This is a genomic window from Janthinobacterium sp. GW458P (genome assembly GCF_002127585.1).
GTDB lineage: Bacteria > Pseudomonadota > Gammaproteobacteria > Burkholderiales > Burkholderiaceae_D > Janthinobacterium.
Genome location: NZ_NEGZ01000021.1, coordinates 1 through 56463, shown reverse-complemented (window position 1 = coordinate 56463; position 56463 = coordinate 1). Strand labels below are relative to the sequence as shown.

51 protein-coding genes, 4 tRNA genes, 1 other RNA gene and 1 riboswitch (1 of these 57 only partly in view) are annotated in these 56463 nt (G+C 64.2%); of the genes, 33 read left to right on the top strand and 23 right to left on the bottom strand.

Annotated features, from left to right (window positions below; all coding sequences use genetic code 11):
• Positions 1 to 482: the 5' end (the start) of a DUF475 domain-containing protein gene (locus tag CBW50_RS13820; RefSeq protein WP_086146095.1), read on the bottom strand. The gene continues 601 nt to the left of window position 1, outside the view; only the first 482 of its 1083 coding nucleotides appear in the window; its start codon is at positions 480 to 482; the stop codon falls past the left edge of the window.
• Positions 483 to 713: 231 nt separating this feature from the next.
• Between CBW50_RS13820 and CBW50_RS13815 the strand changes: the two genes are divergently transcribed.
• From CBW50_RS13815 to CBW50_RS13790, 6 genes are all read left to right on the top strand, one after another.
• Entirely contained in the window at positions 714 to 1139 is a 426-nt protein-coding gene (locus CBW50_RS13815; protein ID WP_086146094.1) for a divergent PAP2 family protein, read from the top strand.
• A 238-nt stretch (positions 1140 to 1377) separates the two neighbouring features.
• The gene (locus CBW50_RS13810) at positions 1378 to 2556 is read left to right on the top strand and encodes an efflux RND transporter periplasmic adaptor subunit (protein WP_086146093.1); all 1179 of its coding nucleotides are present in this window, start codon (positions 1378 to 1380) and stop codon (positions 2554 to 2556) included.
• A gap of 3 nt (positions 2557 to 2559) precedes the next feature.
• Positions 2560 to 5781, top strand: a complete 3222-nt coding sequence (locus CBW50_RS13805) for an efflux RND transporter permease subunit (RefSeq protein WP_086146092.1) — start codon at positions 2560 to 2562, stop codon at positions 5779 to 5781.
• Between the two features lie 171 nt (positions 5782 to 5952).
• Positions 5953 to 7458, top strand: a complete 1506-nt coding sequence (locus CBW50_RS13800) for an efflux transporter outer membrane subunit (RefSeq protein ID WP_086146091.1) — start codon at positions 5953 to 5955, stop codon at positions 7456 to 7458.
• 104 nt (positions 7459 to 7562) lie between these two features.
• Positions 7563 to 8711 (top strand): efflux RND transporter periplasmic adaptor subunit, encoded by a 1149-nt coding sequence (locus tag CBW50_RS13795; RefSeq protein ID WP_086146090.1) that lies wholly within the window; start codon positions 7563 to 7565, stop codon positions 8709 to 8711.
• A gap of 14 nt (positions 8712 to 8725) precedes the next feature.
• Positions 8726 to 11785: an efflux RND transporter permease subunit gene (locus CBW50_RS13790; RefSeq protein ID WP_086146089.1), complete on the top strand. Its 3060-nt coding sequence runs from the start codon at positions 8726 to 8728 to the stop codon at positions 11783 to 11785.
• 159 nt (positions 11786 to 11944) lie between these two features.
• Here the strand turns inward: CBW50_RS13790 and CBW50_RS29360 are convergent, their stop codons facing one another.
• The 6 genes from CBW50_RS29360 to CBW50_RS13760 form a co-directional block, all read right to left on the bottom strand.
• Positions 11945 to 12298 carry a hypothetical protein gene (locus CBW50_RS29360; RefSeq protein ID WP_086146088.1) on the bottom strand — a complete coding sequence of 118 codons (354 nt, stop codon included), beginning with the start codon at positions 12296 to 12298 and terminating at the stop codon, positions 11945 to 11947.
• Between the two features lie 258 nt (positions 12299 to 12556).
• Positions 12557 to 13492 carry an S-adenosyl-l-methionine hydroxide adenosyltransferase family protein gene (locus tag CBW50_RS13780; RefSeq protein WP_086146087.1) on the bottom strand — a complete coding sequence of 312 codons (936 nt, stop codon included), beginning with the start codon at positions 13490 to 13492 and terminating at the stop codon, positions 12557 to 12559.
• 17 nt (positions 13493 to 13509) lie between these two features.
• On the bottom strand, positions 13510 to 16023 hold the full coding sequence (locus tag CBW50_RS13775; protein ID WP_253251940.1) for a TonB-dependent siderophore receptor: 2514 nt from the start codon (positions 16021 to 16023) through the stop codon (positions 13510 to 13512).
• A 160-nt stretch (positions 16024 to 16183) separates the two neighbouring features.
• Positions 16184 to 17083: an NAD(P)H-hydrate dehydratase gene (locus CBW50_RS13770; protein WP_226936193.1), complete on the bottom strand. Its 900-nt coding sequence runs from the start codon at positions 17081 to 17083 to the stop codon at positions 16184 to 16186.
• Positions 17084 to 17099: 16 nt separating this feature from the next.
• Positions 17100 to 17864, bottom strand: coding sequence for a histidine phosphatase family protein (locus CBW50_RS13765; RefSeq protein WP_086146086.1), 765 nt, complete (start codon positions 17862 to 17864; stop codon positions 17100 to 17102).
• Between the two features lie 239 nt (positions 17865 to 18103).
• Positions 18104 to 19504 (bottom strand): L-cystine transporter, encoded by a 1401-nt coding sequence (locus CBW50_RS13760; protein WP_086146085.1) that lies wholly within the window; start codon positions 19502 to 19504, stop codon positions 18104 to 18106.
• A gap of 263 nt (positions 19505 to 19767) precedes the next feature.
• Between CBW50_RS13760 and CBW50_RS13755 the strand changes: the two genes are divergently transcribed.
• From CBW50_RS13755 to CBW50_RS13740, 4 genes are all read left to right on the top strand, one after another.
• On the top strand, positions 19768 to 20145 hold the full coding sequence (locus CBW50_RS13755) for a nuclear transport factor 2 family protein (RefSeq protein WP_086146084.1): 378 nt from the start codon (positions 19768 to 19770) through the stop codon (positions 20143 to 20145).
• A 13-nt stretch (positions 20146 to 20158) separates the two neighbouring features.
• Positions 20159 to 20548, top strand: a complete 390-nt coding sequence (locus CBW50_RS13750; RefSeq protein ID WP_086146083.1) for a hypothetical protein — start codon at positions 20159 to 20161, stop codon at positions 20546 to 20548.
• Between the two features lie 96 nt (positions 20549 to 20644).
• Positions 20645 to 21187 (top strand): hypothetical protein, encoded by a 543-nt coding sequence (locus CBW50_RS13745; protein WP_086146082.1) that lies wholly within the window; start codon positions 20645 to 20647, stop codon positions 21185 to 21187.
• Between the two features lie 25 nt (positions 21188 to 21212).
• Positions 21213 to 21806, top strand: a complete 594-nt coding sequence (locus tag CBW50_RS13740) for a hypothetical protein (protein ID WP_139842505.1) — start codon at positions 21213 to 21215, stop codon at positions 21804 to 21806.
• 67 nt (positions 21807 to 21873) lie between these two features.
• Here CBW50_RS13740 and CBW50_RS13735 read toward each other — a convergent pair whose 3' ends face one another.
• A complete protein-coding gene (locus tag CBW50_RS13735; protein ID WP_086146080.1) occupies positions 21874 to 22482 on the bottom strand; it encodes a YigZ family protein in 609 nt (202 codons plus the stop codon).
• Between the two features lie 68 nt (positions 22483 to 22550).
• Entirely contained in the window at positions 22551 to 22808 is a 258-nt protein-coding gene (locus CBW50_RS13730) for a hypothetical protein (RefSeq protein ID WP_086146079.1), read from the bottom strand.
• A gap of 96 nt (positions 22809 to 22904) precedes the next feature.
• Between CBW50_RS13730 and CBW50_RS13725 the strand changes: the two genes are divergently transcribed.
• Positions 22905 to 23639: a helix-turn-helix domain-containing protein gene (locus CBW50_RS13725; protein WP_226936194.1), complete on the top strand. Its 735-nt coding sequence runs from the start codon at positions 22905 to 22907 to the stop codon at positions 23637 to 23639.
• 53 nt (positions 23640 to 23692) lie between these two features.
• Here the strand turns inward: CBW50_RS13725 and CBW50_RS13720 are convergent.
• Together CBW50_RS13720 and CBW50_RS13715 are read right to left on the bottom strand one after the other, a co-directional pair.
• Positions 23693 to 23768 (bottom strand) — tRNA-Lys (locus tag CBW50_RS13720).
• Positions 23769 to 23839: 71 nt separating this feature from the next.
• Positions 23840 to 23915 (bottom strand) — tRNA-Lys (locus tag CBW50_RS13715).
• Between the two features lie 119 nt (positions 23916 to 24034).
• On the opposite strand from CBW50_RS13715, the gene CBW50_RS13710 reads away from it, so the two are divergent.
• Complete coding sequence (locus CBW50_RS13710; RefSeq protein ID WP_086146078.1) at positions 24035 to 24493, top strand: MarR family transcriptional regulator; 459 nt, start codon at positions 24035 to 24037, stop codon at positions 24491 to 24493.
• Positions 24490 to 25989, top strand: coding sequence for an MDR family MFS transporter (locus CBW50_RS13705; protein ID WP_226936197.1), 1500 nt, complete (start codon positions 24490 to 24492; stop codon positions 25987 to 25989). The genes CBW50_RS13710 and CBW50_RS13705 overlap by 4 nt, the downstream gene beginning before the upstream one ends.
• Here the strand turns inward: CBW50_RS13705 and CBW50_RS13700 are convergent.
• Positions 25983 to 27071 carry an NADH:flavin oxidoreductase/NADH oxidase gene (locus tag CBW50_RS13700; protein ID WP_086146077.1) on the bottom strand — a complete coding sequence of 363 codons (1089 nt, stop codon included), beginning with the start codon at positions 27069 to 27071 and terminating at the stop codon, positions 25983 to 25985. The two genes, CBW50_RS13705 and CBW50_RS13700, sit on opposite strands and share 7 nt — an antisense overlap.
• Positions 27072 to 27177: 106 nt before the next feature.
• On the opposite strand from CBW50_RS13700, the gene CBW50_RS13695 reads away from it, so the two are divergent.
• From CBW50_RS13695 to CBW50_RS13685, 3 genes are all read left to right on the top strand, one after another.
• A complete protein-coding gene (locus CBW50_RS13695; RefSeq protein WP_086146127.1) occupies positions 27178 to 27519 on the top strand; it encodes a helix-turn-helix transcriptional regulator in 342 nt (113 codons plus the stop codon).
• Between the two features lie 122 nt (positions 27520 to 27641).
• Positions 27642 to 28766, top strand: a complete 1125-nt coding sequence (locus tag CBW50_RS13690; RefSeq protein ID WP_086146076.1) for an acyltransferase — start codon at positions 27642 to 27644, stop codon at positions 28764 to 28766.
• 90 nt (positions 28767 to 28856) lie between these two features.
• Complete coding sequence (locus CBW50_RS13685) at positions 28857 to 29261, top strand: hypothetical protein (protein ID WP_086146075.1); 405 nt, start codon at positions 28857 to 28859, stop codon at positions 29259 to 29261.
• 66 nt (positions 29262 to 29327) lie between these two features.
• Here CBW50_RS13685 and CBW50_RS13680 read toward each other — a convergent pair.
• The 9 genes from CBW50_RS13680 to ybgC all read right to left on the bottom strand — a co-directional run bounded on the left by CBW50_RS13680 (position 29328) and on the right by ybgC (position 35029).
• Positions 29328 to 29403, bottom strand: a tRNA-Lys gene (locus CBW50_RS13680).
• Positions 29404 to 29492: 89 nt separating this feature from the next.
• A tRNA-Lys gene (locus CBW50_RS13675) sits at positions 29493 to 29568 on the bottom strand.
• 67 nt (positions 29569 to 29635) lie between these two features.
• Complete coding sequence (ybgF, locus tag CBW50_RS13670) at positions 29636 to 30394, bottom strand: tol-pal system protein YbgF (RefSeq protein WP_086146074.1); 759 nt, start codon at positions 30392 to 30394, stop codon at positions 29636 to 29638.
• 134 nt (positions 30395 to 30528) lie between these two features.
• Complete coding sequence (gene pal / locus CBW50_RS13665; protein ID WP_086146073.1) at positions 30529 to 31050, bottom strand: peptidoglycan-associated lipoprotein Pal; 522 nt, start codon at positions 31048 to 31050, stop codon at positions 30529 to 30531.
• 40 nt (positions 31051 to 31090) lie between these two features.
• Positions 31091 to 32359: a Tol-Pal system beta propeller repeat protein TolB gene (gene tolB, locus CBW50_RS13660; RefSeq protein ID WP_086146126.1), complete on the bottom strand. Its 1269-nt coding sequence runs from the start codon at positions 32357 to 32359 to the stop codon at positions 31091 to 31093.
• A gap of 5 nt (positions 32360 to 32364) precedes the next feature.
• Positions 32365 to 33387 (bottom strand): cell envelope integrity protein TolA, encoded by a 1023-nt coding sequence (gene tolA / locus CBW50_RS13655; protein ID WP_086146072.1) that lies wholly within the window; start codon positions 33385 to 33387, stop codon positions 32365 to 32367.
• 48 nt (positions 33388 to 33435) lie between these two features.
• Positions 33436 to 33876, bottom strand: coding sequence for an ExbD/TolR family protein (locus CBW50_RS13650; protein WP_226936199.1), 441 nt, complete (start codon positions 33874 to 33876; stop codon positions 33436 to 33438).
• A 15-nt stretch (positions 33877 to 33891) separates the two neighbouring features.
• Positions 33892 to 34581 (bottom strand): protein TolQ, encoded by a 690-nt coding sequence (gene tolQ / locus CBW50_RS13645; protein ID WP_076570585.1) that lies wholly within the window; start codon positions 34579 to 34581, stop codon positions 33892 to 33894.
• A gap of 46 nt (positions 34582 to 34627) precedes the next feature.
• Positions 34628 to 35029, bottom strand: coding sequence for a tol-pal system-associated acyl-CoA thioesterase (gene ybgC, locus CBW50_RS13640; RefSeq protein ID WP_086146071.1), 402 nt, complete (start codon positions 35027 to 35029; stop codon positions 34628 to 34630).
• A 315-nt stretch (positions 35030 to 35344) separates the two neighbouring features.
• A riboswitch (ZMP/ZTP riboswitch) is annotated at positions 35345 to 35469 on the top strand.
• Between the two features lie 111 nt (positions 35470 to 35580).
• Here ybgC and glyA point away from each other — a divergent pair.
• The 11 genes from glyA (at position 35581) to CBW50_RS13585 (ending at position 48601) form a co-directional block, all read left to right on the top strand.
• The gene (gene glyA, locus CBW50_RS13635) at positions 35581 to 36828 is read left to right on the top strand and encodes a serine hydroxymethyltransferase (protein ID WP_086146070.1); all 1248 of its coding nucleotides are present in this window, start codon (positions 35581 to 35583) and stop codon (positions 36826 to 36828) included.
• A gap of 294 nt (positions 36829 to 37122) precedes the next feature.
• Entirely contained in the window at positions 37123 to 37587 is a 465-nt protein-coding gene (gene nrdR / locus CBW50_RS13630) for a transcriptional regulator NrdR (RefSeq protein ID WP_086146069.1), read from the top strand.
• 282 nt (positions 37588 to 37869) lie between these two features.
• Positions 37870 to 38448 (top strand): type IV pilus modification protein PilV, encoded by a 579-nt coding sequence (pilV, locus tag CBW50_RS13625; RefSeq protein WP_086146068.1) that lies wholly within the window; start codon positions 37870 to 37872, stop codon positions 38446 to 38448.
• A complete protein-coding gene (locus CBW50_RS13620) occupies positions 38445 to 39422 on the top strand; it encodes a PilW family protein (RefSeq protein ID WP_086146067.1) in 978 nt (325 codons plus the stop codon). Before pilV ends, CBW50_RS13620 begins: the two co-directional genes overlap by 4 nt.
• 12 nt (positions 39423 to 39434) lie before the next feature.
• Positions 39435 to 40058, top strand: a complete 624-nt coding sequence (locus CBW50_RS13615; protein WP_086146066.1) for a PilX N-terminal domain-containing pilus assembly protein — start codon at positions 39435 to 39437, stop codon at positions 40056 to 40058.
• A complete protein-coding gene (locus CBW50_RS13610) occupies positions 40055 to 43966 on the top strand; it encodes a pilus assembly protein (RefSeq protein ID WP_086146065.1) in 3912 nt (1303 codons plus the stop codon). The genes CBW50_RS13615 and CBW50_RS13610 overlap by 4 nt, the downstream gene beginning before the upstream one ends.
• Before the next feature lie 115 nt (positions 43967 to 44081).
• Entirely contained in the window at positions 44082 to 44573 is a 492-nt protein-coding gene (locus tag CBW50_RS13605) for a type IV pilin protein (RefSeq protein ID WP_086146064.1), read from the top strand.
• Between the two features lie 163 nt (positions 44574 to 44736).
• Positions 44737 to 45306 (top strand): GspH/FimT family protein, encoded by a 570-nt coding sequence (locus CBW50_RS13600; RefSeq protein ID WP_226936202.1) that lies wholly within the window; start codon positions 44737 to 44739, stop codon positions 45304 to 45306.
• Positions 45307 to 45341: 35 nt separating this feature from the next.
• Positions 45342 to 46442 carry a bifunctional diaminohydroxyphosphoribosylaminopyrimidine deaminase/5-amino-6-(5-phosphoribosylamino)uracil reductase RibD gene (gene ribD, locus CBW50_RS13595; protein WP_086146063.1) on the top strand — a complete coding sequence of 367 codons (1101 nt, stop codon included), beginning with the start codon at positions 45342 to 45344 and terminating at the stop codon, positions 46440 to 46442.
• 28 nt (positions 46443 to 46470) lie between these two features.
• A complete protein-coding gene (locus tag CBW50_RS13590; RefSeq protein ID WP_086146062.1) occupies positions 46471 to 47106 on the top strand; it encodes a riboflavin synthase in 636 nt (211 codons plus the stop codon).
• 97 nt (positions 47107 to 47203) lie between these two features.
• A complete protein-coding gene (locus CBW50_RS13585; protein ID WP_086146061.1) occupies positions 47204 to 48601 on the top strand; it encodes a hypothetical protein in 1398 nt (465 codons plus the stop codon).
• Here the strand turns inward: CBW50_RS13585 and CBW50_RS13580 are convergent.
• On the bottom strand, positions 48598 to 49023 hold the full coding sequence (locus tag CBW50_RS13580; protein ID WP_086146060.1) for an OsmC family protein: 426 nt from the start codon (positions 49021 to 49023) through the stop codon (positions 48598 to 48600). The genes CBW50_RS13585 and CBW50_RS13580 overlap by 4 nt on opposite strands.
• Positions 49024 to 49483: 460 nt before the next feature.
• Here CBW50_RS13580 and ribBA point away from each other — a divergent pair, with 460 nt between their 5' ends.
• The 3 genes from ribBA (at position 49484) to nusB (ending at position 51877) form a co-directional block, all read left to right on the top strand.
• Entirely contained in the window at positions 49484 to 50602 is a 1119-nt protein-coding gene (gene ribBA / locus CBW50_RS13575) for a bifunctional 3,4-dihydroxy-2-butanone-4-phosphate synthase/GTP cyclohydrolase II (protein ID WP_086146059.1), read from the top strand.
• A gap of 119 nt (positions 50603 to 50721) precedes the next feature.
• Positions 50722 to 51204 (top strand): 6,7-dimethyl-8-ribityllumazine synthase, encoded by a 483-nt coding sequence (ribH, locus tag CBW50_RS13570; protein ID WP_070219579.1) that lies wholly within the window; start codon positions 50722 to 50724, stop codon positions 51202 to 51204.
• Positions 51205 to 51406: 202 nt separating this feature from the next.
• Positions 51407 to 51877, top strand: a complete 471-nt coding sequence (nusB, locus tag CBW50_RS13565) for a transcription antitermination factor NusB (RefSeq protein WP_086146058.1) — start codon at positions 51407 to 51409, stop codon at positions 51875 to 51877.
• Between the two features lie 121 nt (positions 51878 to 51998).
• Here the strand turns inward: nusB and CBW50_RS13560 are convergent, their stop codons facing one another.
• Positions 51999 to 52916 (bottom strand): lytic transglycosylase domain-containing protein, encoded by a 918-nt coding sequence (locus tag CBW50_RS13560; RefSeq protein WP_172404761.1) that lies wholly within the window; start codon positions 52914 to 52916, stop codon positions 51999 to 52001.
• Positions 52917 to 53394: 478 nt separating this feature from the next.
• Between CBW50_RS13560 and ubiD the strand changes: the two genes are divergently transcribed.
• From ubiD to dnaX, 3 genes are all read left to right on the top strand, one after another.
• Positions 53395 to 54879, top strand: coding sequence for a 4-hydroxy-3-polyprenylbenzoate decarboxylase (gene ubiD / locus CBW50_RS13555; RefSeq protein ID WP_086146056.1), 1485 nt, complete (start codon positions 53395 to 53397; stop codon positions 54877 to 54879).
• Between the two features lie 81 nt (positions 54880 to 54960).
• Positions 54961 to 55059: signal recognition particle sRNA small type (gene ffs, locus CBW50_RS13550), an RNA gene on the top strand.
• A 239-nt stretch (positions 55060 to 55298) separates the two neighbouring features.
• On the top strand, positions 55299 to 56463 hold a 1165-nt coding region (gene dnaX, locus CBW50_RS13545), incomplete at its 3' end, for a DNA polymerase III subunit gamma/tau (RefSeq protein WP_139842504.1).

The window sequence follows — 56463 nt, the reverse complement described above, 5'->3', positions numbered from 1 at the left end:
AGCGCGTTGACTTTTTCCTCGGCCCAGCCCAGCCAGTGCAATTCCTTCTCGTCGTCGAACAGGAAGTTCAGGAACACCAGCAGCAAAAAGGCGCCGCCGAAGGCCGCCACCTGCGCGTGGTTGTCCGTCAGGTGTTTCGCATACACGTCGGGCGTGGTGGTGGCCATGGTCCACACGTCCACCAGGCCCAGGCCCGTGGCGACGGAAACGATGACCAGCGGAAACAGCAGCCGCATGCCGAAGACGGCCACAAGAATACCGACCGTGAGGAACAGTTTTTGCCAGAATTCATTCCAGTGGCGCAAGACCGAGGCGTTGACCACGGCATTGTCGAACGACAGCGACACTTCCATGACGCCCAGCACGCCCGTGATCCACAGCGCGTTGATCAGGCCGGGCATGCCGCCGTGGCTGTAACCCCACCAGCCGGACACCGCCATGAGAAGGAAGCTAACTAAGAAAGAAATTCTGAAATGCCGCATGAATACCCCGTTGTGTGAAAGACGTTTGATGCGCAGCGCCGCGCGGTGCGCCACTGCTGGTGTTGATATACGTCAATTGTTGTATATGCCATGATTTTATATTAGTTGCCGCCGGGGGCGGCGTTTTGCAGGACGCGGATGGACAGTTTTGCTGGCGCGGGCGATCTGCGATAATTGCGGCGCGCCTGTCTCTCCAGACACACTCTCTACCTATAAAAGAAGGAATACCCCGTGGATATCGCTTACCTCGTCACGCCCCTGATCACCTGGATCCTGGTCGGACCGATCAAATTCCTGATCAACAGCGCCCGCACCCGGCAGTGGGCCTTCGGCCTGGTCGGCAACGGCGGCTTTCCCAGCAACCATAGCGCCGTCGTTTCCAGCATGGCCACCCTGATCGCCCTGCGCGAAGGCATAGGCCATCCCGCCTTCGGCGTGGCCGTGACCCTGGCCTTCATCGTCATCATCGACGCCAACAGCCTGCGCCAGCACGTGGGCAAGCAGGCGGCGGCCATCAACCGCCTGGCCGGGGAAGCGGCCAGCGCCGCGCACAAGACCTTGCGCGAGCGCATGGGCCATACCCTGGTGGAAATCGCCGGCGGCCTGTGCACGGGCGTGGCGATCGGTTTCCTCGTCAATTACGTCTTCGCCCGCTAAGCACTCGTTTCCTCCCGTGCAAACCCCGCCTGAAGGCGGGGTTTTGCGTTTCAGGGCGCAAAAACTACGTTTCATCCATTGATTAAAGCATTACAGGAAACGGCCGATTGACATGGCCGGACACGCTCATGGATACTTTGGCGCTTGTGGTTTTAATAAAAATAAATGCCCGCTATCGTTTGCCGCCCTATCCGGGCGGACGGACCGATAGCGGTCCTATCTATCCGGAGAATTACCCATGTTGCGCAAAACCCTGTTTGTTCTGGCAATCGCTTCTGCCCTGGCCGCCTGCGGCAAAGAGTCCAAAGATCCTGGCAAGGGCGCTGGCAAAGGGGGCAAGGACGAGAAGGCCGCCGCCGCCGTCAATCTGCTCGTGTCCCCGGAAGACATGCTGACCATACAGAGCAATGCGCTGGCGTCCGGTCCCGTGATTACCGGTTCGGTGCAGCCCGAGCGCAACGCGGACTTGCGCGCCGAAGTGTCGGCCGTCGTGATCCAGGTCATGAAGGAAAATGGCGAAGTCGTCAAGCGGGGCGACGTGCTGGTGCGCCTGGACGAAACGGCCATCCGCGACAGCCTCAATTCGGCCGAGGAAGCCAGCCGCGCCGCGGGCCAGGTGCTGGAGCAGTCCGAACGCATGTTCCAGCGCATGAAAACCCTGCGCGCCTCGGGCATGACGTCGACGCAGGCGCTGGAAGACGCGGAAATCCGCCGCAACAATGCGCAAAGCGATCTGTCCGCCGCGAAGAGCCGCGCCGTGCTGGCGCGCCAGCAGCTGCAGCGCACGCTCGTGCGCGCGCCGTTCGACGGCATCGTGAGCGAGCGCAAGGTATCGAATGGCGATACGGCGCAAATCGGCAAGGAATTGATCAAGGTCATCGATCCGACCAGCATGCGCCTGGAAGGCCTGGTGTCGGCCGACAAGATCGGCGTCGTCAAGGTGGGCCAGCCCGTGTTGTTCCGCATCAATGGTTATCCGGGACAGGATTTCGCGGGCAAGGTGCGCCGCGTCGATCCGGCCGCCAACGCCGTCACGCGCCAGGTGGCCGTGCTCGTCGATTTCAACGACAAGCAGCAGCCGCGCGTGGCCGGCCTGTACGCGGAAGGGCGCATCGAGACGGAAACCGTCAGCGCCCTGATGATACCCGACTCGGCCCTCGTGAAGGCGGGCGACGTCACGTACACGTGGAAAGTCAAGGACAAGGCCTTGCATAAAACCAATTTGCGCATCGGCGCGCGCGACGTGCGCACGGGCCAGTGGGAAGTACAAAGCGGCCTGGCCAGCGGCGACACCGTGCTGCGCACGCCCGGTTCGACCTTCAAGGATGGCCAGAAAGTGGAGCTGACGGCGGCCAAGGCCCTGCCGGCGGCCGCCATGGCCAGCAGCAGCACCGCCGTTGCCGGTAAAGGAAACTAAGCCATGTTCCTTTCCGATTTCAGTATCAAGCGGCCTACGGCCACCATCGTCCTGATCCTGGCGATGATGTGCGTCGGCTTGCTGGCGCTCAAGAAACTGCGCGTCAACCAGAACCCGGACGTCGAAGTGCCGTTCATCGTCGTCAGCATTCCTTACCCAGGCGCCTCGCCCGATACGGTCGAGCGCGAAGTGGTCAACCGCCTGGAAAAGTCGCTGCAAAGCATTTCCGGCGTGACCGAAGTCAACAGCGATTCGAACGAAGGTGCGGCCAGCATCTTCCTGAAGTTCACCTTCAATACCAATCTGATCGAAGCGTCCGACAATATCCGCAATGCCATTGCCGCCGTGCGCTACAAGTTGCCGACGGAAATGCGTGAGCCCATCCTGCAGCGCATCGACCCGGCTGCCGAACCGATCATGCAGCTGGCCCTGTCGTCGAACTCGCAAAGCCATGCGGAAATTTCCCGCCTGGCCGAAGACGTGCTGTCGGACCGCTTCCGCACCGTCGACGGCGTGGCGCTGGTCAACGTGGGTGGCTCGCTCAAGCGCGAACTGTCCGTGCTGTTGCGCGCGGAAAAGTTGCGTGAATACAATGTTTCCGTCAGCGATGTCGTCACCGCGCTGCGCAACCAGAACACCAACGCCCCTGTCGGCAAGGTGCGCGGCACCCTGGACGAGAAAAGCATCCGCCTCGTGGGCCGCATCGAGTCGCCAAGCGACTTCGAGAAAGTAGTGATCAAGCGCCGCGGCGAGGAAATCGTGCGCCTGGCGCAAGTGGCGACCATCGAGGATGGCTTTGCCGAGGTCAACAGCCTGAGCATGCGCAGCGGCAAGCCCAACGTGGGCATGTCGATTACCCGCGTGCGCGACGCGTCCACCGTCAGCGTGGCCAACAAGATCCGCGACATGGTGGCGGAAATCAACAAGACCTTGCCGCAAGGCACGATCCTGCAAGTGACGCGCGACGGCGGCGAAAACGCCCAGCATAGCCTGAACAACGTGATCGAATCGCTGGTGCTGGGCGCCGTGCTGACGATTTTCGTCGTCTACGCCTTCCTGAACTCGTGGCGTTCGACCCTGATCACGGCGCTGAGCCTGCCAACGTCCGTGATTGCCGCCTTCATCGCCGTGTGGCTGTGCGGCTTTACCCTGAACTTCATGACCCTGCTGGGCCTGTCGCTGGCCATCGGCGTGCTGATCGATGACGCCATCGTGGTGCGTGAAAACATCGTGCGCCACATGCAAATGGGCAAGGACCGCCGCACGGCCGCGCTGGAAGGCACGGCCGAGATCGGCATGGCCGTGGCCGCCACGACCTTCTCCATCATCGCCGTCTTCATTCCCGTGGCCTTCATGCCGGGGATCTCGGGCGAGTGGTTCCGTCCGTTTGCCCTGACGGTGACGTGCTCGGTGCTCGTCAGCCTCGGCATCTCGTTTACGCTCGACCCCATGCTGTCGGCCTACTGGGGCGACCCGGTCGAGGAACACGCGGCGCCGAAAAAGGGCATCGGCCGCGTGCTGGAGAAATTCAACCACTGGTTCGACCACCAGGCCGACCGCTACGGCCGCGTGATCGCCTGGGCCCTGCATCACCGCCGCTGGATGGCCGTCATCGCCTTCGGCAGCCTGGTGGGCGCCATCGTCCTGCATTCCACGCATGGCGGCACAAGTTTCTTGCCGGCATCTGATTCCGGCAATCTGATGATCAATGTGCGCACGCCGTCGTCGAGCAGCATCGAGTACTCGCGCCTGAAGCTGGAAGCGGCGGCCGTGCTGGCGCGGTCTTTGCCTGAAACCAAGGATACCAACAGTTCCATCAATGCGGGCGGCGGCCGCGTGTATGTCGACATCGGCAAGCGCAACACGCGCAAGCGTTCGGCCAAGGAAATCGCCGTCGAGCTGCGCGAGAAGATGTCGCGCCTGGTGGGCGCCGAATACGTGGTGCAGGACGATTTGAGCAACGGTTCGCAAAAGCCGATTCAGGTGGAATTCACGGGCCCGGATTCGCGCAAGCTGATGGAAATCACGAATGCCTACATGGACAAGCTGCGCGCCATACCCGGCGCCGTCGACGTGGGCCTGTCGGAGCAGGACCCGAAGAACGAGCTGCAGATCGAGCTCAACCGCGGCCTGGCCAACTCGATGGGCATTTCCGTCAATGACGCGGCGCAATCGCTGCGCGTGGCGTTTGCCGGCGTGGAAGTGGGCGACTGGGTCGATCCGACGGGCGAAACGCGCGACGTGGCCGTGCGCCTGCATCCCGACGACCGCGTGGCATCGGAAAACATCGAGCGCCTGCCGATCAGCGTGACGGGCACCTCGCAAATGGTGCCGCTGGACCAGATCGCCACCATTACCATGGGCAAGGGCCCGTCCGGTATCGAGCACAAGAATGGCAAGCGCACGATCACCGTGTCGGCCAATGCGCAGGGCCGCTCGAACGGCGAAGTGACGAGCGACGCCATGAAACTGGCCAACTCCATCGACTTCCCGCCCGGCTACGGTCTGGCGCTGGGCGGCGCCGGCCAGGACCAGCAGGAGCTGTTCACGGAAATGCTGATCGCGCTGGTGATGGGTATTGGCCTCATGTATTTGATCCTCGTCATGCAGTTCGGTTCCTTCACGGCGCCGGTGGCCGTGATGATGTCCCTGCCGCTCAGTTTGATCGGCGTGGTGGTGGCGCTGGTGATCACCAACAACACCCTCAACCTGATGAGCTTTATCGGCATCATCATGCTCATGGGCCTGGTCGCCAAGAACGCCATCCTGCTGCTGGACGCGGCGCGCAAGCGCGAAGAAGAGGGCCATGGCCGCGAAGACGCGCTGATGTATGCGGGCCGCATGCGTCTGCGCCCCATCCTGATGACCACGTTCGCGCTGATCGCCGGCATGTTCCCCGTGGCGCTGGGCTTGGGCGAGGGTGGCGAGTTCTACCGTCCATTGGCGATCGCCATCATCGGCGGCACCATCACCTCGACGATTCTGACCCTGCTGGTGGTGCCGACCTTCTATGACAGCATCGAGATCGCCCGCGATGGCGCCGTGGCCAAGTTCCACCGCCGCGCCGCGCGCATGCCCGTGGCCGTGGCCCTGATATTGACCTTGCTCGAGTGCGTGCTGACCCTGCTGCTGGTGCGCTTCGTCTACCGCATGCTGAAGAAGGCCGTGCTGTTCCTGATGGGCCGCCGCGCGCCGAAAGCGGCGTCCGTCAGCCTGCAAAAGTAATTCAAGCCGGCCTCAACTGCGCAATCCTTGTGCCAGGTCAAAGAGCCTTCTTCGGAAGGCTCTTTTTACGTCTGGTGCTCTACAATCGTAGAACGGATGGGCAGATTCGCCGGTCCGTATGGGGATATTTTTCAACGGCGATGTGGCACGGCAACGTATCGGACCAGCACCATGTTTTCCAGCATCCGGCAGCCCATACTCGGCATCCTCACGGCATGCCTGCTGGCCGCTTGCGCCGTCGGGCCGGACTTCCAGCGTCCCGCCGCTCCCGGCGGTGGCGAGCGCTACACGCCGGCGCCCTTGCCGGCGCAAACGGCGGCGGCGCCTGGTCCCGCCGGCCAGGCGCAGCGCTTTGTGGCCGGCCAGGATATCCCCGCGCAATGGTGGTCGCTGTTCCAGTCGCCGGCGCTGGACCAGCTGGTGCGCGGCGCCCTCGCGCGCAATCCCGGCCTGGCGTCGGCCCAGGCGGCCCTGCGCCAGGCCGATGAAAACTACCGCGCCCTGTCCGGCAGCCTGCTGTATCCGGACCTGCGCGCCCGGCTGGGCGCCAGCCGCGAGAAGAACAGCAGCCTGGAGGGCGTGGGCGGCGTCCTCAATTTGTATAACGCCTCGGTGAACGTGTCGTATGCGCTGGATGTGTTCGGCGGCAACAAGCGCCAGCTGGAAGGCTTGCAAGCCCTGGTTGACTATAGACAATACCAACTGGAAGCGACGTACCTGGCCCTGACGGCCAATCTGGTGACGACGGCCATCCGCGTGGCGTCCTTGCGCGCCCAGCTGCAGGCCACCAGCGAGATACTCGGGGCGCAGCAGAAGCAGCTGGACCTGATCGAACAGCAATTCCAGTTTGGCGCCATCGCCCGTGCCACGGTACTGCTGCAGCGCAATACGGTGGCGCAGACGCGCGCCGGCGTGCCGCCGCTGGAAAAAGCCCTGGCCCTGGCCCGTCACCAGCTGTCCGTGTATGCGGGCCGGCTGCCCAGCGAACCCGGCATGCCTGAATTCGACCTGGCGTCGCTGCATTTGCCGCAGGACTTGCCCGTCTCCCTGCCGTCGGCCCTGGTGCGCCAGCGCCCCGACATCCGCGCCAGCGAGGCGCTGCTGCAGCAGGCCAGCGCGCAGATCGGCGTCGCCACGGCAGCCATGTACCCCCAGTTCACCCTGACGGGCAATGTCGGCGCGCTGGCCACCAGCATTCCCGCGTTGCTGCACGGCGGCTCCTCCGTGTGGGGCGTGGCGGCCGGGCTGGCCCAGCCCATTTTCAATGGCGGCGCGCTGCGCGCCGGGCGGCGTGCCGCCATCGCCGCCTACGAGGGCGCGGCCGCCGATTACCGCGCCACCGTGCTGGGCGCTTTCCAGAATGTGGCCGACAGCCTGCGCGCCCTCGAGACCGACGCTGCCGCCTTGCAGCAGCAGGCCGAGGTGGAGGCGCTGGCCGGCGAATCGCTGGCGCTGAGTACGCAGCAATTCAAGCTGGGCGCCATCAGCTACCTGAGCCTGCTGGACGCCCAGCGCACCTACCAGCAGGCCAGGGTGGGCCTGGTGCAGGCGCAGGCGGCCCGCCATGCCGATAGCGCCGCGCTGTTCCAGGCGCTGGGCGGCGGCTGGTGGAACCGCCCCGCGCTGCCGGCCGTTTCCACGGCAACGACTTTGCCGGTGGCGGCAAGCAGGGACTGAGGGGCTTGCAACATATGGCCTTGCAACAATATGGCCTTGCAACACGGGGCCTTGCAACACGGCACGCGCAATGGCAGCGGGACGCAATGACAAGGAGCGCATCCATGACGAAACGCACGAAACGCATGCTCATCATGCTGGGGGCGGTGGCGCTGTTGATTGCCCTGCTGGCGCTGGGATTTTTCCTGCACATCCGCCAGCTCATGGCCAGCTCGCCCAAGCCCGCGCCGCAGACGGTGTCGGCGACCATCATCCGCAAGGTCGACTGGCAGCCGCATCTGTCCTCCGTGGGCACCCTGGTGGCCGTGCGTGGCGTCGACGTGACGAGCGAAATCGCCGGACTCGTCAGGACGATCAACTTCAAGTCCGGCCAGGAGGTGAGGGCAGGGCAGGTGCTGCTGCAGCTGAACGCCGACGCCGACCTGGCGCAGCTGCGCGCCCTGGAGGCGGCCGCCGAACTGGCCGCGTCCGTGCTGGCGCGCGACCGCCAGCAATTTGCCGTGCAGGCGATCAGCCAGGCGCAGATCGACAACGACGCGGCCGACCTGAAAAGCAAGCAGGCACTGGCGGCCCAGCAGGCGGCGCTGGTGGCAAAGAAAACCATCCGCGCACCGTTCGCGGGCAAACTCGGCATCACCACCGTCAATCCGGGTCAGTATCTGAATCCCGGCGACAAGATCGTCACCTTGCAAACCATCGATCCCATCTACGTGGACTTTTATATTCCGCAAAAGCAGCTGGGCGGCCTGCAGGTGGGCCAGGTACTGAACCTGACCAGCGATGCGCATGCGAATACGGCGTTTGCGGGCAAGGTCAGCGCCATCAGTTCCAAGGTCGACCCCGCCACGCGCAATGTGCAGGTGGAAGCCACGGTGGCCAATCCGCAGCGGCAGTTGCTGCCGGGCATGTTTGCCAATGTCCATGTGGAAGTGGGGGGCAAGCAGCCGTACCTGACCTTGCCGCAGACGGCTATCACCTATAACCCTTACGGTTCCACCGTCTTCGTCGTGCATCCGGCGCCGCCGCCCAAGGCCGGCGCGCCGCCGCCGAAGGCGGGCGAGCTGGTGGTGCAGCAGGTGTTCGTGACGACGGGCGAGACGCGGGGCGACCAGGTGGCCGTGCTGACGGGGCTCACCGAGGGACAGCAGGTCGTCACCAGCGGGCAGATCAAGCTCAAGAACGGCAGCCCCGTGGTGATCAGCAACGTCGTCGAGCCGCGCAACAATCCGCAGCCCACGCCGCAGGAACATTGAGTCGAGGCGCCGCCATGAACTTCACCGATCTCTTTATCCGCCGGCCCGTGCTGGCCATGGTGGTGAGCCTGCTGCTGGTGGTGCTGGGCTTGCGCTCGCTGTTCAGCCTGCCCATCAACCAGTATCCGAAGACGCAGAACGCCGTCGTGACGATCTCCACCACGTATTACGGCGCCGACGCGCAGACGGTGGCCGGCTTCATCACGCAGCCGCTGGAATCGGCCATCGCCCAGGCGCAGGGCATCGATTACCTGTCCTCGTCCAGCAGCAGCGGCGTGTCGACCATCACGGCCACCTTGCGCCTCAATTACGACGCGAACCGGGCTTTGACGCAAATCAATACCCAGGTCAGTTCCGTGAAGAACCAGTTGCCCGCCCAGGCGCAGACGCCCGTGCTGACGGTGCAGATGGGGCAGACGACGGACGCCATGTACCTGGGTTTTTACAGCAAGACCTTGCCGACGAATAATGTGACGGATTACCTGAGCCGCGTCGTCAAGCCCAAGCTGGACGCCGTCGCCGGCGTGCAGACGGCGGAATTGCTGGGCGCGCGCCTGTTCGCCCTGCGCGCCTGGCTGGACGCGGACAAGATGGCCGCGTTCGGCGTGACGGCGGCCGAGGTCAGCAGCGCCCTGGGCAACAACAATTACCTGGCCGCGCTGGGGGCCAGCAAGGGCCAGATGGTGACCGTTCCCCTGACGGCCGGCACGGACCTGCACTCGGTCGAGGAATTCAGGAAGCTCGTCGTCAAGCGCAGCGGCGACTCCATCGTGCGGCTGGAAGACCTGGCCACCGTCGTGCTGGGTTCTGAAAACTATGATTTCAACGTCGCCTTCAGCGGCGTGCGCTCCGTCTTCATCGGCATCAAGGTGGCGCCGGAAGCCAATATCCTCGACGTGGCCGAGCGCGTGCGCGCCAGCTTTCCCGATATCCAGTCCCAGCTGCCGGCCGGGCTGACGGGGGAAATCGTGTACGACTCGACTTTCTTCATCAATACGTCCATCAAGGAGGTCATCAAGACCCTGGTCGAGGCGCTGCTGATCGTCACCATTGTCATTTATCTGTTCCTGGGCAGCCTGCGGGCCGTGATCGTGCCCGTGATCGCCATGCCGCTGTCCCTGATCGGCACGTTTACGGCCATGCTGGCGCTCGGCTATTCCATCAATCTGCTGACCCTGCTTGCCATCGTGCTGGCCATCGGCCTGGTGGTCGACGATGCCATCATCGTGGTGGAAAACGTGGACCGCCACATGAAGCAGGGCCAGTCGCCGCTGGAAGCGAGCCTGCTGGCGGCGCGCGAGCTGGGCAGCCCCATCCTGGCGATGACGGTGGTGCTCGTCGCCGTGTACGTGCCCATCGGCTTCCAGAGCGGCCTGACGGGGGCGCTGTTCACGGAATTCGCCTTCACCCTGGCCGGGGCCGTGGCCGTGTCGGGCATCGTGGCCCTGACCCTGTCGCCCATGATGTGTTCACGCTTTTTCCGCCCGGAACAGGACAGCGGCCGCTTCGTGCAAGCCATCGACCGCGTCTTCGGCAAGGTGCACGACAGCTACCGGCGCCTGCTGCGCGCACTGCTCGATACCTGGGTGGTGCTCATCGTCATGGCGGCGCTATTGATGGTGGTGCTGGGCCTGATGTTCAGGATGTCGCAGTCCGAGCTGGCGCCCGAGGAAGACCAGGGCGTCGTGCTGTCGCAGGTGGTGGGCGACCCGACGGCCACCTCGGACCAGATGCAGGTGTATGCCGAGCAAATCTACCAGGTGGCCAAGGCCATGCCTGAATACAGCCAGATGTTTCAAATTACGGGCGTGCCGACGGTCAACTCGGGTTTTGGCGGCATGCTGATGACGCCGTGGGGCGAGCGCGCGCGCAGCGCCCAAGAGGTGCAGCAGGACTTGCAGGCGGGCTGGAACCGGATCGCCGGCGCCCGCGTGGCCGCCTTCCAGTTTCCCGCCTTGCCCGGCTCCTCGGGCTTGCCCGTGCAATTCGTCATCGCCACCACGGAACCGTTTGAAAACCTCGACGCCATCGCGCAGCAGGTGCTCGAGAAGGCGCGCGCGTCGGGCAAGTTTTATTTCATCGACACGGACTTGAAGATTGATAAACCGCAAGCCACCGTCGTGATCGACCGCGACAGCGTGGCCGCGCTGGGCATGACGCAGCAGGATGTGGGGCAGGCGCTGGGCGCGGCCCTGGGCGGCAACTACGTCAATTATTTTTCCATCGCCGGGCGTTCCTACAAGGTGATCCCGCAGGTGCTGCAGGTGGACCGCCTGAATCCGTCGGCCGTGCTGGACTTTCATATCAAGACGCCTGACGGCGCGATGATACCGGCCAGTACCGTCGCGCATATCCAGTACGACGTCGTGCCCGAGTCGATCAACCGCTTCCAGCAACTCAATTCCGTGACGCTTTCCGGCGTGTCCGGCGCCTCGCAGGGCGAGGTGCTGGCCTTCATGCGCGAGACGCTGGCCCAGCTGGCGCCCAGCGGCTACACGGCCGACTATGCGGGCCAGTCGCGCCAGTTCGTGCAGGAATCGGGCGGCTTCATCGTCACCATGCTGTTTGCCGTGGTGATCGTCTTTCTGGCGCTGGCGGCGCAGTTCGAGAGCTTCCGCGACCCCGTCGTGATCCTCGTTTCCGTGCCGCTTGCCCTGTTTGGCGCCACCATGTTCATCTTCCTCGGCTTTGCCTCGATCAACATCTACACGGAGGTGGGCCTGGTGACCCTGATGGGCCTGATCAGCAAGCATGGCATCCTGATCGTGCAAGTGGCCAACCAGCTGCAAAAGACGGGCAAGAGCAAGCGCGAGGCCGTGGAAGAGGCCGCCGCCGTGCGCCTGCGTCCCATCCTGATGACGACGGCGGCCATGGTGTTTGGCGTGCTGCCGCTGGTGATCGCCTCGGGCGCGGGCGCGGCCGGGCGCCACGCGATGGGGCTGGTGATTTTCACGGGCCTGTCCATCGGCACCCTGTTTACCCTGTTCGTGGTGCCGGCCATGTATCTGTTCCTGGCCGCCGACCACCAGGCGCTGGGCGCCCGGGCCGCGGCGAAGGCGGCGCCGGCCCATTGACGCGCTGTGGCAGGAAGAACTGTCGCGCTGCGCAAAGAGCCTTCGTCGGAAGGCTCCTTGCATGTATCCCTCTGTATTCTGCCGCCGGTGTGTGGCGCCGGCTGTCCGGCCCGTCGCCGGGGCGGCGCGGGCGCGGCTGAGTGCAGCCGGGTACGGCTGCTAGCTGCTGCGTGGCGGCGGCGTGGTGGTCCCGGACCCGGTCCCGGTCCCGGTCCCGGTTCCCGGCGTGGTGCCGGGCGGGGTCGCCGGCGGCGTCGTCGTGCCGTCGGGGTTGGCGGTGGTGCCCGGTGCAACGGATGGGGTGGCGGGCGTGGTGGCATCCGGCGTGGTGGTGCCGCTGGTGCCCGAGGTGCCGCTGCCGCCCGTGCCGGGCGTGGTGGTGGGCGCCGTGTTGGGCGTGGCTGCCGGCGCCGTGGTGGTGGACTCATTGTGCTTGTTGCAGCCGCCCAGCAACGCGCACACGATGGCGGTGCCGAGGACAAGCTTGCTGGTGCTAGGGAGTGGGGCCGTCATGATTGTTCCTTTCTCGTTGGAAAGCTTTCGTGGGTGAGCATCGCTTGCCAGGCAGGCTGCCACGGCGCGGGCAGGCTGTCTTAGCAAGGCTGGCATCGCTTGCAAAAATTAGAGTAGGCAGGCGCGCGCAGGTTCACGGGATTTACAAATCAGCAGCCATCGGCGGGGAGAGAGACGATCTGCTTTGACATGGCGCAAGCGCGCCACGTGAACGGGAGGGGAGGCGCCAGGACAGGACGTCCCGGCCGCCGGCCATGCTTATTTCGACGACGAAACCTTGCTCACTTCCACTTCCCAGTCCACGCCCGATGCGACGTGGTGCTTGGCGGCAAAATCGCCCTGGCTGATGGCCACGGCCACGTCGAGCAGGCTGTTCAGGTAGACCAGGGGCTTGCCCTTGGCGACGCCGCCAAACGTGTGCTCGAACGGCGCCGTGACCTTGGCCACTTGCTTGCCCTTGTGCAAGATGCGCACCTGCAGCGGATCGTGCAGTTTCACCTGCAATTCGTCGAGCAGGGATTTCGGGATATTCGTCCAGACATTGCCATATTTGACGTCCAGCACGGGCACGATGCCGCGGATGGTATTGCCGTCGCGCACAGGTTTTTGATAGGCGATCTTGACCACGGATGCGCTGGGCAATGTCGGTCCCACCTGTTCATAGCTGATGGCGCCCGAGGCCAGGCGCGCACCGACATACGCGTACACGTCGCGGCCATGGAAGGTGTAGGACTCGCCGGAGCCCGCCAGGCGGTTGACGTTTTCATCGATTTCGCGCAGTTCGGCCACGCCGTCGCGCTCGGCGATCAGGGTGAACAAGCCGTTGTCCGGCCCCACGAAATAGCGGCCACCCTGGGTTTTCAGCACCACCGACTTGCGGCTGGTACCCACGCCCGGATCGATGACGGAGACGAACACCGTGCCTTGCGGCCAGTAGTTGGCCGTCTGGTACAGGCGGTAGGCGCCCAGCCAGATGTCGTAGTCGGGAATCTGGTGCGTCAGGTCCGAGATGGTGAGCTGGGGATCGACGCCATAGGCGACGCCATGCATGGCGGACACGGCGCCGTCGGCCGTGCCGAAGTCCGTCATCAGCACCAGCGGCGCGGCAGCCTGGGCGGCGGACAACAGGAGGGCGCTCAGGCAGGCGCCGGCGACGAGATGGGATACGTGGTGGGAAATCCGGTTGATGATCATATGCTCTTTCCGTGACGTTAGAAGGTGTAGTTGAGTTTGGCGTAAAAATACGCGCCATTGACGCCGATGGGGTTGATGAAATTGTAGGGCAGGGCGCCGCCATACGTGGCGTTGTTCGTCTGGCGCACGCGCTGCGGATAGCGGTCGAGGATATTGTTGCCGCCCACGCTCACCGTCACTTGCTTGCTCAATTTCAATTGGCCTTCCAGGTCCAGCGACCAGACGGCGCCGAAGCGCTGGGCGGGGATGCCGTCGATCAGCGGCGCATCGCTGTCGTAGGAAAAATCTTTCAGCTCGCCAAAGCGCGTGGCGCGCGCCTGCACGCCCCAGCCGGCCGCCTGCCAGTCGGCGCCGAGTATCAATTTGCTGTTGGGTGATGCATGTTTGATGCGGAACAAACCCGTCTCCGTCAACAGGCTCAAACTGGGATCGATGGCGGCCAGCGCGGCGGAACTCTGGCGCACCTTGTCGAGCGTCGTCTTGTTCAGGTTGAGGGCCGCGTTCAGGTTCAGTTTGCCTGACGCGAATGCCAGGTCGTGGTTCAGCACCACGTCCAGACCTTTGGTGCGCGTGTCGAGCAAATTGGCCAGGTAGGCCACGGACTGGATGTCGCTGCGGCCATTCGCGGCCAGGTAGGCCGTGACGGCATCGCTTTGCAAGTCGCTCGAGCGCGTGATGCGGTCGCGGATGCGGATCACGTAGGCGTCCACCGTCAGGCTGGTGGCGGGGGCCGGTTTCCAGGCCAGGCCCAGCGAGACGTTGGCCGATTTTTCCGGCTTCAGCTGTTGCGCGCCGAAGCTGCGCGCCAGCGCGTCGCTGGCCGGCAGCAGGGCCGCCGTTTGCAGGGCCGTGCCATCGGCGTTGAAGTTCAAGGTGGCGAAGCGGAAACCCGTCTGCACGAGGGCCGGCGCGCGGAAGCTGTTCGACAGCGAGCCGCGCACAAGAAAATTGTCCGTCACTTTATAGCGCGTGGACAGCTTGCCCGTGCTGGCGCTGCCGAAGTCGCTGTAATGGGAATAGCGGGCGGCGGCGCCCACCAGCAGGCGCGGCGTGAGCTCGCTTTCCACGTCCGCATACACGGAGCGGATCTGCCGGCTGCCGTCGTAGGCGTCCGATGGGCGCAGGCCAGGTCCCGCCTGGGCCCCCGGTGGCGCGTCCGTGAAGCTGCCGGCCGCATACGAGGCGGGGTCGCCGGCCGCGCTTTGGTAGGTTTCGCGCATCCATTCGGCGCCCACGGCCACGCTCAACGCTGACGGCAGGCCGATGTCGAGGCTGCGCGTGGCATCGATGTTCAGGGCGTCCTGGCGGAAGTCGAAGCCGGCCAGGTGGAAACTGGTGGGGCTGGCCGCGCCCAGCGAGGCGTTGACGGAGTGACTGACGCCGTAGTCAAAACGGTCGCTGCCGTGGCGTGCGCTGGCGTCCCAGTTCCACTCGCCCGCGCTGCCGCGCACGCCGGCCACGATGCTGAGGTCGCGCTTGTCGCCGTTGGTGACGGGGCGGTAGCCGTGCGGATACAGGGACGTCACGTTCGATGGGTCGCCCGGATAGCGGAAGTAGGCGCTGCCGTCGGATGCGCGCTCGTTGAGGGTGGCAAACGAGTACAGGTCGAGGCCGTTGGCCAGGGTGAGCTGGGTGTTGTAGAACAAATAGTTATTGCGCTGGCGCGAGTCGCCCGACTTGAACAGCACCTTGCCGTCGAGTGCCTGGTCGGCCGGCGTGAAGTTGTAGGACGTCCAGCCCGCGTCGCTGGGACCGGCCCGTTCCGTGGGCGAGCGGCGCCGCGTTTCCGCGCTGAAGCGGAAGAATCCCGCCTCGCCCAGCGGCACGCCATAGTCGGCGTTGACGATGACGGTCTGGCCATCCGTCAGGGTTTGATCGGTGGGATCGAAATGCGTGTGGTTGGCGCCATAGCTGACGGCGGCGGCGCCGCCCGTGCGGGCCTTTTTCAGCACGATGTTGATCACGCCCGCCACGGCATCGCTGCCGTACTGGGCGCCCGCGCCGTCGCGCAGGATTTCGATGTGGTCGATGGCGTTCGGCGCAATGGCGTTGATGTCGACCGGCACGGTGCCGGCAAAGCTGCTTTCCGTGTCGAGCACGGCGCTCGTGTGGCGGCGCTTGCCGTTGATCAGCACCAGCACCTGGTCGGGCGCCAGGCCCCGCAACTGGATGCCGCGCACGGAGTCCGACGCGCCGCTCGACTCGATGCGGGGGAAGTTGATCGAGGGCGACAGGTTTTGCAGGGCCGCGCCCACGTCGCCCGTCGACAGCGCATTGCTCACTTCGCGGGCGCCGAAGCGGTCGATGGGCACGCTGCTGTCGAAGACGGTGCGGTTGCGCGCGCGCGAACCGACGACGGTGACCTGGTCGATGCTGGCGCCGGCCGTTTCAGTGGCGCCGCCGGTGCTGGCGCTAGCTTGCGCATCCTGGGCCCAGGCGGAAGGCGCGCCCAGCATGGCGCAGGCCAGCACGATGGCGCGCAGCGGCGTGGCGGGAAGGGAATGGGGGGCGTATGAATGGCGCAGGTGCACGGCGGTATCCTTTAAGCTTGTTCATCTGAAAACAATGGGATGAGCTTAAGGGAGGTTGTTGCCTGGGCGAACGATTCTTTATGGATATGCTTATGGCTGTTGTTTCCATGCCGCGCCGCTCAGGGTGGCAGCGCTCAGGGCGCCAGCTCAGGGCGCCAGCTCATGGCGCCAGATTACGCAGCAGGGCCGGAATCTCGGCCGGGATTTCGCGCGCCAGGTAGCCGAGGATGCCGAAGCGCAGGGCCAGCTGCTCGCCCGCCAGCGCATGCAGGGCAATGCCCCAGGCGCAGGCCTGCTCCAATGGCGCGCCGCGCGCGGCCAGGCCCGTGATGATGCCGGCCAGCGTGTCGCCGGAACCGGAGATGGCCAGGCCGATATTGCCGCCTGCGTGTGCCCCATGCGTCCAGCTTGTGCCATCGGGCATGGCGATGACGGTCAGTGCGCCTTTCAGGGCGACGATGGCATGCCAGCGCCGCGCCGCTTCCACGGCGCAGCCATGCGGGTCGGCCAGCACGGCGTCCTTGTTCAAGCCCATCAACTGGGCCAGCTCGCCCGCATGCGGCGTCAGCAGCACGGGCTGCTTAAAATTGAACTGCGAGCCCTGCTGCGCCGGCTGGCGCACGACTTGCATGGCGCGGGCGTCGAGAATCAGCCGGCTGTCGGCAAACAGGGGCAGCAGGTGGCGCATCAGTTCGCAGCAGGCGGTCGTGTCGCACATGCCTGGCCCGACGAGCACGGCATCGACCTTGCCCGCCAGCGGCGCCAGCTGGTGGCGCGCCTCGTGGCGGAAGCCGCCCTGCGCCGTTTCATCGAGGCCGATGACCCGCGCCTCGGGCATGGCGATGGCCACTTGCGCCGCCACTGACGCGCCCGTCGCCAGGGTCAGCTTGCCCGCGCCCGCGCGCATCGCCGCCGTGGCCGCCAGCACAATGGCGCCCGGCATTTCCGCCGAGCCGGCGACGATCAGCAGATGGCCGCGCACTTCCTTGTCGCCATCGGGGGCGGGCATGGGCAGGGGCCAGGAGCGCAGCAGGGAAGGGGTGATGGCAGTGGCGTCCAAGCATACCTCCGAAGGATCAGGATTTCGGCGCGGCCGGCATGTCGGGCTGGGCCGTGACGGGCGTGCCGGCCGCTTCCAGCGGCGCGACGAAGTTGCACAGGTCCAGCTGCAGCTTGCCGTGCCTGCCCAGGGCGGGATTGAAGGCATACGAGGTGATGCCGCAATTGGGGACGTCGGCCGCCTTGTCGATGGCCAGGATGGCGTGTTCGTCGCAGCGTTCCAGCAGGTAGCGGAAGCAATTGACGATGACCTGGTGGCCGACGATCAGCACCCGTTCGCCCCGGTATTCGCGCGTGATGGTGTCGAGCACGCTGCGCAGGCGCAGGATGACGTCGCACCAGCTTTCGCCGCCCGGCGGGCGAAAGTAAAATTTACCGACGTGCTGGCGCTGTTCGTACAGCTCCTGGTATTTGCTGGCGATGCCGTGCACGGTCAGGCGGTCGAGGATGCCGAATTCCTTTTCGCGCAGGCGCTCGTCGGCCGCCACGGAGTTCAAGCTGTCGGCACCGATGCGCGCCAGCACGGCTTGCGCCGTCTGCTGCGCCCGCACATACGGCGAATACAGCACGACGGTCGGTTGTTGTTCAGGGGGGAGGGTGGCGAACCAGTCGCCGAGCGCTTGCGCCTGGCGCGCGCCAAGCTCGGAGAGGGGGACGTCGACGTCGCGCTCGGCGATGGCGATCAATAACTGTTTTTCCGCTTCGGCGGCATCGCGCGCCACGTTGCCGGCACTTTGGCCGTGACGCACGATCCAGATTTGCTGCGGCCATTTCTGTTCCATCGCCTTGCGCCTTCCTCCGTATTGACTGCGATTCAATATAGACGAAAGCGGCAAGGCGCGGCGCGCCGCTGGTGTGGCTGGACGCGCTTAAGAACGCTTAACAAAACCGTAGCGAGCGGAAGCGAGGCTCGGCGCCCCCGTTGGCTTGAGAAGCGGAACTGTGCGAAGGTACGGGGGCGCCGAGCCAGTGAGCATCGGAAACCGCAACCCGCGACGCGCAGTAGGTTTGGTTATGCGTTCTAGGCGGCGTGTTCCGCCTCATCCAGGTCCGGCGCGTCGTCGCTGTTGTAGACGGCCAGGTCGGTTTCGCCCATGACGCGGCTGGTGACGGTGCCGGCCGTGATCGAGCCGCTTACGTTGAGGGCCGTGCGGCCCATGTCGATCAGCGGTTCGACGGAGATCAGCAAGCCGGCCAGCGCCACGGGCAGGTCCATTGCCGACAGCACGATCAGCGCGGCAAACGTGGCGCCGCCGCCCACGCCGGCCACGCCGACGGAACCGATGGTGATGATGGCCAGCAGCGGCAGCAGGAAGCTGATGGTGAACGGATCGACGCCGACGGTGGGTGCGATCATGACGGCGAGCATGGCCGGATAGATGCCGGCGCAGCCATTCTGGCCGATGGTCGAACCGAACGAGGCGGCGAAGTTGGCGATGCCTTCCGGCGTGCCCAGGCGCTGGGTTTGCGTCTGCACGCTCATCGGGATCGAGCCGGCGCTGGTGCGCGAGGTGAACGCGAAGGCCAGCACGGGGAAGACTTTCTTGACGAAGCGCAAAGGGTTCAGGCCCACGCCGGCGATGATGGCCAGATGCACGAGGAACATCAATATCAGCGCGCTGTAGGAGGCGACGACGAAGTTGATCAGTTTCAAGATGTCCGTGTAGCTCGACGACGCCACCACTTCAAACATCAGCGCAAACACGCCGTAGGGCGTCAGGCGCAGCACCAGGGTGACCATGCGCATGACGACGGCGTGCGCCACTTTCATGAAGTGCTCGAAGGAGGCAAAGATTTCCGGCTTTTTCGCCGCGATGCCCGTGGCCGAAATGCCGATGAAGATCGAGAACACCACCACGGCGATGGTCGAGGTCTTGCGCGCGCCCGTCATGTCGAGGAAGGGGTTGGTCGGCACGAAGCTGACCAGCAGTTTTGGCAGCGACAGGGCTTTTGCCGTTTCCAGCGAGCCTTGCAGCTGCACGCCGCGCGCCACTTCGGCCGCGCTCGATGTGAGGCCGACGGCCGTCAGACCGAACAGCTTGGCCATCAAAATGCCCAGCGCGGCGGCGATCGTGGTGGTAATGAGCAGGGTGCCGATGGTCAGCGCGCTGATCTTGCCCAGGGAACTCGCATCCTTGAGCTTTAAAATGGCGGAAATGATGGACACCATGATCAGCGGCATGATGATCATCTGCAGCAGTTTGACGTAGCCGCTGCCGACGATGTCGATATATTCATTGGTGCCGGCGATGATGGGCGAGCCAGCGCCGTACAGCCACTGCACGGCCGCGCCCAGCAGCACGCCCAGGCCCAGGCCCGTGAAGACGCGCACGGTGAACGTCGCGTGCTTGCGTTGCTGGTGGAACATGAAGGCGAAGACGAGCAACGCAACGAGCAGGTTCAGAATGATATTAATTGCCATGTAGGGGCCTTATCTTGGTTTTATTCGAGACTGCAGGGGGTAAATGCAACTTTGCCACAGTGAATATTTGCGACAGCCCGGTGCGGAAGGGCAAGCACTGTACAGTACTATGGTGGCGTTTTGCGCAATACCGCTGCGAATATTACGCTATATGAATATGCTCCACAGGCATAAGTCTTTCGGCCGATTGCGAAAAAGACGATTTCATGCCAGCATGTTTTGCCTGTTTGTTAACGTTGTTATAATTATTTTCAAGGAAAAAGATGAATGCTTTAACGGAAGTGCAGGTACTCGATGCCGAGGAGCGCTTGCGCCTGGCCATGATGGCCTCGGACGTGGCCGCGCTGAATGGCTTGCTGGCCGATGAATTGCTGTTTACCAATCATCTGGGTCATTTGCTGAGCAAGCATGCGGACCTGGCCGCGCACGAGCAGCGCCTGCTGACCATCACGGACTTGCGTGCCTCCGAGCGCCATGTGCGCATCAACGGCAACGTGGCCGTGGTCTCCGTGCGCATGCAGCTGACGGGCAGTTATCACGACGTGGAAACGCATGGCGACTTCCGTTTTACGCGCGTCTGGGCGCAGGACGCGGCCGGCGCGCTGCAAGTGATCGCCGCCCATTCCGGCGTCGTGGCTTGAGGAGCATCAATTAGTGGATCATCGTTCCAAAGGGCAGCTGTTTGAAGCTGTCATCGCCGCCGGCCCCGCCACGCTGGCCGTCACGGCCGGCTATCCCGTGCTGCTGTACAACCTGGTGCGCACCTGGTCTGACGCCCCCGGCGCCAACGCGCTGGCCGCGCTGCTGCTGACGGGCGGCCTGTGGGCCTTGCTGGAATTCTGGCGCATCGCGCTGGCGACAGTGGCGCGCAAGGCCTATGCATTCAACTGGCGCTTCTGGCTGGCCATCGCCGGTTTTCTCGCCTGCTTCGTGCGTTTCGTGCCGGACATGCCGGCCGGACTGATGTTACTGCTGATGGTGTTGCCGGCACTGGCGTGGACGCATTTCATCTTGTTGCAGATCAAGCGCCCAGGCAGGACTTGATTGCAGGAAGTGTCGTAGCGGGAGCGATATATCATTATTGAAATCCAAAAACTGGGCGAGCAATTCCACGCGATAGCGTCAGAATCCGACTTTTTCATGGCGACTTATTCAGATGCCGTCAAACAGCGCGCGGCGCGAACGCTGATCAGCAAAGGGCCGTTGTGTAACGTCAGGCCATTCGAAGCGCAAAGGGCCGGTTTTAAGCCGGGAAAAGCGCTAAAGTCACTGCCCGCGAAGTTGAAAGACACTCATGTCTACTATCTCGATGGGGAGGGCAGGGTCATCTTGGCGGAAAGCTATGGCGTATCTGCTGCTGTCATCAACAGGAGCTTCTATTTTCATGAGCGCGGCGAGCTTAAAAGCGTGCACTTCGATGCCAGCGGGAGCTTGAGGAATGTCATGCTCAGTTTTCTTGACGGGGCACGCATCGCGCAGGACATTAATTTCGGAAAATTTGGAGAAGCTAGTTACGATTACCTGTATGAGGACGATCTCCTCCAGTCCATCAAGGTCTACCAGAAAGAGCATGGCCAGGAAAACCATACCGAATATCAGATTCTGTTCGGCTATGTAGACGGACAGATGGACAATATTTTCCACGTGTTTCCGAATGGATATCTGGAGCAGCGCTATCCATGACGATGGTGCTTGTTAAGGCAAAGCCATGAAAAAATGCATGTGGCATCTGTATTATTGTGCAACAGATGTGGTGGACGCCAATGATGCGTGGACGAGCGGGCATGTCGGTGCAGGCATCTGTACGGACTGCGGAAGTTATATGCCCGGGAATGAAGGCGATTTCGCCGTGGTCGTAGATCAGCGCATTCCTACAAAAGCAGATATGTTTTCAGTGGGACGGTTATCGCCGTCCATCTTGTCCGCCAGACTGCGGAAATTGCTGCCGGAGCGCATAAACGAATTCTTACGCTTCGGCGACATCTATCTCGGTGATCCTGCGAGGAAGATGGCGAGTCACTTCGCATTTGTTGGCCAAGCGCCATGGGTTCTGCTCTTTGGTGATCAGCCAGCAGTAATGGATGGTGAAAGAGTCGTGGCTGCAAAAATTGCGGCTTGCCCTGCCTGTGGTGTGACATTCGGCTTTGGGCGAGGGAGGAGGTATGCCGATACCAGCGTCAACGTGATCCGTGAAATTTCCTGGACTGAATTTGGTGGAGTGTTAATTTCTGACGAAATAATGCAGTCCTTGACCGGCATTAAATTGAACAATGTCAGAGTTGAAAAGATAGAAATCCGTTAGGCGCGCCTCCGGTACGCATAGATAACCGACTGTGACTGATGGCGCCCGGCAGCAATGCGCCTGTTGACTATGACTCGCCGTCGCTATCCTGCGCGTCCAGCCACTGTATCCGCCCATTGCCCGCCTCATGCAGGTGGGCCAGCAGGGCGGTGGCCGCCGTTTCAGGCAGGCTGAAGTCGAACAGCACGGCGTCGCCGTGTTCCACGTTCAGCAGGGTGGCGCCGGCGCCGTCGAGTTCGCGGCGCAGCATGCCTTCCATCGCATACGGCACCGTGCAGCGCAGGCTGCGCTGGCGCACGATGGCCGTCTTTTCCTCCTGCAAGAGTGCCTGTGCCACGCTGTCCGTGTAGGCGCGCACCAGGCCGCCCGCACCGAGCTTGATGCCGCCGAAATAGCGCACGACGGTGGCCAGCACGCCTTCCAGGTCCTGGTGGCGCAGCACGTCGAGCATGGGCCGCCCGGCCGTGCCGCTCGGTTCGCCATCGTCGACGGCCGCCGACTGCCCGCCCGCCAGCAGCGCCCAGCACACATGGCAGGCGCCCGGATGCTGCGCCTTCAAGTCATTGACCACCTGCTGCGCGCTGGCGCGGTCCGTCATCGGCTGCACGCAACCGATGAAACGGCTTTTCTTGATGATCAGTTCGCTGTGGACGGGGCTGGCGATGGTAAACGGCATGGCGGGTGCGAAGGCGGGCAAAGCAGCATGATAGAGGAAATGCGCGCCGTGGACGAGCCGGTGGCCGTTTACTCCGTTGCGACGGCCACCAGTTCGCGCAGCGCCGCATCGCGCACCTGCACGATGTCGAACAGTCCCAGCGCGTGCAGGGCGGGCAGGGCGTCGACAATGTCGCGCTCGGCGATGGCCTTGTCGTCGCTGCTGCTGGCGTCGTCCAGCCACAGCCGGGCATTGGCGAGAAAAGCCCCCACCGTGCCCTTGCGCACGGTGACGCCGTTGAACTGGCCCTGGTTTTGTTGATCGGCTAAGACGTCTTCTGCACGCATGGTGAACTCCTGACAGTTGGAAAGACTTCACTGTATGATGGGCGGATTGTCTTGTCTGCGCTGTTTATGTCATTCGATACGTCAAATCCGCCAAATATGTCTGCCGCGCTGCTGCGCGCCATGCGCATTGTCCAGCCGCAAGAGCGGGTGACGGGGGCGCACCGCCATGCCAGCGGCCAGCTGTTCGGCGCCATGCGGGGCTTGCTTTCCGTTACGGCCGACAGCGGCCAGTGGGTGGTGCCGGCCAGCCACTGCGTGTGGATGCCGCCCCATCACGTCCATGCGCTGCGTTCGCATGGTCCGTTTGCGGGCTGGAGCGTGTATGTGGACGAGGCCAGCTGCGCCGGCTTGCCCGCCGCGCCGTGCGTGATGCGCGTCTCGGGCTTGCTGCGCGAGGCGGTGGGCCGCGCCAGCACCTGGGACGAGGGCGCACCGGACGCGCGGCAAGCCCGGGTGGCGGGCGTGATCCTCGACGAGATCGCCGCCGCGCCGCACGAATCCTTCGGCTTGCCCCTGCCCACGGACCCGCGCCTGCTGCGCGTGGCGCGCGCCGTGCTCGACGACCTGGCCGACGAACGGGGCGTGGAAGCGCTGGCCGCCTGGGCCGGCGTCTCGCCGCGCACCCTGGCGCGCCGTTTTACCATCGAAACGGGCTTTACGCCGTCCGCCTGGCGCCAGCGCGCCCGCATCCTGCGCGCCCTGGAACGATTGGCCGCCGGCCAGCCCGTCACGACGATTGCGCTGGACCTGGGCTACGACAACGTCAGCGCCTTCATCGCCATGTTCAAGAGGGTGATGGGGGTGACGCCGGGGAGGTATGGGGAAGAATAGCTGGCGCGCAAAACAAAAAAGCCAACCGCGAACGGTTGGCTTCTCTGAGTATTTGGTAGGCCGTGCGGGATTCGAACCTGCGACCAACGGATTAAAAGTCCGCTGCTCTACCAGCTGAGCTAACGACCCAAAAACTTTTTACTACTACTGCGGTAACGCTGTGCCGTATCAACATGCTTGCCATGATGACGGCTGAATCTTGGTAGGCCGTGCGGGATTCGAACCTGCGACCAACGGATTAAAAGTCCGCTGCTCTACCAGCTGAGCTAACGACCCAAGGGCGGCTATTATGACGGCCAACGGCGGTTTTGGGAAGGGCGGGGKGGAAAAAAGCCTTGCGTGGCCCTCATGCACGGTCTAGTATAGGTAGATAGCCTACCTATTTATATATTCCCATGCCCACTACCGAAGACCTTCCCATCCCCGAGCGCGCGCTGGCGCTGTCCGATGACTTGCGCCTGGCGTTCAAGCGCCTGCTGCGCTCCATGCAGCGCGAAGGGGGCGAGCTGGAGGGCGGCGTATCGATGATGCAGTACATGCTGCTGGCCCTGATCCACGAGCAGCCCGGCATCGGCGTGGCTGCGCTGGCGCGGCTGCAGAATGTGCGCGGACCGACCGTCAGCGCCCAGGTCAAGTCGCTGGAAGAGGCGGGCCTCGTCGAGCGCAGCGCGCCCGATCCGCAGGACCGCCGGCGTTCGGGCCTGCACGTCTCCGCGCACGGCCTGGCCATGCTCGAAACCCTGCGCGCGCGGCGCCGCGATGCGCTGGCGCGGCGCATCGCCCGCCTGACGCCGCAGCAGGTCGATGCGCTGGAAGCGGCCATGCAGCCGCTGCTTGAGATCGCCCAGGCATGAGCGGCCACGATCACGCCGCAGGCGCAGACAAGGACGCCTTCAAACCCGTCACCAGGCGCGAAGTGCGCGCCATCTATCTGGGCCTGATGGCCGTGCTGGGCCTCGGTGCGCTGGACCAGAGCATCGTCGCCACGGCCTTGCCGCGCATCGTCGACGACCTGGGCGGCATGGCGCACCTGTCGTGGGTGGTGACGGCCTACGTGCTGGCGTCGACGGCCACCATGCCCCTGTATGGCAAGCTGGCCGACCAGTATGGCCGCCGCCCGATGATCTTTACGGCCCTGCTGACCTTTTTGCTTGGTTCCGTGCTGTGCGGGCTGGCGCAGAACATGACGGAACTGATCGTCTTCCGCGCCATCCAGGGCCTCGGTGCGGGCGGCTTCATGCCGCTGGCGCAGATCATCATCGGCGACATCGTGCCGCCGGCCGAGCGGGGCAAGCGGCAGGGCATGGTGCCCATCGTGTATGCCGTCACCAGCGTGCTGGGGCCCGTGCTGGGCGGCGTGATCACGGATGCCTTGTCGTGGCACTGGATTTTCTATGTCAACCTGCCCGTGGGCGCGGCCGCCTTCGTCATCATCGCGCGCGCCATGCGCAAGCCGGCGCGCACGCATGCGCACAAGATCGACTACCTGGGGTCTGCGCTGCTGACGGGCGCCGTCACGGCGGCCCTGCTGGTGCTGGCGCTGGGCGGCACGGAGTGGCCGTGGGATGCGCTGGCCATCAAGGTGTGCGGCGGCGTCGCCGTGCTGCTGGGCGCCTGGCTGGCCTTCCACGTGGGCCGGGTGGACGAACCCGTGCTGCCGCCCGAGCTGTTCGAGAACCGCACCTTCAATATCGCCAGCCTGGTGATGGCCATGACCTTCATGGGCCTGATGGGCGCCAGCGTCTTCTTCCCCCTGTTCTTCCAGCTGGTGATGGGCACCACTCCGGCAGAGTCCGGCGTGATGACGGTGGCGATGATGGTGGGGCTGGTGGCGTCGTCGATGTTCAACGGCCGCGTGCTGTCGCGCTCGGGCAAGTACAAGATGGTGCAGGTGGCGGGATTGGCGGTGGCGCTGCTGGCGTTTGCCGTGCTGGCCTGGGCCATGGAAACGTCGCGCGGCTACTGGATCATCGAGCCGGCCATCTTCCTGCTCGGCACGGGATTAGGATTGGTGATGCCGAACATGACGATCGCCGTGCAAAATGCCTTGCCGCTGGCGCGCCGGGGCGTGGGCACGGCCATGCTGGCCTTTTTCCGTTCGCTGGGCGGCTTGCTCGGCGTGACGGCGTCCGGCGCCATCCTCGCGCACCAGTTGCATCAACACGGCGTGGAAGCCGTGTCGGCGCTCGGCGCGCATGCGGCGGCGCAGACGGTGGAAGTGTACCGCCATGCGATCGCCAGCGTGTTCGGCGCTGGCGCCGTGCTGCTGCTGGTGGGACTGGTCTTCCTGCTGTTCCTGCCGGAACTGCCCCTGGAGGGGCATCCGGCAACGGTGAAGGACGATCAGTAGCGTTCCAGCCAGTGCGCGTACGGCGCCGGCAGGGTCCACGAGGCGCGTTCGACGCCGAGTTCCTTGGCGGCAAAGTATGCCCAGTGCGGATTGGCCAGGTGCGCCTTGCCCACCATCACCACGTCCAGCTGTTCGTCCTTGACGACGCGCTCGGCGATGGCCGGCGTGCCGAAGCCCCAGGCGGACGAGACGGGCACGCCCGCCTCCGTGCGCACGCGCTCGGCAATCGGCCCCATGAAGGCGGGGCCCCACGGAATCGATACGTCGGGAATGGTAAAGCCCATGCTGACGCTGATCATGTCCATGCCCGCATCCTTGAACTGGCGCACGAGGCCGATGGATTCGAGCAGGGTTTGCTCGTCGCGGCCGTCAAATTCCAGCACGCCGAAGCGGATCGTCAGCGGCAGGTGCTCGGGCCACACTTCACGCACGGCTTTCAATGTTTCCAGCAGGAAGCGGCTGCGGTTTTCCACGCTGCCGCCATAGATGTCGTCGCGCTGGTTCGAATGGGCGGAAAAGAAGCTTTGCGCCAGGTAGCCGTGGGCGAAGTGCAGTTCCAGCCACTCGAAGCCCACTTCGCGGGCGCGAACGGCCGCGTCGACGAAGTTCTGTTTCACGCGGGCGATATCGTCGAGGTCCATGGCGCGCGGTACCTTGCCCAGGCCGCCGCCGAAGGCGATGGCGGACGGGGCGATGGTTTGCCAGCCGCGCGCGTCGCCTTCAGCGATATGGTCGTCGCCCTCCCATGGACGGTTGGCGCTGGCCTTGCGGCCCGCGTGGGCGATCTGGATGCCGGGCACGGCGCCGGCCGCCTTGATGGCTTTCACGACGGGCACGAAGGCTTGCGCCAGATCATCGTTCCAGATGCCCGTGCAGCCGGGCGTGATGCGGCCTTCGGGCGCCACGGCCGTCGCTTCGACGATCACCAGCCCGGCGCCGCCGCGCGCCATGCCTGCGTAATGGGACAGATGCCAGTCGTTGGCCACGCCATCGACGGCCATGTACTGGCACATGGGCGGCACGGCGATGCGGTTGCGCAGGGTGACATTTTTGAGGGTGTAGGGCTGGAAGAGGGCGGACATGGTGGCCTTTATGTTTGTTGGTAGGAGAGTGGGGAGATGCTGATTCGGTAGTTCGTAAATATTCGAATAATGGAATTAGTATAGCGCATGCTGTATGATTGTGCTCATGCGTCCACACAAACATCCCGCCGCCAGCGAATTCGTGCTTGAAAGAGTGCTGTATGCCTTGAGCGATTCCATACGCCTCGACATCGTGCGCCACCTGGCCAGGGTGGAGGCGGCCGCTTGCGGCGACCTCGACGGCGGGCGGCCGAAGTCGACCGTCTCCCACCATTTCAAGGTCTTGCGCGAAGCGGGCCTCGTCCATACGGAAAACGCGGGCACGACGCACATGAACACCCTGCGCCGCGCCGATATCGAGAGCCGCTTCCCCGGCTTGCTCGGCGCCATCCTGGCGCAGCAGCCATTGGCGCCCGGGCAGCCGGAGGCGGAAAAGCCGGCAGCTTAGCCGCCTGCCGTGCCCCGTCATTTGCCAGGCTCGGCTATCATGTCGGCCTTTCGGTAAATCCCCGGCCGCGCGCCCGTTGTGCGACGGGCCGGCGATACTACCTGGCACGGCAAGGGATGGGAATGACGGCAGCAGCAGTGGTATCACAGGCGGACCTGGCACATCGTCCGCAGTTTGGCTGGATCAATGGTTTGAAGGCGGGCGCGGCGCAGTTGATCGTGTTGCATCACCTGGCGTTTTACGGCCCCATGTCCGATTACGTGCAGCCGCTGTGGCCCGCGTTGCTGGACTGGCTGGGCGGCAGCGCCCGCATCGCCGTGCAAGTATTTCTCGTCATCGGCGGCTTCCTGGCCGCCAAGTCGCTGTCGCCGGCCGGCCAGCCCGGCATTGCCGCTCCGCTGCGGGCGATCTGGCGCCGCTATGCCAAGCTGGCGCCGCCTTTCCTGGCGGCCACCCTGCTCGCCGCCGTCATTACGCCTGTGGCCGGCATCTGGATGCAGCACGATTCCATGTCGGCCGCCGTCACCCTGGGCCAGCTGAGCGCCCATGCCTTGCTGCTGCACGGCGTGCTCGGCTATGAATCGCTGTCGGCTGGCGCCTGGTACGTGGCCATCGATTTCCAGCTGTACCTGCTGACGGTGTCGCTGCTGTGGCTGGGCGGCCGCCTGGCGGGCCGGCGGCGCCGGAACTGGCTGATGCCGCTGGCCGTCGCCGTGGGCATCACCTTTTCCCTGCTGTATTTCAATCTCGACGCGGGCTGGGATAACTGGGCGCCGTACTTCTTCGGCAGCTATGGCCTTGGCATGCTGGCCTGGTGGGCCGGCGACCCGGCCCGCAAACCGGGCGCCATGGCCGCGCTCATGGCCATGGCCGCCGTGCCCGTGCTGCTGGGGTTGGCCATCGACTACCGCAGCCGTATCGCCCTGGCCCTGATCGTCGCCTGCGCCCTGTTCCTGTTCGGCCGCGCCCGCACGCCAGCACAGGGCGGCGCGTGGAACATCGTCAACACCCTGGGGCGCATCTCATATGCCGTCTTCCTCGTCCACTTTCCCGTCAGCCTGCTGGTGAATGCCTTGTTTATTACTTATGTGCCGCTGGAACCCGAGTGGCAGGCGCTGGGCATGCTGACGGCCTGGGGCGCCAGCCTGGCGTCCGGGGCCGCGTTTTACCGCTGGGTGGAGGTGCCGCTGGGACGGGCGATGCAGGCGTGGGTGGGGAGGGCCGACATGCGGACCGTTTCGGCCTGAATGCCGCCATGGGTGGCGGTAGTTGCTATGCGGAAATGTCAATCTCTGTTAGTCTTGCTTGTTCGAAATATAACGATAGCAAGGAGACGCATGCGTTCCACCATCACTTTCATGAAGGTAACGGCAGTCGTGCTGGCGACCACCTTGGGCCTGAGCGCCTGTTCCTGGACGCGCCTGACAAAGGAGGCGCACCTGAAGCAGGTGGGCCAGTTCAATATCATGGGCATCGACAAGGGTGAGGCGATCAAGCGGATCAGCGATGCGGGATTTACTTGCACGGAGGGTGAGTATTTCCGCAAGGGGGAGGTGCTTATCATCACTGGCTACGTAAAGGGCAGCGGGAAGGAGCCCGTCGTCGTGGAGAGGGTGAGTTGCAACAAGCGAAATCTGGAACTGATGTGTCCGCAGCGCCGCTTTATTGATTTTGAATACGCAAAAGCCGACAATAAAGTGGTGTACATGCGCCCATGGATCATGGAGCAGAGCTGTTTCTAGGCAGGGCTGAAACGGCGGTGCAAAACAAAAAAGCCAACCGCGAACGGTTGGCTTCTTCATAGTATTTGGTAGGCCGTGCGGGATTCGAACCTGCGACCAACGGATTAAAAGTCCGCTGCTCTACCAGCTGAGCTAACGACCCAAAAACTTTTTACAACAACTTCGGTAACACTGTGCCGTAAAAAAATGCTTGCTATAACAACTCGCAAGCAGATCAGTACTGCGTATTCGTGGTAGGCCGTGCGGGATTCGAACCTGCGACCAACGGATTAAAAGTCCGCTGCTCTACCAGCTGAGCTAACGACCCGAAGAAGAAAGATTATAGGGGGTGCCCGGGATTCTGTCAAACCTAACGGGCAACTTTTTCCCCGGTTTTACTTTTTACCGGCCCGTTCCTTGGCCGTCTGGGCGGCGCTGGACTCCGGATAGCGCGAGATCAGCGCGTTGTAAGTCTTGGTGGCGTTGGCCTTGTCTTTCAGCTCCGTGTAGCAGCTGGCGATGTTGAGCATGGCGTCGGCCGCCTTCGGGCTGTCCGGGTAGTTCTTCACGACGGCTTGCTGGGCGCTGATGGCGCTCTTGCAGTCGCGCTGGGCGTAATAGGCGTTGCCCAGCCAGTATTGCGCATTGGCCGCGTAGGCCGATTCCGGGTAGCGCTTGACGAAGCCGTCTAGTGCCGAGACGGCGCCCTTGTAGTCGCCCGACTTGAACAGGCCGAAGGCGGCTTCATACGCGCTTTGCTCGGACACGCCCACGGCCGCTTCCTGGCCGTCGATGTTGACTTGCCGTGGTTCGAGCTTGCGCAGGCGCGCGTCGAGGTCGGCGTAGAAATCCTTCTGGCGCTTTTGCGCGTTGGCCAGGTCGTTGCCCAGCACTTCGATCTGGCCGCGCAGGCGGGCGATCTCCTGCATGGTCTGGTCGTGCTGGTTGATCAGGCTCAAGGTGCTGGTCTTGTCCGCCTTGGTATCGATGCGGCTGTTCACGTCGCGCGCCAGTGCGTCGACCTTCGAGCGCAGTTCCAGGATGGCCTTGCGGGCTTCGTCGTCGTCGAACAGGGCTGCGTTGGCGTGCAGGGGCAGGTAGGCAAATGCGGCCATCAGGGCGGCGGCGACGCCGGCTTTCGAGAATGTCATCATGAGTCGGGCTTTCAAAGGTTACGCAAGCATGCAAACGGGGCGCCGGGCGGTGAATCACCGCGCTGCGCCCCATTATTATGCCTATGACTGGCCAGTTAGGTAAGCGTCAATGCTGCCGCGCTCACCTGTATACATCAATAAACGATGTCAGCGCGGCGGTTTTCTGCCCATGCTGCTTCGTTGCTGCCTTGTGCCTTAGGCTTTTCTTTGCCCAGCGACACGGCTTCCATCTGGCCTTCCGGCACGCCCAGGGCGGCCATCGACTTGCGCACGGCTTCAGCACGTTTCTGGCCCAGGGCCAGGTTGTACTCGGCGCCGCCGCGTTCATCGGTGTTACCTTGGATCAGGATCTTGCGCGATGGGGTTTTTACCAGGTAAGCAGCGTGGTTTTGCACGACTGGGGTGTCCGCTTCGCGCACGACGTATTTGTCGAAGTCGAAGTAGATGCTGCGGTTAGCCAGCACGCCTTTTGGATCGTCCAGTGGATCGACCGATGCGGTCGTTACTGGCTGAACTTGACGGGTGTCAACTGGTGCAGCGACTTTTTCAGGAGCGCGCTCGACGACTGGGGTTTCTGCCAGTTTCACAGGGGTGCTGCAAGCCGACAACAGGGCGGCGGTAGCGGCGATGAAAGCCAAACTTTTAAAGTTACTCATTTTTATTCTCCGGGTCATGGTTAAGGTAAAACGTACTGCATTACTTCATGAAAGGACCCCAGGTGGGCTCCTTGATATTGCCAGCTTGCGTAGTCAAACGCTGTTTGACGCGGCCATCCACCGATACCACTGCCAGCGACTTGCGTCGTCCGGATTCGGTCGCGTACATGATATATTTCCCGTTGGGCGAAAAGCTCGGTGATTCGTCGTTGGCGGTGTCCGACAGGCGCAGTTCCTGGCCACTAGCCAGGTCGAGCGCGTAGAGCTGGAAATTGCCGTCGCGACGGGAAATATAAGCGAGTGTCTTCCCGTCGGACGAAATCCGCGGGCTGATGTTGTAGGAGCCGCCAAACGTCACGCGCTTGGCTTCGCCGCCGCTGACCGACATGCGGTAGATTTGTGGTCCGCCGCTGCGATCGCTGGTGAAGTAAATGCTTTGGCCATCGGCCGAGAATTGGGGTTCCGTATCGATGCCGCTGCTGCTGCTGACGCGGCGCAAGCCGCTGCCGTCGGCATTGACGGTGTAGACCTGGGTATGGCCGTCGCGCGACAGGGCCACGGCCAGGCGCGAGCCGTCCGGGCTCCAGCTTGGCGCCGAGTTGCTGCCTTTTTCATTCGATACGATGGTGCGCTGGCGCGTCACCAGGTTTTGCACGTAGACGATGGGCTTTTTCTTTTCAAACGATACATACGCCACCTTGGTGCCGTCCGGCGACCACGACGGCGAAATGATCGGCTCGTTCGAACGCAGGGCGACCTGGATGCCTTCGCCGTCGGCGTCGGCGATTTCCAGGCGGTATTCGCGGCCCGATTGCGTGACGTAGGCGATGCGCGTGGCGAACGCGCCTTTGACGCCCGTCAACTTTTCATAGATGTCGTCGGCGATTTTATGCGCGAGCAGGCGGTTGAACTGCGGCGCGGCCGCATTGTTCATGCTGGAGATCTGCGCGCCCTTGATGGTGTCGAACAGCTTGTAGCGCACGTCCAGGCGGCCATCGGCCATGCTTTGCACGGTGCCGGCCGCCAGCGCGTCGGCGCCGCGCGACTTCCACTGCTCGTAGCCGACGGGCGCCGTTTCCGACACGGGCGCATCGGCGTCGATCAGCTTGAACACGCCGCTGCGCGCCAGGTCGGCCTTGATAATGCCCGACAGCGATTGTGGCGCCGCCGATTCATTGACAAAGCTGGCGACGGCCACCGGGATCTGATTGCTGCCTATCCCTGTAATTTCCACGCGCAATTGCGCCTGGGCGCCGGCCGCGCCCAGCATCAGGCCGGCGCAGAGCACGACGTAGCTCATTTTTTTCATGGTCATCATTTAGGCAAATCCTTCATCTCGAATATGAGTTCAATCTCGCGCTCCACGGTGCCGTCTTTTTTCTTCGGCAGTGGCGACGATTTATTAATGGCGTTTTCCACCGAGCTGTCATACGCCGGCAGGCCGCTACTTTTTATCTTTCGGACCGAAATAATTTCCCCAGTTGGCAGTTGCTCGATCTTGAACACGGCGCGCGGGTTGCCCGGCACGTCCGTGCTACCGCTGTACGCGATATTGCTCTTGATCTTGCTCGTCAGGGCAGCGACATAGCCGCTGTCCTTGCGCGGCGCGGTCGCTTTCGCGGCCGTGCCCGTTGTGCCGGCGCCCGCCGCACCCGTGATGCGGCTCATTTCCGCGGCGCGCGCCTTGTCGGCTGCTTTTTTCTCTTCCGCCGCTTTTTTCGCCTTGGCCGCTTTTTCCGCCGCGGCTTTTTTCTCGGCCAATTCTTTCTCGGCTTTCTCTTCCGCCGCTTTCTCTTTGGCCTGCTTGGCTTTTTCCAGCTTGTCGGCCTTTTCTGCCTTTTCTTTCTCCAGCTTGTCAGCCTTGTCTTTTTCTTTCTGCTTCTGTTTTTCCAGCTCGCGCTTTTCTTCCTCGCGTTCCTTCTGTTCCTGCTTGCGGCGTTCTTGCTCTGCCGCTTTTTCTTTTTCTTCCTTCAGCTTGGCCTTCTTGCGCTCGAGGGCGATTTCCGCCTCGCGCAGGTCGACCTTCGGCTCGGGCGCGGCCACGGGCGGCGGTGGCGGCGGGGCCGGCTGTTCCACTTGCGGTTCCGGCGGCGGCGCCGGTGTCGGCTCCGGTTCCGTCGCCACCTCGGGCGGCGGCGCGGCCGTCTGCACTTTCAGGTCCCACACTTCCGCTTCGACGGCGACAGGTTCCGTATTTTGCCAGTGTACGCCCACCCACAGGAAAAACAGCAGGCCAAGGTGCATCGCCAGCGCCAGGCCCAGCGAGGGCCAGCGGCTGCGTTCGCGCGGCACGCTGTAGGGCTTGCCGAGTACATGGTCGATTGGTTTGGTCTGCAAAGTCTAGTCTATCTAAAAACGGTCAAGTCTGGAAACAGGGTGCTGCGCTTACTTGGTGGCCAGGCCGACTCTGGTAATGCCCATCTTTTTCGCTTCCGAAATGAGCTGGATCACGTCGTCGTACTTGCTTTCCTTGTCGCCCGCGATCATCACGGGATAGTCGGGATTGCTTTCGTGCAAGCCGCGCAGCTTGCGCAGCAGGGCGTCGCGGTTCGGTTCCGTTTCCGGCGCCAGCTGTTCCTTGCCGATCACGCCGATCGACAGCGAACCATTCGGTTTGAGCACGATCTGGATATAGTCATCGGGCGGTTTCGCCGACCTTTCCGCGTTGGGCAGGTTCACCACGCTGGGATTGTTCGACGACGGCATCACCATGAAAATGATCAGCAGCACCAGCATCACGTCGATATACGGCACGACGTTGATCTCGGACTTGAACTTGCGGCCGCGGCCGCCGCGCATGCCGCCGCTATTGAAGGAGGAACCCATGGACCTTGCCCCCTCTTAGCGCGACTGGCGCTGCAGGATGTTGGAGAATTCCTCGACGAAGCTCTCGAAGCGGATCGCCAGGCGGTCGATGTCGTGCGAAAAACGGTTGTAGGCGACGACGGCGGGAATGGCCGCGAACAGGCCGATGGCCGTGGCGATCAGTGCTTCGGCAATGCCGGGCGCGACGGCGGCCAGGGTGGCTTGCTGCACGTTGGCCAGGCCGCGGAAGGCGTTCATGATGCCCCAGACGGTGCCGAGCAGGCCGATGTAGGGCGAGACGGAGCCGACGGAGGCGAGGAAGGCCAGGTGCGATTCGAGCGCGTCCATTTCACGCTGGAAGGCGGCGCGCATGGCGCGGCGGGCGCCGTCGAGCACGGCGCCGACGTCCAGCGCTTCGCGCGAGCCGTACGATGCCTTGCCCTTGATGAATTCGCCCATGCCGGCATCAAAAATGCGGGCCAGCGCGCCGCTCTGGTCGCGGTTGCCGCTGGCGTTCTGGTGCAGCGCATGCAGGTTGCCGCCGGCCCAGAAGCTGCGTTCGAATTCGATGGTCTGCTTGCGCGCCTGGCGCACGGCAAACATCTTGCGGAAAATATAGGTCCAGCTGGTCAGGGAAATCAGCAGCAGCAGGGCCATGATCAGTTGCACGATCAAATGGGCATTGGTGATGAGCGCGAGGAAAGAAAGATCTTGTGTAACGTTCATTGGCTGGCAGTCTGTTGTGTGAATTATCCGGGGTGGCGGGCGGGGCTCAGGCGGCGCGCATGCGGGCCGCTACCGCATCGGGCACGGCGCGCGGGCGCAGTGCCGAATCGACGCAGCCGATCTTGACGCGTGCCGTGTTGAGCAGGACGTCGCCGCACCAGGCTTGTTGCAGGAAAACGATGGAGGCGCGCCCCATTTTCTCTATGCTTAATGTCAATCTTACCGTGTCATCGAGCCTGGCGGGCGCATGATAGTCGGCGTTGACGCTTTTGACAACGAACATCGCGTCGTGTTGTTGCAGCAATTCCTGCTGGCCCACATCGATGGCGCGCAGCCATTCGGTGCGCGCGCGTTCGAAGAATTTCAGGTAGTTTGCGTAGTAGACGATGCCGCCGGCGTCGGTGTCTTCATAGTAGACACGTACGTTCCAGGTAAAGACTGAAGGCATGTTTATTGCGCCAGTAGTGAGATTGAGCAACATTTTACGCGATTTTTCTTGTTGTGACTGTGGGCGCTTGCTGGAAAGCCATGCAAAAGCTGCATATAAGTTGCACCGCAGCATTGTAAATCCGGGGGGCGCAATGGCAAGCTTCGTAACATACGCTTACATGCCGCCGCCAGGTTTAAGGCCAGCTTAAGGGCCGCAGCCATGCCCCGCGGCGGCCTGCGGCCATGCCTCGGCTGCGGCGGCGCGCGGCGATTATAGCCGCACGGTTGCATTCCTTGCTCAATTTGGGCACTTAACTTACAATTTGATTTCCATTACGTCTCACGTGACTGGCGAAAAGTCGGGGCGATCTCCACCATGTGGCGGTCGGCCAAGCGGCGAAAGGTGGACACCCACCGGGAAACGTGAGATTTCATCAGCCGTTCGCCTGGGCAGCCCCTATGGAAATGCACGAAGAGGCTGCCTGTCCAGTGTTGTTATTCAATTAACGCCGGCTCCCCTCATTCGATCCAACCTGCCAGTACAAGAACCCTCATACTTGGAGTTTTTACATGTTTGCAAAAGATCACAACCTCGCCAACGTCGATCCTGAATTGTTCGCCGTCATTCAAAAAGAAAACGTGCGCCAGCACGATCACATCGAGTTGATCGCGTCGGAAAACTACACGTCGCCAGCCGTAATGGAAGCGCAAGGCTCGCAGCTGACCAACAAGTATGCCGAAGGCTATCCAGGCAAGCGCTACTACGGCGGCTGCGAATACGTCGACGTGGCCGAGCAGCTGGCCATCGACCGCGTAAAGCAGCTGTTCGGCGCCGAATGCGCGAACGTGCAGCCGAATTCCGGCTCGCAGGCGAACCAGGGCGTGTTCTTTGCCATGCTGAAACCGGGCGACCTGATCATGGGCATGTCGCTGGCCGAAGGCGGCCACCTGACCCACGGCATGCCGCTGAACATGTCCGGCAAATGGTTCGACGTCGTCTCCTACGGCCTGACGGCGGAAGAAGACATCGACTACGAGGCGATGGAACGCCTGGCCCGCGAGCGCAAGCCGAAGCTGATCATCGCCGGCGCGTCGGCCTTCTCGAAAAAGATCGACTTCGAGCGTTTCAGCAAGATCGCCAAGGAAGTGGGCGCCTACTTCATGGTCGACATGGCCCACTACGCCGGCCTGATCGCCGCCGGCCTGTACCCGAACCCAGTGCCGTTCGCCGACTTCGTCACCTCGACCACGCACAAATCGTTGCGCGGCCCGCGCGGCGGCATCATCCTGATGAAGGCCGAGCACGAAAAAGCCATCAACTCGGCCATCTTCCCCGGCATCCAGGGCGGCCCGCTGATGCACGTGATCGCCGGCAAGGCCGTTGCCTTCAAGGAAGCGCTGAGCCCTGAATTCGTCGAATACCAGAAGCAAGTGATCAAGAACGCCGACGTGCTGGCGAAAACCCTGATCAAGCGCGGCCTGCGCATCGTGTCCGGCGGCACCGAATCGCACGTCATGCTGGTCGACCTGCGCGCCAAGAACCTGACGGGCAAGGAAGCCGAAGCCATCCTCGGTTCCGCGCACATCACCTGCAACAAGAACGGCATCCCGAACGACCCGCAAAAACCTTTCGTCACCTCGGGCATCCGCCTGGGCAGCCCGGCGATGACGACGCGCGGTTTCAAGGAAGCGCAAGCGGAAGAAGTGGGCAACCTGATCGCCGACGTGCTGGACAATCCACATGACGCCGCCACCATCGAGCGCGTGAAAGCGGCCGTGAAAGTGCTGGCCGACGCGCATCCGGTCTACGCAGCTTAAGGGCCTGTTCCGGTAAAGGAATGCAGCCGCAGCAGACAGGCCCTCGGAAGCGGGTACTGCGTTGCTCGTCGTAGCATGGCTCGCCATGCGTCCGCCTCGCGACCGATGAGCAATCTGCTGCAGACGCTCCTTACCGGAATCGTCTCTAATTATTTGTCCAGAATGTGTCATACGGAGTAAGATTCTGTCTGACACATTCCAGTCGTGCCCAAGGGCGCCCGGAGTGATTCGGGCGCCTTTTCATTTAAGGGCGGTGATTTCCCGTAATTATTACTATAAAGTTGTAGCCAGCCCATGAAATGTCCATTTTGCCAGCATGGCGACACCCAGGTTCTCGATACGCGCGTATCGGAGGAAGGGGATGCCATACGGCGCCGCCGCCGCTGCGGCAAATGCGACAAGCGCTTCACCACCTACGAGCGCATTGAACTTATCATGCCGGCCGTCGTCAAAAAGAATGGCAGCCGGACGGAGTTCGCTGCGGATAAGTTGCGCGGCAGTTTGATGCTGGCCTTGCGCAAGCGTCCCGTCGCGGCCGCCTCGGTGGATACGGCCATCGCGTCCATCCAGGAAAAGCTGCTTACCAGCGGCTTGCGCGAAGTCGATTCCGGCTATATCGGCGAACTCGTCATGCAGGAACTCAAGCGCCTCGACAAGATCGCCTACATCCGTTTCGCTTCCGTCTACAAGAATTTCGAAGACCTGGCCGAGTTCCAGGATGCGATTGCCGAAGTGGGGCAGGCGCGCGGCAAGCCCTGACGCAGTGCCGGCATCCCTTGCGCCATCCCCGGCGCGCTGGCGCCATCGCATGGCGTGGACGGGGCCGGCGCAGCGTGCCGTCCCCACCATGCCAACGCTGGCCTGGCAAGCGGCCTGATCAATCCACACGCGTTTATTTCCCGGTTTCTAGCTGACTTTCTCCTTTTCGCCGCGACGTTTGCGCTGCCTCATGCCTGAATTCTGGCGCGCGCCTATCGTGGAGCTGGGCCGTGCGTCCGTGCGGCTCCAGTCCTGGTTTCATTCCGGCAGCAGGAGAAGCTCATGCACGGCGTCGCGCGCGGTTCCATGGATGGCAGCAGCCTCGTCGAGGTGCTGGTGGCGCTGCTGTTGTTGGCGCTGGGCCTGCTGGGCGCCAGCATTTTGCAGCTCAGTTCCCTGCGCGCGCGCCATGAATCGGCGCTGTTGTCGGCGGGCGTGCAGCTGGCCGCCGGCATGGCCGAACGCATGCGCGCGAACAGCCTGCTCATGCAAGGCCCCGATGCGGGCAATCCCTACCTGAACGTGGAGTATGCGGCGGCGGACGGCGCCGGGGCGGCAGGCGGCGCGCCCGACTGCTACGGCGCCTGCGGCGCGGCCGAACTGGCGCAATTCGATATCGCCGAGTGGAAACAGCAACTGCAATCGGCCTTGCCCGGCGCCCGCCTGCGCATCTGCCGCGACCTTGCCGCGTGGGACGCCGCTGCCGAGGGCTTGCATTGGGCGTGCAGCGGCGGCCAGGGCGCGCCCGTCGTCATCAAGCTGGGCTGGCGCGCCCGCCTGCCCGACGGCCAGCCCGCCGTGAACGGCGCAGGCGAGTCTCTGCCCAGGCTGGCGTTCCAGCTGGGCGGAGGCGGCGCATGAACGCCGTGTGCGTCCAGCGGCGCCGGCATCGCGGCATGGGCCTCGTCGAATTGCTGGTGGCCCTGGCGCTGGGCGCCATGCTGATGCTGGCGGCCAGTGCCGTGCTGCTGGCCGCCAGCGGCAGCTATGGCGACCAGTCCGCCAGCGCGCGCCTGGACGACAACGGCCGCTATGCGCTCGACACCATCGCCCGCGCCGTGCGCCAGACGGCATATGTCAACTGGGACAGCAGCGCCGCGCCCGTCGCCCATGCCGATTACGACAGCGCCAATCTCGCCGGACTCGACGCGCGCAGCCTGGGCAAGAACAGCGAAGGCATCAGCGAGGCCTTGCCCGACGCCCTGCACGGCAGCGACGTGCTGGCCCTGCGCTATTACGGCGCCGGCAAGGAAGAGGGCGGCGACGGTTCCGTGCTCAATTGCGCCGGTTTCGGCGTGGGCGCCGCGCAAACGCAGGCGCAGCGGGGCTGGAGCATTTTCTATGTGGCCCAGGGCGCCGATGGCGTAGGCGAGCTGCGCTGCAAGTACCGGGGCGCAAACGGCTGGGGCGCGGACGCCGTCATCCGCGGTGTCGACAGTTTCCAGGTGCTGTATGGCCTCGACACGGACACGCCGCCCGATGGCGTGGCGAACCGCTATGTCAACGCCGGCGCGCTCGACGCCTGCGATGCGGCGCTGCTGCTGGCGGGCGCGGATGCGGCTGCGCGCCAGCGCGATCTGCACCGGCGCACGCACTGGAAGCGCGTGGCCAGCGTGCGCGTGGCGCTGTTGCTGCATGGCGAGGCGGGCCAGGCGGACAAGATGACGGAACTGGGGCCGGCGCAGTTCGACCTGTTCGGCAAGGCGTATGCCGAGGCGCACGGCGCCGGCGACGCGGGCGTGCGCATCATGCGCGCATCGTTGCCCGCCGCAACGCGTTCCCGACCGCGGCAAGTGGTGCAGGCGAGCATCATGCTGCGCAACGGGCCGGTCTAGGCGGGCGGCACGATGGCGCGCTGCAGCTTGCCGCGTGCGCGCCGCCGTGGCGCCACCCTCGTGTATGTGCTGTGTTTGCTGGTGATCATCTTGCTGCTGGGCATATCGGCGGCGCAGATGGCCTTGCAGGGCGAAAAGGCGGCGCGGGGCGAGCGCGACCGGCAGATCGCGTTTCAGGCGGCGGAGGAGGCATTGGTGGATGCGCAGAACGATATCGAAGGCTTGCCCGGCGCGCCGGGCCGCAGCAGCCTCTTCGCGCCAGGCAGTGCGGCCGGGTTCGCGGACGGCTGCGGCGAGGGAGGCGCACTGGGCCTGTGCCTGCCCGCGCCCCGGGACGGGCCGGCCCTCTGGCTAAGTGCCGACCTCGATGGCGCCGAAGGGAGCGGCCGAGCGGTGCCGTATGGGCAGTTTACGGGCGCCGTCATGCAGACGGGACAGGGTTTCCTGCCGTCGCGCCGGCCCCGCTACCTGATCGAACTGCTGCCGTTCCACCCGCCCGGCGCGGAGGCGGCCGGCGGCCTGGCCACGGCAAGTTATGTCTACCGCATCACGGCCATCGGTTTTGGCGCGCAGGACAGCACGCAAGTCGTGCTGCAAACTTATTACCGCAAGCAGGCGGCCGGAGCGGGGCCATGACGCCTGTGTCCTCCGTCCTGTACTCCGCCTGGTACTCTGCCTGGCGGCGCGCCGGCCGCGCCTGGTTGCTGGCGGCCGGCCTGGCTGCCATGGCGTGCTGTGGCGCCCCCGCCGCCGTCCCCGCGGTGGAACTGGCGCGTGCCGACGCCGGCCTACACGGCGCCAGAGTGCCGCCGAATCTGCTGCTCAACCTGTCCCTCACGCATGCGGCGGCCGCTGCGGCGCATGGCGGCGACTATGCGCCGCAGCGCGCGTACCCAGGTTACTTCGATGCACGCATGTGCTACAGCTATCCGTACCGCAGCAAGGATGGCGTCCTGTTGCCGGACTTGCGCGTAGCGACCGCTTACTTCTCCGTGCTGAAGCGGGCCGATGCGCTGCACGGCTGCGGCGGCGATAGTTTCAGCGGCAATTTTCTCAACTGGGCCAGCGCCAGCATGCTCGACATCGTCCGCTATGCGCTGACGGGCGGCGACCGCGTCATCGACGAAGTGCGCAAGACGGTGCTGCAGCGCGCCTACCTGCCGGACGCGGCCGGCCCGCTCGACTTCTTTGCCCACCCCGATTTCTTTCCACGCAAGGTCCTGCAGGCTGGCGTGGCGGCGGCCACGCCGTTTGCGCTGGCGCAACTGGCCATCGTTTCCTGCCGCAACCGCCTGCTGTTCGGCGACGCCAGCCTCAGCCAGCCATCGGGCGCCAGCTGCGACGCGCCTGGCGTTGCGGCCACGCACGGCGTGTTTCTCGCGCGCGTGCGCGTGTGCGATGCGGTAGAAGGGCCGCTGCGCGACGACCTGTGCCTGGCGTATGGCAAGAACTACAAGCCCGTGGGGGCCGTGCAGCGCCATGGCGGCCGGGTGCGCGTGGGCGTGTTTGGCCTCCTGAACGGCCTGCCCGCCAGTGCCGGCCCCGTGTATGGCGGCGTGTTGCGCGCGCCGCTGGCCCACGTGGGCAGGCAGCGCTGGGCGGCGCCCGATTTTCTGCCGCAAGACAATCCCGCGGCCGAGTGGAATCCCGCCACCGGCGTGTATGTATCTCCGGCCGGGGCCCAGGGCGCGGGGCCCGGCGGCGGGGTGACCGCTTACATCAATGGCCTGGGCCGCAGCAACGCGGGGCATCCGGGCGCCTACGCGAGGGCCGCGCCGCTGGCCGAATTGCTGTACGAATCGCTGCGCTATCTGCAGGGGCGGCAAGCGAGCGCCGCGGTGCCTCCTGCCACGGCCCCGCCTGCCGTCGACGAGGGTTTGCCGGTCGTGAGTCCCTGGTCCGACCCGCAGACGGCCAGCTGCCAGCGCCATATCGTCGTCAGCCTCGGCGATGCGGGCATGGCGGCCGACCGTTACGTGCCCGGCAATGTCCCGGCGGCTCCTGCCTCTCCAGGCGACAGGGCGCGCGCGGCGGACGGTTTTGCGCCGCCGCCGTTCGACGCGATGGCCTGGACGCATGCGGTGGGCAGCCTGGAAAGCGGCGCGGCGCAGGGCAATCCCGCGCCACGCCCGGACCTGGCGGCGCTGGAGCTGCTGGCCGACGGGCCGGGCGGCGCCAGCTACCATGCGGCGGGCCTGGCTTACTGGTCGCATGTGCAGGCGCTGCGTCCCGGCGGCAAGAACGACGGCCAGGCAAAGGTCGGGCACTATGCGGGCGACTTGCGCCAGGGCGACGCTGCCGGCGCGCCCGCCTCGACGCCCTTGCTGCTGGCGGCCAAATACGGCGGCTTTCTCGATGCGAACGGCGACGCCAACCCGTTCAAGAGCCTGGCGGGCGGCGCGCTGGAAGAGTGGAGCGCGGACGGCCGCCTGCCTGGCCATTACCTGCCGGGCAGCGATCCGGCCGCCCTGATCGCGGGACTGCGCGCGGCCTTTGTTTCCGCCGACAAGGGGACGCAGGCGGCGACGCTGGCCGGGCCGGCCCTGATGGCACTGGCCGGCGGCGCGGAAGACGCATACTGGTTCCAGACGCAGATGCGCCTGGACGACGGCAGCATGACCTTGACGCGCACCGCGTTTGCCGTGGGCGCCGATGGCGCATTGCTGCCCGGCAAACCATGGTGGCGCGCGGGCGGGCAGGATGGCGCATCCACGCCCATGCGCCCCGTCTACACGCTCGACGCCCAGGGCGCCCTGATGCCGCTGGCCTGGGACCGGCTGGACGCGGAGCAGCGCGGCGCGTTCGACGGCGGCGATGGCCAGGCGGGGCAGGGCGAAGCGCGTCTGGCGTATCTGCTGGGCCAGCGCACGCACGAAGCGGGCCAGCCCGGCGGCTTCCTGCGGCGCCGGGCTGGCAGCCTGGGGGCGGCACCGTACGGCAATCTCGTGTACGTGGGCGCGCCGGGGCTGGGCATGGCGGGCGCCGGCTACGGCGCGCACCGCCAGGCGCTGCTGCAGCGCCGCAAAATGCTGTATGTGGGCGCCAACGACGGCTTGCTGCACGCCTTCGATGCGCGCACGGGCGGCGAATTGTTTGCCTATCTGCCACGGGCGCTGCTGCACCCGGCGGCAGCGGCTGCGAGTACTCACTACAGCCCCGGCCCGCTGCTCGATGGCGCGGCGGCCACGGCGGAAGTGCTGGCGGCGGGCCGCTGGAAGACGGTGCTGGTGTCGGGCATGGGCGGCGGGGCGCAGGGCGTGTTTGCGCTCGATATCACCGCCCCGGCCCGCTTCGCGCAGGACGGGGCGCTGTGGGAATTTACGGACCGCGACGACAAGCTCATGGGCAATGTGCGCGCACCGCCCGTCTTTGCCCGCATCAATATGGGCGGCAAGGAGGGGGCGGCGGCCTACCGCGACTTCGCCGTCGTCGCCAGCGGCTACAACAACCAGGTGGACGACGGCAAGGACACGACGGCGCCCGCAGCGGCGGCCGCCATCTTCCTGCTGGCGCTGGACAAGGCGCCCGGCACGCCGTGGGTGTCAGGGAGTAATTACTTCCGCCTCAAGGTGCCCGTGGCCAGCGGCGATGGCGGCCACGACAGCGGGGCCGCTGGAAATGCGGGGGCGGACGCGGGCGCCGTGGCCCACGCGCCGGGGCCGCCCGCCGTGGTGCCGGGCGCCGACGGCGCGCTGGCCCATATCTATGCGGGCGATATGCAGGGCAATATCTGGCGTCTCGACATGGCCGGCGGGCCGCCGTGGGCGGGGGGCCACGGGCGCAAGCTGGTCTTTGTCGCGCGCGATGCGCAGGGACGGCGCCAGCCCGTGACGCAGCAGCTGAAAGTGGCGTACGCCCCCGATGGCGGCTATTTGCTGCTGTTCGGCACGGGCAAGCTGGTCGAAGCGGGCGACACCTGGCCTGCCGCTTTTCTGTCGCAGTCGTTTTACGCCGTGCACGATGATTTGCGGGAAGGCTCTCCCACGCGCAGCCGCGCCGACCTGGTCGCCCGCAGCCTGGGCGAGGCGGCGGGCGGCATGCGCGTCGACGGCGCCGAGCTGCGTTACACGGGCAGCGGCGCCGGGCGCGGCTGGTATCTCGATTTCCTCGACACGGCGCAGACGGGCGAGCGCAGCGTCAACAGTGCCTTGCTGGCCGCCGGCAAGGTGATGTTCAATACCGTCCTGCCCGGGCGCGATCCCTGCGCCAGGCCCGCCACGCGCCTGTACGTGCTCGATGTGCTGAGCGGCTTTGCCGCCGATGGCGCGGGCCTCGTGCAGGCGGGCGAGCAGACGGGACGCTTGTTCGACGGACTGGCGCGCGCGCCGCCGCTGGCGCTGGAACTGAACAGCACCGTGGGCGCCGTCACGGCGACAGGGCGGGCCGAGGGGCGCAAGGAACTGGCCGTGCTGCAACCGGGCTTGCCCGGCGCGGCCAGCGGGGCGGCGCTCAAGGTCGTCAGCGCGCCGCTGCCGGCGGGGCGCCTGAGCTGGCGCGAAGTGGCGAACTGGCGCGAATTGCACGAAGCGGCCAAGAAAAAGTAGATCCTGGCAAGGCCGGCGCAGCGATAGTCGCCCGCCCCAAGGCGGACGCCGGAATGAACCTCGCGGCGAGGGCCGGCGCATCGCTTCGGCCGGCGTTGTTGAAAGGAGGGCGCATATGGACGCAGTGGCAAGGCGGGCACGGTCCGCAGCGAACGGCGGCGGCATCGCGGGCTTCAGCCTGATCGAACTGCTGGCTGCGCTGGCGATCATGGGCCTGCTGCTGGCGCTGGCCGTGCCCGCTTATCACGGCCATGTCGTGCGCGCCAAGCGGGTGCAGGGGCAGGCATCCCTGCTGCGGCTGATGCAGCAGCAGGAGCGCTATTACTCGCAAAACAACCGCTATCTGGCGTTTTCCTCGGCGTCGCCGGCGCCCCAGGCGCAGCAGTTTCCATGGTGGTCGGGCGAAGGCCCGGCTGCCGGCAGCGCGTATGAAATCGAGGCGCTGGCCTGTCCCGGCATGACGATAGGGCAATGCGTGCTGTTGCGCGCCATGCCGGGCACGCCCAAGGTCGATGGCCAGTTCCATGATCCCGATTGCGGCATATTGTCCTTGAGCAGCACCGGCCGGCGCGGCAGCAGCGGCCCGGCCAGCCATTGCTGGCGCTAAGTAACCCCCAATAAATTATTGTGATTTCTGACTTCCATAACCGGCCCTCTGCGGCGTTGCCCGCTGCTAGCAGTGCTCGCACTGCGTCGCAGCGGGCGCCTTGCATAGCATCCGGTTCTGTTCGTCATAAATTCACAATAATTTCATGAGGATTACTTAGGCCATGGCCACGCGCAAGCAGCCGCCCCGGGCGGGATACACCTTGCTGGAATTGCTGGCCGTGCTGGCGATCGCCGCGCTGCTGGCGGCCGCGGCCCTGCCCAGCTTGCAGCAGCTGCTGGCGCGCCAGCAGGTGCGCGCGGCGGCCACGGACTTGTTTTCGGCCATCGAATTGACGCGGGCGCAGGCGATGGCGCGCGGCCGGCGCGTGCTGCTGATGCCGGCCGGGGACGGTGGCACGGACTGGCGCACGGGCTGGCTGGTGTTTATCGACAGCAATACCAACCTGGTGTTCGACGATGGCGACGAATTGCTGTTCCGCCAGGGGCCGTTGCCGGCGGGCATCACGGCCCAGTTCGCGTTTTCGTCGGCCACGGCGCCGTTTTATATCGCCTACAATGGCGCAGGACGCAGTTGCAGCGCGGCCAACAGCCTGGCGGCGCGCTGGGGAACCTTGTCGCTGGCTTTGGGAAAGCAGGTGCGTCATATTAAAATCAACATGCTGGGCCGGGTGCGCGTGTGCGACCCGCAGCAGCAAGCGGTCAATTGCAGCGGCGTGGCCGACAGTTCGTAACCCGATTCATCTATCACTCACTAGCAAAGAAGCCCGTGGAAATACTCAACGATATCGATGGCATGCGCCTGGCGCTGGAATGGGCGGCGCGCGGTTTGTACACGACCTCGCCCAATCCCCGCATCGGCTGCGTGATCGTCCGGGATGGCCAGGTGATCGGCGCGGGCGTGACACAGGCGGCAGGGCAGGATCATGCCGAGGTGCAAGCGCTGGCCAATGCGGCGGCGCGCGGCAACGACGTGCGCGGCGCCACCGCCTATGTCACGCTGGAGCCGTGTAACCACCATGGCCGCACGCCACCGTGTTCCGATGCGCTCGTGCGCTCTGGGCTGGGGCGCGTCGTGGCCGCCATGACGGACCCGAACCCGCTGGTGGCCGGACAGGGACTGGCCAAGCTGGAAGCGGCCGGCATCGCCGTCACCACGGGCGTGCTGGCGGACGAAGCATATGAAATGAATATCGGTTTCTTTTCACGCATGCAACGCGGCAAGCCGTGGGTGCGCATGAAGACGGCGGCCAGCCTGGACGGCATGACGGCCTTGCACAATGGCCAGAGCCAGTGGATCACGGGACCGCAGGCGCGCGCCGACGGCCACGCGTGGCGCGCGCGCGCCTGCGCCATCCTGACGGGCATCGGCACGGTCAAGGCGGACGACCCGCAATTGAACGTGCGCGCCGTCGAAACGCCGCGCCAGCCGCGCCGCATCGTCGTCGACAGCCGGCTCGACATCCGCCTTGACGCGCGCATCTTGCAGGGCGGCGGCACGTGGGTCGTGGCGGCCGTGGCCAACCCGGAGAAAGAGGCGCAGCTGCAGGCGCTGGGCGCGGAAGTCATCCTGCTGCCGAACGCGGCAGGCAAGGTCGACCTGGCCGCGCTGATGCTGGAGCTGGGACGCCGGCAAATCAATGAAGTCCACGTCGAGGCGGGCGCCAAACTGAACGGCTCGCTGATCCGCGAAGGCTGCGTCGACGAGCTGCTGGTCTACCTGGCGCCCACCTTGCTGGGCGACGCGCAAGGGATGTTTGCCTTGCCGGCATTGACGGATATTAAACAGCAGCGGACCTTGCAATTTCACCAGGTTCAGCAAGTGGGCGAAGATTTGCGTATCCTTGCAAGATTCGCCCAGCGCAATTAATACTTTTATACTTTTATAGGGTTAGTTCATGTTTACAGGAATTGTTGCCGCCATCGGCAAGATTGAAACCGTGCAAGCACTCGAAGGCGGCCTCGACGCAGGCGTGCGCCTGACCATCCACGCGGGCGGCTTGCCGCTGGCCGACGTGGCCCTGGGCGACTCCATCGCCATCAATGGCGCCTGCATGACGGTGGTGGCAAAGTCGGACACGGGTTTTGCCGTCGATGTCTCGCGCGAAAGCCTCAATTGCACCGTGGGCCTCGATACGCCGACGGAAGTGAACCTGGAAAAAGCCCTGACCCTGGCCGAGCGCCTGGGCGGCCACCTGGTGTCCGGCCACGTCGACGGCCTGGGCGTCGTGCGCAAGTTCGAAGCCGTGGGCGAATCGTGGGAACTGGTGATCGAAGCGCCGCGCGAACTGGCGAAATACCTGGCCTTCAAGGGTTCCGTCGTCGTCAATGGCGTATCGCTGACCGTCAACCGCGTGGAAGACCTGGGCGCGGGCGCCGTCGACGGCTGCCGCTTCTCGATCAATCTGATTCCCCACACCATCGCCATGACGACCCTGAAACATTTGACGGTCGGTGGCAAGGTCAACCTGGAAATCGATTTGATCGCCCGCTATGTCGAGCGCATGCTGTCGCTGGACAAGGCCGCCGCCTGATATAAGAACAGCGCAACACATGCTTCGCCTGGCCAGGCGTGTGTTGCTTTTCCTGCAGACGCGCATACTATGAAGCTTTCCGCAGTGGAGGCCAGTCATGGACCCGATTTCGCGCGCAACCGTGCCCAATACCATACCGGCCACGCCCCGCGTGGGCGCAACGGCGCCGCTGGCGCCGCCGGCGTCGGCGCTGCCCGTGCCTTCCGGTGCAGCGGCGGCCCTCGCCGCCCTGTCTTCGACCCAGGTCGACATTTCCCCGCTAGGGCAGTTCCTCTCCGGCGTGGCCTTGTCGCGCCGGCAATTGCTGGCCTTGCAGGGCGCCACGGACGAAGCCAGGGCGGCGACTACCCCCGTCAATGTCAATGAGGACTTGCTGGCGCTGGCGCGGCAGCTGACGGAATCGTTTGCCCAGCTGCAAACGAGCGGCATCGACGCCAGCCAGCTGGCGACGGCCGGCGACGCGCCGGGCAGCCTGGCGCAGCGCTACGATTTGCTGTCGGGCGACGGCACGACCGATGCGGCCGCCGCGCTGGCGCAGGACGGCAGCCTGCTCACGCAGGCGGGCCTGGCCCGCATCGGCATCGACCTGCGCAATGCGGATGTCAATTCAGCAACTTTGCAGGCCGCGTATGCGGCCGACAGCCATGCCACCCTGGATGCCATGCGACAGGGAACGGACGTGCTGGCGCAAGTGGGCGCCGTGCTGGCCCAGCGGCAGGGGGCGCCGGTGGCCGCTGCCGTCGACGCGGATTTGACGGGCACGGCAGCCCCATCCAGCGCCGCGCAGCCGCAGGCCGCCGGCGGGACGCCGCCGCAAACGGCCGCTATTGCACAGCGACAACTGGAACTGCAGCAGCAGCTGGAAGCGGAAGAGCTGAACCTGGACTTGCAGGAACTGCGGCCGCAGGCCCAGGCCACCGCCGCCGACCAGCAGGATTTGCTGCAGGCACAGCGCACGGACAGCCAGCGCGTGGATGCCCAGCGCCTTGACGCCGAACGCCTGGGCAGCGAACGCATCAATTCCGATCAGCAGGCGCAGCAGCAGGAAGCGGCACGCGTGGACGAGTTGCGCCAGGGGCAAGTGCAGCAGCAGGGCTTGCAACAGCAGGCGCAAGCGGCGGCGGACGATGCGGTGCGGGGCCAGCTGGCCGCCAGCGACGCGCACATGGCGGCCCAGGCGGCCGGCGAGCGGGCCCAGTCGCTGGCGCGCGCGGCACAGGGGCAAGCCGATGCGGGCCTGGCGACGGCGCAGGAGCAGCTGGACCTGCAAAATGCGCAGGCGCAAGCGCTGGCCGCACAACATGCGGGCATGGCCGTGCCGCCCCCCTCGTCGCAAGACCCGTCCGTGGCGGCCGCCATCGCCGCCTACAACCTGAACAATGCGGCCCTGAATCCCGGCCTGATGCACCGGCCATTGCCGGCCAGCGACTCAAGGTTGCCGCTGGTGGCGCCCGTCGCCCCCGTGGAACCGGTCAAGCCCGTGGATAAAATCTAGGGCAGCAGGGTGGCGTCCAGGGTAATGTTGGCTTTAAGTAACTTCGACACGGGGCAGCCGGCCTTGGCCTTGGCCGTCAATTCCTCGAATTTTGCCTGGCCGGCGCCCGGTATCTTTGCTTTCAGGATCAGGTGGACGGCCGTGATGGCAAAGCCGTCGTCCACTTTATCGAGCGTGACTTCGGCCGTCGTCTCCATCTTTTCCGCCGTCAGGCCCGCTTCGCCGAGGATCAGCGACAGGGCCATGGTGAAGCAGCCCGCGTGGGCGGCGCCGATCAGTTCCTCGGGATTGGTGCCGGGCTTGCCTTCGAAGCGGCTGGCAAAGCCGTAGGGATATTCGTGCAAGGCGCCGCTGCGCGTGCTGATGGCGCCCTTGCCGTCCTTGATGCCGCCTGACCAGATGGCCGATCCATTGGTTTTCATATTGCCGCTCCTGTGTCGGGATGATGCGAAACATACGAAAGCGCCGGCTGCGGCGCCAGCCGCGGGGCGCGAAGGGATAAATCCATGTGCTGACCCGATAATCTTATGCTCTTTGCAAGGCCGGCGGCGCGCGTCTCGCCGCCGCCGTGTGCGCTGGATCAGGGAATGGGTGCTTTGCGGGACAAGCTGCGGCATCCGTGCCGCGAAGCTGTCTTATTTCAGGCCTGCAAGCGCTAAATCCTTTAAAATAGCAGGTTATAAGAAAATTCCCGGAAATCTGAGGATATTCGCACTTGATGTTGTTTCAGTTTTTAGTTTCACTAACAACGTCTGGCAAAACCGTCGCGAGCGCAAGGGAGAGGTGGCTGAGAAGCGCAGCCGTACGAAGGTACGGTGAGCATCGCAGTTTGCCTGTGCCGACGCGCGGCAGGTTTTGGCAGGCGTCCTACGAGGATGAATAATGTCTATATCCAGCACCGAAGAGATCGTCGCTGAATTGCGCGCCGGCCGCATGGTGATACTGGTCGATGAAGAAGACCGGGAAAATGAAGGCGATCTGGTGCTTGCCGCCGATTTCGTGACGCCGGAAGCCATCAATTTCATGATCACGCATGCGCGTGGCCTGGTCTGCCTGACCCTGACGGAAGAACGTTGCGACGAGCTGAACCTGTCGATGATGACGTCGCGTAATGGCACCGCCTATGGCACCAACTTTACCGTGTCCATCGAAGCGGCCGAAGGCGTGACGACGGGCATTTCCGCCGCCGACCGCGCCAAGACCATCCAGGTGGCCGTGGCCAAGGGCACGCAGCCCAGCGATATCGTCCAGCCTGGCCATATCTTCCCGCTGAAAGCGCAAAAGGGCGGCGTGCTGATGCGCGCAGGCCATACGGAAGCCGGTTGCGACCTGACGGCCATGGCCGGCCTGACGCCCGCGTCCGTGATTTGCGAAATCATGAAGGACGACGGCACCATGGCGCGCCTGCCGGACTTGCTGGTGTTTGCCGAGCAGCACGGCCTGAAAATCGGCACGATTGCCGACCTGATCCATTACCGCAGCCAGACGGAGTCCCTGGTCGAGCGCGTTGCGGAGCGCACCCTGCACACGGCGCACGGCGAATTCCGCCTGATCGCCTTCCGCGACAAGCCCAGCGCGTCGGCCCATCTGGCCCTCGTGCATGGCGACCTGGCGCCCGGCCTGGAAGCGCTGGTGCGCGTGCACCAGCCCGTTTCCCTGCTGGACGTGCTGGAAAGCGAGGCGACCACCCACTCGTGGACGGTGGCCGCCTCGATGGCCGCCATCAAACAGGCCGAGCGGGGTGTGATGGTCTTGCTGAACTGCGGCGAAACGTCGAGCGAGCTGTTTGCCCAGTTCGCCGCGCTTGACACGCCGCAAGCCAAGCCGAAAGGCCGCGCCGCCAGCATGGACCTGCGCAGCTACGGTATCGGCGCGCAAATCCTGCGCGACCTGGGCGTGAGCAAGATGCAATTGCTGGCCAGCCCCCGCAAGATGCCGTCGATGGTCGGTTTCGACCTGGAAGTGACGGGTTTTCAGTGCCATCCAGGCCAGGACGCCTGACCAAATCTACTGCGCGTCGCGATTTGCCGCCCGCTACGATTTTGTCAGGCGTCAATGTAAGAGTTAATGATGGCGGCATGTGCATGTCGTCCTGAACCACCAGATTAAAGAGGCATATGATGACCGTAGGAACCTATGAAACCAATTTTGCCGGCGAAGGTTTGCGCGTCGGTATCGTCCAGGCACGATTCAATGAAATCGTCGGCGGTGGCTTGCTGTCGGCATGCCTGGAAGAGTTGAGCAAGCTGGGCGTGGCCGATGAAGATATCCTGCACGTGACCGTGCCGGGCGCCCTGGAAATCCCACTGATTCTGCAAAAAATGGCGGAAACCGAGCAATTCGACGCCCTGATCGCACTGGGCGCCGTGATTCGCGGTGAAACCTACCACTTCGAGCTGGTATCGAACGAATCGGGCGCGGGCATCACGCGCGTCGGTCTCGATTACGGCATCCCCATCGCCAACGCAGTGTTGACGACGGAAAACGACGAGCAGGCGGAAGTGCGCATGCTGGTCAAGGGGGCGGAAGCGGCACGCGTGGCAGTGGAAATGGCTAATCTGGCGCAAGCGCTGGAAGAGTTGCAAGAATCCGAGGAGGACTAGCCGTGTAGTGAGCGTCCGATAAAACGCCCATAGCTGCGTTGCAAGCCCTCGCCGTACATTCGTACTGTCTTCGGGCTCGCGCCTTGCTCTGAGCATTTTCTCGAACGTTCTGACACGCGGTTGGCTGCGGCGCGTTGAAAAGCGCGCCGTGCTGTCTCGCCGGAATTTGTAGTGAACACGTACTTAAGAACAGGTAACAATCATGACTGAGAAAAATTTGCTCGCCAACCCCAGCAAAAACCGCACGCCGCGTCACCGCGCGCGCGAGTTCGCGCTGCAGGGCTTGTACCAGTGGCTGCTGAACAATGAGGATGCGACCACCGTCGTGAACAATATTCGCGCGGCCCACGGCTTCGACAAGGCCGATGGCGATCATTTCACGGTGCTGCTGTACGGCGCCATCAAGGACTCGCTGGCGCTGCGCGACAGCATGGCATCCTTGATCGACCGCAATATCGCGGAACTGTCGCCCATCGAACACGGCATCCTGCTGATCGGCGCCTTCGAGCTGAAGAACAACGTGGAAATCCCCTACCGCGTCGTCATCAACGAAGCGGTCGAGCTGGCCAAGTCGTTTGGCGGCATCGACGGCCACAAGTATGTGAACGGCGTACTCGACAAGCTGGCAGTGAAATTCCGCGAGGAAGAAGTGGGCGCCAACAAGCGCAAGTAATATATAGCGGAGTTCCTGCGGCTGCTGCCGCAGGGCAACAAAAAAGCCACCGGCACTTGCGTGCGGTGGCTTTTCCTTTGGGTGCTGCTTTTTGGATGCCCCTGTGAGGGCTTTTAAAGGGTCACAGGCCGGCGATCTCGTTGTGGGGCAGCACTTTGATGGTGATGCCGCTTTCCGCCGCAGGCGCCTTGGCTGGCGCCGGCGTGTTCGATGCCATCACCGGCGTCGTGGTCGGCACGCGCTGGCCGGCCGACACCTGCTTCAGGCGGCGGTATTCGGCCAGCACGCGCGAGCCGTAGCCCGAGTCGGTGGCGAAGTTGGCGGCGCCCACATAGGTTTTCAAGCCCGCTTCGACGGAACCGCCGCGCGTGACGTAGTCTTTCAGGATCAGGGAGCCGACGCGGATGTTGGCCACCGGATTCAGCGCCGCTTGCACGCCGCCCATTTCCTGGAAGCGCTCATGGTGTACTTTCGACATGACCTGCATCAAGCCTTGTGCGCCGACCGGGCTTTCCGCGAACGGGTTCAAGCCCGATTCGATGGCCATCACGGCCAGGATCAGCAGCGGGTCCAGCTTGATTTCACGGGCCGTCAGGTAAGCCGTCGAAACGAGCATATTGGTGGCGTCGTTGGCCACGCGGTAGCGCTTGGAGAGCCAGTTGGTGACCCATTGCTGCTGCTTTTGCGTGCCCAGCAAGGCTTTTTCTTCCTTGGTCAGCGGTGCGTCGCTGGCGGCGGCCGTTTGCACGGATGCAGGCGCTTCCATCAGTGCCGACAGGGCCGGCGCCTCAACGGCTTGCGCCTCTGCCATCGGCAGCGGGAACAGGCTGTGCGTCAGTTGCTTGCCCAGGTCGGGGCGGAACATCAGCAGGGCGATCAGCGCCAGGGCGGAAATGCCGAAGACTGTCAGTGTGTGTTGTGCCGTGGTCAATACGCCACGCGCCGAGATGGCTTGTGCGCGGGCGCGCAAACGCGCCAACGCTGGCTGGCCAGCCACGGTTGAAGCAGGCAATGCTGCTTCAGTGCTACGATGAGTCATAGAGTTCCCCGAAATGTCGCGTCAACAGGCAGCCCCTCCGCGGTCTCGCGGTGTTGTGGGTACTGCCAATGCCGTGCATCAGAAATATCATCGTTTCCGCCGCGTATGGATGCGTGCGAGAAACGCCGTCATTGCTTGCCTGAGCTGATCGGTCCCATGCTGGTATTGGATCAGTCGCAATACAACTTTTACCGGGGGTAAGGCAGACGCCTTTTGAAAACACTCCTTAAAATGTCATGTGGAGCCCCGACTCCGTGAATGAAAGAGAAACGCTAAAATCAAGCTCTGGGCCGGCGTGCTCTTTCAAGTTGGGCGAATTGTAGAAGCCGTTTTATATCAAGTCAATACTAACGAATCGTTTCTTTATTACTTTTATGTCTTACTTTTTGTCTTGCATTGTGCCAAAAGCCAATAAAATCAATTACTTGGCATAGATCCTTCAGCAACGGCGTCCGACGTCAAAAAAAATTAAAAACACATGAAATATTCAGATTTGCGAGATTTTATTTCTCAACTGCAACAAATGGGTGAACTTAAGCCCATTTCGACCCCCATTTCACCGATTTTGGAGATGACGGAAGTGTGCGACCGCACCTTGCGCGCGGGCGGACCGGCCTTGCTGTTCAACAATCCGACGGGACACAAGATGCCGGTGCTGGGCAACCTGTTCGGCACCACGCGCCGCGTGGCGCTGGGCATGGGGGCGGAAGACGTCAGCGAGCTGCGCAAGATCGGCCATGTGCTGGCGCGCCTGAAGGAGCCGGAGCCGCCGAAGGACTTCAAGGATTTGCTGGGCCTGGGTTCCTTGGTGAAATCCGTGTGGGATATGTCGCCGAAGGAGCTGCGCGGCGCCAAGTGCCAGGAAATCGTCTGGGAAGGCAATGACGTCGACCTGGCGCGCCTGCCCATCCAGCATTGCTGGCCCGGCGACGTCGCCCCCCTGATCACCTGGGGCCTGGTGATTACCAAGGGCCCGAACAAGAAGCGGCAAAACCTCGGCATCTACCGCCAGCAGGTGCTGGGACGCAACAAGGTCATCATGCGCTGGCTGGCGCACCGGGGCGGGGCGCTGGACTTCCGCGAGCATGCCATTCAAAGCAAGGGCAAGCCGTATCCGATCGCCGTGGCCCTCGGCGCCGATCCCGCTACTATATTAGGGGCCGTCACGCCGGTGCCGGACAGCCTGTCCGAATACCAGTTCGCCGGCCTGCTGCGCGGCAGCCGCACGGAGCTGGTAAAAGCCATCGGCAGCGAGCTGCGCGTGCCCGCCTCGGCCGAAATCGTGCTCGAAGGCCATATCTACCCCGATGAAAATCATCCGAGCGGCTATGAACATGCGCTGGAAGGGCCGTATGGCGACCACACGGGCTACTATAATGAGCAGGACAGTTTTCCCGTGTTTACGATCGACCGCATCACCATGCGCCGCGACCCGATCTATCACTCCACGTACACGGGCAAGCCGCCGGACGAGCCGGCCGTGCTGGGCCTGGCCCTGAACGAAGTGTTCGTGCCGCTGCTGCAAAAGCAGTTCAGCGAAATCACGGACTTCTATCTGCCGCCCGAAGGCTGCAGCTACCGCATGGCCGTGGTGCAGATCAAGAAACAGTACGCGGGCCACGCCAAGCGCGTGATGTTCGGCGTGTGGAGCTTTTTGCGCCAGTTCATGTATACCAAGTTCATCGTCGTCGTCGACGAAGACGTGAACATCCGCGACTGGAAGGAAGTCATCTGGGCCATCACGACGCGGGTCGACCCCATCCGTGACACCACCCTGGTCGACAACACGCCCATCGACTACCTGGACTTCGCCTCGCCCGTCAGCGGCCTGGGCAGCAAGATGGGCATCGACGCGACGAATAAATGGCCGGGCGAAACGACGCGCGAGTGGGGCACGACGATCGCCATGACGCCGGAAGTGAAGGCGAAAGTGGATGGCATCTGGCAGGAGCTGGGCTTGTAAGGTATCAGTTAGTTGCCTGCGGGGCGGGGCGGTTTGCGCGCCAACTTCCCCATTCCCTGCAGACCGGTTATAATTGTCCCCGGCGGGCCCCTGCGCATCGTGGCATGGCTAACCTGGTCAGGTCGGGAACGAAGCAGCCACGGCTATTAACCATGAGTGCCGCAGATCAGGCTCGCCTCCTTCGGGAAAGTTTTAATCAGGATCAACAATCAAGCTGCCATGGGCAGCTTTTTTGCTTTTGCGGCCCCATTTTTCTGCGATCCCGCAGCATTGCCGGGCTTGCCGTGTTTTCCATATTTCCAGCTGGCCATGTTATACAATTGCTGCTTTGCCGCGTTTGCCAGGTTTGCCTGGCCCGGCCATGAGGCTTGCGCCCGCCGCGCAGGATCACCCGCAAAATCGCATGGTAAAATCTCAGCATGTCCTATCAAGTCCTCGCCCGTAAATACCGCCCCAAGAATTTCGAGACGCTCGTCGGCCAGGAGCACGTCGTGCGCGCGCTCACGCATGCCTTGCACAGCGGCCGATTGCATCATGCCTACCTGTTCACGGGCACGCGCGGCGTCGGCAAGACGACCCTGTCGCGCATCCTGGCCAAGTCGCTCAATTGCATCGGTCCCGACGGCACGGGCGGCATCACGGCCCAGCCGTGCGGCCAGTGCGAAGCGTGCACGGCAATCGATGCGGGACGCTTTGTCGACTATATAGAGATGGACGCGGCGTCGAACCGCGGCGTCGATGAAATGGCGCAGCTGCTGGAACAAGCCGTGTATGCGCCAAGCAATGCCCGCTTCAAGGTCTATATGATCGATGAGGTGCACATGCTGACGAACCACGCGTTCAATTCCATGCTGAAAACCCTGGAAGAGCCGCCCGAGCACGTCAAGTTCATCCTGGCCACGACGGACCCGCAAAAGATACCCGTGACCGTGCTGTCGCGCTGCCTGCAGTTCAACCTCAAGCAGATGCCGCCCGGCCACATCATCAGCCACCTGGACAATATCCTGGGGCAGGAAGGCATCGCCTTCGAACAGCCGGCCTTGCGCCTGCTGGCCCAGGGCGCCCACGGTTCCATGCGCGATGCGCTGTCGCTGACGGACCAGGCCATCGCCTACGCGGCCGGCGCAGTGACGCTCGATGCCGTGCAAGGCATGCTGGGCGCGCTCGACCAGTCGTACCTGGTGCGCCTGCTCGACGCGCTGGCGCAGCAGGATGGCGCGGATTTGCTGGCCGTGGCCGACGAAATGGCCTCGCGCAGCCTGTCGTACAACGGCGCCCTGCAGGATCTGGGCACCTTGCTGCACCGCATTGCGCTGGCGCAAACCGTGCCGGCCGCCTTGCCGCAGGATTTGCCCGAATACGCGGACATCGTGCGCCTGGCTGGCGCGTTCGACGCGGAAGAAGTGCAGCTGTTTTACCAGATCGCCGTGCATGGCCGCAATGAGCTGGGCCTGGCGCCCGACGAATACGCGGGCTTTACCATGACCTTGCTGCGCATGCTGGCCTTTCGGCCCGGCATAGGCGGCGCCGACGGCGTGCCGGCTGCGGCACCGGCGGCAGCCCCTGGCAACCGTCCCGCCGCTG

Excerpts from the sequence above, each read along its gene's own strand:
- CBW50_RS13795 (WP_086146090.1), top strand. The coding sequence starts at position 7,563 with ATGACGAAACGCACGAAACGCATGCTCATCATGCTGGGGGCGGTGGCG.
- CBW50_RS13725 (WP_226936194.1), top strand. The coding sequence starts at position 22,905 with ATGTCTGCCGCGCTGCTGCGCGCCATGCGCATTGTCCAGCCGCAAGAG.
- CBW50_RS13605 (WP_086146064.1), top strand. The coding sequence starts at position 44,082 with ATGGACGCAGTGGCAAGGCGGGCACGGTCCGCAGCGAACGGCGGCGGC.
- nusB (WP_086146058.1), top strand. The coding sequence starts at position 51,407 with ATGACTGAGAAAAATTTGCTCGCCAACCCCAGCAAAAACCGCACGCCG.
- ybgF (WP_086146074.1), bottom strand. The coding sequence starts at position 30,394 with ATGATGACATTCTCGAAAGCCGGCGTCGCCGCCGCCCTGATGGCCGCA.
- CBW50_RS13560 (WP_172404761.1), bottom strand. The coding sequence starts at position 52,916 with ATGACTCATCGTAGCACTGAAGCAGCATTGCCTGCTTCAACCGTGGCT.
- pilV (WP_086146068.1), top strand. The coding sequence starts at position 37,870 with ATGCACGGCGTCGCGCGCGGTTCCATGGATGGCAGCAGCCTCGTCGAG.
- CBW50_RS13585 (WP_086146061.1), top strand. The coding sequence starts at position 47,204 with ATGGACCCGATTTCGCGCGCAACCGTGCCCAATACCATACCGGCCACG.
- CBW50_RS13810 (WP_086146093.1), top strand. The coding sequence starts at position 1,378 with ATGTTGCGCAAAACCCTGTTTGTTCTGGCAATCGCTTCTGCCCTGGCC.
- ribH (WP_070219579.1), top strand. The coding sequence starts at position 50,722 with ATGACCGTAGGAACCTATGAAACCAATTTTGCCGGCGAAGGTTTGCGC.
- CBW50_RS13615 (WP_086146066.1), top strand. The coding sequence starts at position 39,435 with ATGGCGCGCTGCAGCTTGCCGCGTGCGCGCCGCCGTGGCGCCACCCTC.
- CBW50_RS13650 (WP_226936199.1), bottom strand. The coding sequence starts at position 33,876 with ATGGGTTCCTCCTTCAATAGCGGCGGCATGCGCGGCGGCCGCGGCCGC.
- ribBA (WP_086146059.1), top strand. The coding sequence starts at position 49,484 with ATGTCTATATCCAGCACCGAAGAGATCGTCGCTGAATTGCGCGCCGGC.
- CBW50_RS13600 (WP_226936202.1), top strand. The coding sequence starts at position 44,737 with ATGGCCACGCGCAAGCAGCCGCCCCGGGCGGGATACACCTTGCTGGAA.
- CBW50_RS13760 (WP_086146085.1), bottom strand. The coding sequence starts at position 19,504 with ATGGCAATTAATATCATTCTGAACCTGCTCGTTGCGTTGCTCGTCTTC.
- CBW50_RS13765 (WP_086146086.1), bottom strand. The coding sequence starts at position 17,864 with ATGGAACAGAAATGGCCGCAGCAAATCTGGATCGTGCGTCACGGCCAA.
- CBW50_RS13805 (WP_086146092.1), top strand. The coding sequence starts at position 2,560 with ATGTTCCTTTCCGATTTCAGTATCAAGCGGCCTACGGCCACCATCGTC.
- CBW50_RS13800 (WP_086146091.1), top strand. The coding sequence starts at position 5,953 with ATGTTTTCCAGCATCCGGCAGCCCATACTCGGCATCCTCACGGCATGC.
- CBW50_RS13790 (WP_086146089.1), top strand. The coding sequence starts at position 8,726 with ATGAACTTCACCGATCTCTTTATCCGCCGGCCCGTGCTGGCCATGGTG.
- CBW50_RS13710 (WP_086146078.1), top strand. The coding sequence starts at position 24,035 with ATGCCCACTACCGAAGACCTTCCCATCCCCGAGCGCGCGCTGGCGCTG.
- CBW50_RS13690 (WP_086146076.1), top strand. The coding sequence starts at position 27,642 with ATGACGGCAGCAGCAGTGGTATCACAGGCGGACCTGGCACATCGTCCG.
- CBW50_RS13685 (WP_086146075.1), top strand. The coding sequence starts at position 28,857 with ATGCGTTCCACCATCACTTTCATGAAGGTAACGGCAGTCGTGCTGGCG.
- ybgC (WP_086146071.1), bottom strand. The coding sequence starts at position 35,029 with ATGCCTTCAGTCTTTACCTGGAACGTACGTGTCTACTATGAAGACACC.
- CBW50_RS29360 (WP_086146088.1), bottom strand. The coding sequence starts at position 12,298 with ATGACGGCCCCACTCCCTAGCACCAGCAAGCTTGTCCTCGGCACCGCC.
- CBW50_RS13590 (WP_086146062.1), top strand. The coding sequence starts at position 46,471 with ATGTTTACAGGAATTGTTGCCGCCATCGGCAAGATTGAAACCGTGCAA.
- CBW50_RS13695 (WP_086146127.1), top strand. The coding sequence starts at position 27,178 with ATGCGTCCACACAAACATCCCGCCGCCAGCGAATTCGTGCTTGAAAGA.
- tolB (WP_086146126.1), bottom strand. The coding sequence starts at position 32,359 with ATGAAAAAAATGAGCTACGTCGTGCTCTGCGCCGGCCTGATGCTGGGC.
- CBW50_RS13755 (WP_086146084.1), top strand. The coding sequence starts at position 19,768 with ATGAATGCTTTAACGGAAGTGCAGGTACTCGATGCCGAGGAGCGCTTG.
- pal (WP_086146073.1), bottom strand. The coding sequence starts at position 31,050 with ATGAGTAACTTTAAAAGTTTGGCTTTCATCGCCGCTACCGCCGCCCTG.
- CBW50_RS13705 (WP_226936197.1), top strand. The coding sequence starts at position 24,490 with ATGAGCGGCCACGATCACGCCGCAGGCGCAGACAAGGACGCCTTCAAA.
- tolQ (WP_076570585.1), bottom strand. The coding sequence starts at position 34,581 with ATGAACGTTACACAAGATCTTTCTTTCCTCGCGCTCATCACCAATGCC.
- CBW50_RS13580 (WP_086146060.1), bottom strand. The coding sequence starts at position 49,023 with ATGAAAACCAATGGATCGGCCATCTGGTCAGGCGGCATCAAGGACGGC.
- CBW50_RS13780 (WP_086146087.1), bottom strand. The coding sequence starts at position 13,492 with ATGATCATCAACCGGATTTCCCACCACGTATCCCATCTCGTCGCCGGC.
- glyA (WP_086146070.1), top strand. The coding sequence starts at position 35,581 with ATGTTTGCAAAAGATCACAACCTCGCCAACGTCGATCCTGAATTGTTC.
- CBW50_RS13620 (WP_086146067.1), top strand. The coding sequence starts at position 38,445 with ATGAACGCCGTGTGCGTCCAGCGGCGCCGGCATCGCGGCATGGGCCTC.
- CBW50_RS13730 (WP_086146079.1), bottom strand. The coding sequence starts at position 22,808 with ATGCGTGCAGAAGACGTCTTAGCCGATCAACAAAACCAGGGCCAGTTC.
- CBW50_RS13700 (WP_086146077.1), bottom strand. The coding sequence starts at position 27,071 with ATGTCCGCCCTCTTCCAGCCCTACACCCTCAAAAATGTCACCCTGCGC.
- ubiD (WP_086146056.1), top strand. The coding sequence starts at position 53,395 with ATGAAATATTCAGATTTGCGAGATTTTATTTCTCAACTGCAACAAATG.
- CBW50_RS13740 (WP_139842505.1), top strand. The coding sequence starts at position 21,213 with ATGAAAAAATGCATGTGGCATCTGTATTATTGTGCAACAGATGTGGTG.
- nrdR (WP_086146069.1), top strand. The coding sequence starts at position 37,123 with ATGAAATGTCCATTTTGCCAGCATGGCGACACCCAGGTTCTCGATACG.
- CBW50_RS13745 (WP_086146082.1), top strand. The coding sequence starts at position 20,645 with ATGGCGACTTATTCAGATGCCGTCAAACAGCGCGCGGCGCGAACGCTG.
- CBW50_RS13735 (WP_086146080.1), bottom strand. The coding sequence starts at position 22,482 with ATGCCGTTTACCATCGCCAGCCCCGTCCACAGCGAACTGATCATCAAG.
- CBW50_RS13610 (WP_086146065.1), top strand. The coding sequence starts at position 40,055 with ATGACGCCTGTGTCCTCCGTCCTGTACTCCGCCTGGTACTCTGCCTGG.